Genomic DNA, 57671 nt, shown 5'->3' with positions numbered 1-57671 from the left:
ATGAAGGCGAGGAGGTAGATCTTGCCAAAAAATCGAGGGACTTTCTGTTTATCCGCAGTGCGACGCCGGATCAGATCATTGCGGCCATTACTTCACTTGTCATAGATAAGCTCCCTAAATATCTTAATGTGAACCCGCTGGATATCCAGGTCATGACCCCGCAGCGTAAAGGCGCTCTGGGTGTGGAGCGTTTGAATGCTTTTTTGCAGGAGAAGCTCAATCCGAAGTCCAAGACGAAACCGGAGAAGGAGCTCAATGGAACGCTTTTCCGGCTCGGTGATAAGGTGATGCAGGTCCGGAATGACTATAATCTGATCTGGGAAATCCGCGGCAGGTACGGGATCCCGACAGAAAAGGGCGAGGGGGTTTTTAACGGAGATATCGGACTTATCCGGGAAATTAATACCTTTACACAGACGCTCACAGTGCAGTTTGAGGACCGATATGTAGAGTATGCGTTTAAGGACTGCGACCATCTGGAGCTTGCCTATGCGATTACGATCCATAAGTCCCAGGGCTCCGAGTATCCGGCGGTGATCATACCGATGTATATGGGACCGCAGATGCTGATGAATCGTAATCTCCTGTATACGGCGGTCACCAGAGCCAAGCGATGCGTCTGCCTGGTGGGAAATCCGCAGGTTTTTGAAACCATGCTTCATAATGAGAGTGAGGCAAAACGGTATTCCTCTCTGGCAGATCGGATGCGGGAGATTGCCAATGGGGTGTCCGGCATAAGTATGCCTGAGGATTTTGCTGCGAATGCTGACGACGCAGAGTTTTCGCTGCCTCCGGAATGGGAGGATACAGAATAACGTAGAAGAGAGCTATAGAACAGGAAAGAGGATTGAAGGAGCATACAGATAACGTAAGGAAAATAAAATACAGGGTGGCTGTCACGTGTGCGGCAGAGAAAGCACAAAGATGGCTGATTGACGCTCTGTTTCCCCGGAGATGCCCGGTTTGTGACCGCATTGTCGAGCCTAAGGGAGAGATGATCTGCAGCACCTGCCGTAAGGAGCTTGTATTTATAGAGGAGCCGGTATGCAAGGTCTGTGGCAGGCAGCTTAGCTCAGAGGAGCAAGAGCGGTGCCATCACTGTGAGAGGCATCATTTCCGCTTTGAGTATGCCATTTCTCTCATGAATTATAATGAAACAGCGGCAAGAAGTCTCGCGGCTGTGAAGTATCGTCATCGGCGGGAGTATCTTGCGTATTACGCTATGGAAACAGCGGAGAGGCTTGGACCGAAATTTCTCAGGATGCGGCTTGATGCTCTGATTCCTGTTCCTGTGCATGAAGAGCGGTTAAGAGAGCGTGGATATAATCAGGCGGAGGTTCTTGCGGAGGAGATTGGCAAAAGACTAGGGATTCCGGTCTATGCGGCGGCACTCGGGCGTCGCAAAAACACCAAGGCGCTGAAGGAGCTAAATGCCGGACAGCGCCTTAAAAATCTGACAGCAGCCTTTTATTCTGGCTATATCCCACCGGACGTACGAAACGTCTGCATTGTAGATGATATTTTTACGACGGGAGCGACAATGGAAGCCTGTACCAGGCTGCTGCTTGAAGCCGGCGTGGAACGGGTATACTGCTTCAGCTTAAGCATTCGCACGGATATCTGAGTCCGGAGCAGGAGCTCAAGAGCTTTTTCTTGTCCAGTAGTCTCTTGCAAGCTCAATGAGATCGCTCATCGGATCCGAAAGGTATTTATCCTTACGATAGACTGCGAATGCATTCATCACGGGATGCGCTTTGAGGCGGACGGCATGGATCCCGTGCATATTGTTGTCCTTCAGATTGTTCTCCCCGAGGATGGCGCAGCATTCCCCGGCAGCGACCATTGCCATTGTATAGTTGATGCCCTCTACATCCATATAAATATCCGGTTCGATACCGGCTTTTTCAAAGGCACGCTCGGAAACTAAACGCTCCGTCGAGTCCTTCGGCCCAAGGACAAAGGGGACGTTTTTAAATTTCTTAAGGTCTACGATCTCATTGCCTTCGCGGTCCTGCTCGATTAGGTCTGCATAAGGAGAGGTTTCCGACATGACAAGCACCATTTCGACATGTGCGAGAAACTCATACTCAAGGTGGTAGTTCTGCTTATCGCCCATAAGTATGATGCCCAGATCTATGGTGCCGTTTTTTACCAGCTCCTGGGTCTTTAAGCCCTTCATGATGTTGAGCTGAAGCTTTACGTTAGGATATTTACTGTGAAACTTCTTATATAAAGCGGTCATCATGATATCGCCCTGGATTCCGGCGGCGCCAACAGCGATTTCCTCATTATGAAGCTTGGCGACATCGGAAATTCTGGAGTAACAGTCCTTTTTTAAAGCGACCATCTTTCTTGCGGTATCCACATAGATCCTGCCTGCCTCGGAGATTGACCATTCATTGCCTCTCCGATAAAAGAGCTTGGTGCCTAATTCCTTTTCCAGGTTAAGAAGCTGCAGATTAAGCGCAGGCTGTGAGAGATACAGTTTGTCTGCGGCCCTGGTGATGTTTTTTTCTTCTGCGATACGGATAATATTTTCAATACGTTTTAAATCCATACGACACCTTCTTGATAAGGTTTATAGTCTATTAGAAATAAGTATAAACAGATTAATTCATTATTACAATAGAGTACGGCTCTGGCTCTTTGAAATTTTAATAATTTCCAGCTTGACGGTGCTATACGGACATGATATAGTGAGCGAGTAAACAAGGGCCTGGCCCTATTTTTTATGCACTAATTTCGTAGCCATGCGAAGTTAAGAATCATTGGAGGTGTATAGCCGTGCGCACAAAGATTATATTAGCATGCACAGAATGTAAGCAGAGAAACTACTTCACGATGAAGGATAAGAAAACTCATCCGGAGCGTATGGAGATCAAGAAGTACTGCAGATTCTGCAAGAAGCACACGCTTCATAAGGAGACAAAGTAATGAGCAACAAGACATCCGGCATTAAGAACTTCTTTCAGGGTCTTAGAACAGAATATAATAAAATTGTATTCCCGACTCAGCAGGATGTTGTTAAGGAGACAGCTGCTACAATTATTGTCAGCTTTCTGATCGGTGTACTTATTGCAGTTCTTGATCTGATTATGAAGACAGGACTTGGATTTATTCTTAAGTAAAGGTGGAGATCAATGTCAGATACTAATTCTGAAGCACGCTGGTATGTAGCACATACATATTCAGGCTATGAGAACAAGGTTAAGATGGATCTCGAGAAAACGATTGAAAATCGTGGTCTTCAGAATCTGATTCTTGAAGTCAGTGTTCCGATGCAGCCCGTCATAGAAGTAAAAAACGGCGTGGAAAAAAAGACTGACAAGAAGATGTTCCCGGGGTATGTGCTGGTCAACATGGTCATGAATGATGAAACCTGGTATGTTGTGAGAAATACTCGCGGTGTAACGGGCTTTGTTGGTCCAGGATCCAAACCGGTTCCTCTTTCTGAGGAAGAGATTCAGGCACTCGGATACAGAGAGTCCGAGGTTCTGGTCGATTTTGCTGTTGGTGATACAGTTACGGTTACTTCCGGCGCATGGAAGGATACTGTCGGTGTGATCAGCGACATTAATGATCAGAAAAAGACCGTTACAATCTCTGTAGAGATGTTCGGTCGTGAAACTCCGGTAGAGTTATCCTACGGAGAAGTTCAGAAATTAAGATAACAAAGTTTGGGAGGGTTAATTCCCGTAATTACCACAAGGAGGTGCCTTACAATGGCAAAGAAAGTTGAAGGTTATATCAAGTTACAGATTCCTGCAGGAAAAGCAACTCCGGCTCCACCAGTTGGACCGGCTCTTGGCCAGCACGGTGTAAATATTGTTGCATTTACCAAGGAATTTAACGCCAGAACCGCTAATGAGGGAGACGTTATTATCCCTGTAGTTATCACAGTTTATGCAGATAGAAGCTTTAGCTTCATTACTAAGACTCCACCAGCTGCTGTACTGATCAAAAAGGCATGCAACCTTAAGTCAGCATCCGGTGAACCTAATAAGACAAAGGTTGCAACTATCAGCAAGGCTGATCTTCAGAAGATTGCAGAGACAAAGATGAAGGATCTGAACGCTGCATCACTTGAAGCTGCTATGTCAATGATCGCTGGAACATGCAGATCAATGGGCGTTGAAGTTGAGAAGTAATTGAAGAGGAGGCAAAACTGACATGAAAACTGGAAAGAGATATGCTGAGGCCGTAAAGACCGTCGACAGAAGTGTAAAGTACTCTGAGGCAGAGGCTATTCAGCTTGTAAAGAAAAATGCAACAGCAAAATTCGACGAGACCATCGAGCTTCATCTGAGAACCGGCTGCGACAGCCGTCATGCAGATCAGCAGGTTCGTGGTTCCGTTGTACTTCCTGCCGGAACCGGCAAGAAGGTTAGAATCCTCGTATTTGCAAAGGGCGCCAAGGCTGATGAAGCTCAGGCAGCTGGTGCAGATTTCGTAGGAGCAGAGGAACTTATCCCGAGAATCCAGGGTGGTTGGTTTGACTACGATGTAGTTATTGCAACTCCGGATATGATGGGTGTTGTTGGACGTCTCGGACGTCTGCTTGGACCGAAGGGTCTTATGCCTAACCCAAAGACCGGTACGGTTACTATGGATGTTACCAAGGCTGTTAATGATACGAAAGCCGGTAAGGTTGAGTACAGACTTGACAAGGCTAACATCATCCACGTTGCAGTCGGCAAGGCTTCTTTTACAGAGGATCAGCTGAAGGAAAACGTAGATACGCTGATGGGCGCTATCATCAAGGCAAGACCTGCAACACTCAAGGGCGCTTACATTAAGTCCGCAACCCTTACATCTACCATGGGTCCTGGTGTTAAGCTCGATACAGTACAGTTTGGAGCTTAATCCATTACTTCAAAAAAGTTGTTGACATCGGGTGCTCCTGATGCTAACATACACAAGGTATTAACCCGAAGACAGCAGGTGCCGTTAGGCATAAGGTTAAAACGCCTGCCGAGGAAACGATACAGACAGTCTTTTTGATATGTTTGTTTGATCACCCCTGAGTCTTTGGACCCGGGGGTTTTCCTTTTGTTAAGGTGATACTGAAATCTTATAAGGAGGAAAACGTATAATGGCAAAGGTTGAGTTAAAGCAGCCGATCGTTGACGAAATCAAGGCTCTTCTTGATGGCGCTGTTGCCGTTACAGCTGTTGACTATCTTGGTCTTACTGTTGAGCAGGATACAAATCTTCGTAAGCAGTTAAGAGAAGCTGGAGTTCAGTACAAGGTATTCAAAAACACTCTCATTAAGAGAGCAGCTGAGGGTACAGATTTTGCACAGCTGGATGATTGTCTTGAGGGACCGACCGCTATTGCAGTATCCAAGGATGATCCTGCAGCAGCAGCAAGAATCATTGCCAAGTTTGCTAAGGATGCTCCTAAGCTTGAGCTTAAGGCAGCTGTAGCAGAGGGCAAGTTCTATGACAAGGACGGAGTAAAAGTACTTTCCGAAATCCCAACCAGAGAGGAGCTTCTTGGAAGACTTTGCGGTTCTCTGCAGAGCCCGATCACAAACTTCGCTCGTGTTCTCAAGCAGGTTGCAGACAAGGACGCAGAGCCGGCTGCTTGATTTTGAGCAGATGGCTGCCTGATGCAGCATAGGCTGCCAGGGCGTGGGAATTAAAATTCGGTATTTGATCTGTGCGTAATGGCACAACAGAAAATTTCTAGTGGAGGAAATTAAAATGGCTAAGTTAACTACAGAAGAGTTTATCGCAGCTATCAAGGAGCTTTCCGTTGTTGAGCTTAATGACCTTGTAAAGGCTGTTGAGGAAGAGTTTGGTGTATCTGCTGCTGCAGGTGTTGTTGTAGCTGGTGCTGCAGCTGGTGCTGCTCCTGCTGAGGAGAAGACAGAGTTCGATGTTGAGCTTACTGACATCGGTCCTAACAAGATCAAGGTTATCAAGGTTGTTCGTGAGGCTACTGGTCTTGGACTTAAGGAAGCTAAGGAAGCTGTTGAGGCTGCTCCAAAGGTTCTTAAGGAGGCTGCTCCTAAGGCTGAGGCTGATGATCTCAAGGCTAAGCTTGAGGAAGTTGGCGCTAAGGTTACTCTTAAGTAATAAAAAACCAATGATTCATATCCCTGGTGTATGCGCTTTGGGGCGCACATCAGGGATTTTTTAGTTTATTTTTTTAAAAAGACTGCTAAAAATAAGGATTTTACTATTCTGCTATCATAGATAATCGATTATAATATATATGTCAGATTATGCCATTTGGGCTAAATAGTAGTACTTGAAAGCAGAGCAGGATAAATATGATCTGTAAATTTTGTGGAAAATCGATTCCGGATGATGCAGTTTATTGCCCTGAATGTGGACTGATTATCCGCAGCAGGTATGAAGTGCTGTCAGAACGTTTTACACCCAGGGATTCTCTGCCGCATTATTCAGAGGAAAACTTAAAGAGGATGTTTGAACGGGATGAAGTGGAGAGGCAGGCTCGAGAGCATGCTTCTGCTTCGCATGTGTCTGCTGAACCGGAGGATGATGAAGCCCGCCTTGACCGCATGTATGAACAGGCGAGATTTTTGGAACGCTTCGGGGCAGAGCAGGAGGAAGCAGAGCAAAAAGCGCTTGCAGAAAAGGCAGCCCGCCTCGCAGCGGAAACGGATGCCACTGAGATGGATAAGATCGGAGTTGGCAACGCGCAAGCTGATGTAGAGGTGCAAAATGACACAAGCGCAGCTCGTGTACCGGATACACTGATCGATTCTGAAGCTGAAACTCAAGGTGATCCAGGAGAGACAGCAGCTTCTGATGCGGTAAGCCCGGATCGTGAGGATGAGACAGATATAGAAATTTCTTCATCTGAAGCCGATTCTAAAGAGCCGGATTCTCTGGAAAGTAATGAGGAGAAAACTAAGGAAACCGCAGAAACGGATATAGAAGAAGCTGAAGCCGGAATACATGCTGAAACAGCTGCGGAATCAGATATCATAGAAGATGTAGAAGTCAGTGCAGATGCAAATGCGGAGGCTTCGACACAGTCTGCTAACGATGCAGCTGCAGTGCCTGAAGAAGATACCGATACAGAAAAAATCACAGTTCAAGCGGATACCTCAGTGAATGAAGATCATTCTGCGGTAAGCACAGTCGAAGCAGCAACAGAGAAATTGACCGATTCAGAAACTGTAGCAGCAGTAGTCCCGGAGAATGTAGATGATACGGCAGCGCCCGCAGAAGCGTTGTCAGATTTGGAAAATGACAATGCGGAGACAGATGAGACTGTGCGAGACGCAGAAGCGGTAGAAGCGGAAAAGAAAACAGAAAAACAAGCTGAAGCGGAATCAGAAGCAAAAACCTCGGTTGACACGGCATTAGAACAAAAAGCAGGCAGCTCGGAAGCTGGTCCGGAAACGTCTGAAGCAGAAATAAATGAAATGGAAACAGATTCTGCGCAAGATGTTGATGAATCTGCTGATACATCGGATGAGCAGCAAGACATGCAGGTCGATGATGAAGCGGAAGTGGATGCAGAAGCCGGGACAGAGCCAGATGCGCAGGTGAATGCTGAAAAGCAAACCACGAAGGAAAATCTGGATGCAGCAGCAAAGACAGATGCTCCTGAGGAAGAAGCGGAAATAGAAGAGGTTTCTGTGATTTCTATAGAGGAGAAGCGTGCCGAGCGGAGAAATAGCGAGGACGAAAATGCTCCGGAGGAGGATCTGTCCAGAGAAGAAATGGATTCCGATGAGGGAGATGCAGCTCTGGTTGAGAGCGAGGATGAGGACGAGGTTGAGACTGAGACTGCGGATACAGACACAGATACCAATGCAGCTACGGATTCGGATGAAGCTGTATCAGAGGAGGAGCAATCCGACGAGGCATCCGAGCCACAGCTTTTAGGGAAATCAAAATATACCAGGATAATTGCAGCTGTGCTTGTCCTTGTGGCAGTTTGCGCTGTGGCGCTGATCAATTTACCGGCGATCCGGCTAAGGATGGCGAGAAGTGCGGCTTCCAAGGCTATGGAGCAGTCTAATTATGCGGGTGCCATTACAGCATATAAAAAGCTGTTGTCCCTGGATCCGACGGATGAGGCGGCATATCTTTCACTTACAGACGCTTATCTTAATACAGATCATCACGGAGATGCCATCACGCTGTTACGTAAGGGAATGGAAGTGCTTCCTAACAGTACCGCACTGAAAGAGGAGATGGATGCCATCAATCCATCGGTGGAGTTTTCTACTCCAGGAGGCAGCTTCTCCGATCCGGTCACCGTGACACTTGTGACAGCTTCGGACAGTAACATTCGCTATAGTCTGAGCAGCGATGAGCATCAAGGAACGGAGAAGGATTATACAAGTCCGGTGGAAATGAACTACAGTGGTACCTATACGCTGAAAGCCCATGCGGTTACATCGGATGGATTTGCCTGTGTTGAAAACAGTGAAACCTATGTGATTTCACTGGACCCGACGAAATATCATCTGAATGACTGGCATGAGACGTCCGAGGGATGGCAGTATCTGGATGGCTCCGGTAAGACGACATCTGGATGGCTTGAGCTTGACAGCAAGTATTATTATCTGAATGAGGACGGCTACCGTGTTACGGGTATGCAGACCATCGATGGAGATACATATTTCTTTAATAGAGATGGTGTGATGCAGACAGGCTGGCAGGAGAGCGATGGCAAGCGGTATTTCTTTGACGAAACCGGCAAGATGCTGCGGGATGTCTGGATCGAGGATAATTACTATGTCGGTGATGATGGTGCGATGATCACCAACGGTACGACGCCGGATGGAACCTATGTGGATGGTAATGGAGCAAAGAGTTTTAATTTTGCGGCGGAGTATGCAAAGCATCCGAATACTATGGTGCTGATTTACACCAAGGACCGGAAGGACATGGGTGAGTATTCCGATTTCCCGGCGCGCGTTTACCATAATCATAAGGGAGATACACCGACAGGCGATTATTTTGAAACCACAGTGCACATCAGTGATCGTGCGTTCCTGCATTATATCGATAAGAAGCTGCCTGATGCACTTGTGACGGATGCGTATCGTTTCCTGCCTCAGATCGGGATCCTTAATGCTAAGCAGGATAAAAATGGCATTGTAACAGAATTTGATTTTATCCTGGGAAGTCAGGCGTAAACGAGTCAGGATGCGGAGAAAGTATTTGATGACAGAGATCGTACTTTAAAGAAATCATGCATTTATAGATCGGAGGATATTATATGAATACAGACAGTCCGGAAAAAATCAAGGTCAGTGCCGTAACTATCACTACAGCACTGTTTTTAAGCCTCAATGAACAGTATCGTAAGATGTTTGCCAACATTCACGCGATCAAGAAGTTCTCGGAGGTAGCGGAACGAGAGGGAAAAATCCGAAATTCGCGGTACAGCTATTATCTGACCTTTGATGATATCCGCGCCATGATGGACAGCAATAAGGAAACATTTCATTACATTCCGGATACAGAGCTGATTCAGCTGAACCATAACATCAAGGCAGATCAACTGGCAGAGCGCTATTTTAATCACCAGTCCAGAGAAGTGCAGGAGCTTCTGCATGCGACTGCGGATAAATTTATCCGTCAGGTCAGTGCGGTGGAGGATGTCAATCCGGAAATTGAACTGGGCAGATAATGTTGGACCTGAAATGTTGTGTACGTGCTGCGACAGTATGTGCCTGCTTGCTTTATTGCCGCCTCCATAACACTTTATAAAAATATTTCCAGATTTTCAGCTTCGTTTCAGTTTTGACTGATACAGTGGTTGCGTTGGCAGGAAAACGGAAACGAGATTTTTAGCGCCAATGTGCCTGACAGCTGGAGCGATTATGAAGCCGCAAAACCGTCAGCGCGTAGTTAATATTGCAGAACAGGTTTAATTGACCCTTACTACTCTATAGCAGAAGACCCGGTGGAAATCCATCGGGTCTTCTGCTATAATCATAAGTACTGAACACATGTTTTGAATCATAAAATAATTGCGGCAGATGGAGGAGCGGACATGGGAGAATTTGCCTTTAATCACTTTAATTTTAATGTACTGGATCTGGAGCGGAGTCTTGCGTGGTATAAAGAGGCGCTGGATCTCGAGCCGATTGCATGGAACCGGCAGAAGGATTTTACCATTGTGTATCTTGGAGACCGGCAGACCGGATTTAAACTGGAGCTCACCTGGATGAAGGACCGGAAGGAGCCGTATGACCTCGGGGAACAGGAGTATCATCTTGCAATGATGACGAGAGACATGGAAAAGGCGCATGAACGGCATGAAAAGATGGGAGCCATCTGTTTTGAAAATCCGACCATGGGGATCTATTTCCTCGAGGATCCGGATGGATACTGGATTGAAATCATTCCCTGGAAAGAGGATGCGCTGACCATTGCTGGAAGTAAACCGGAATCAACCACAGACTGATCGTATTTTCAGACGGTAATGCATCCGTTGCTGTGATAAATTGTGAAACGATGGAGGATTGGATGGACCTTTTTGAGTATATGTCGGAAAAGACACAACGGTCGGAAGCACCGCTTGCTTCCCGGATGCGGCCGGAAACGCTGGATGAGGTTGTGGGGCAGGAGCATATTATCGGTAAGGACAGGCTTCTGTACCGTGCCATTAAGGCGGATAAGCTAGGGTCGATTATTTTTTACGGACCTCCCGGTACCGGTAAGACCACCCTTGCCAAGGTTATCGCGCATACGACCAAGGCGGATTTTGAGCAGATCAATGCCACCGTTGCCGGCAAAAAGGATATGGAGGAGGTTATTACCCGCGCTAAGGCAAATCTGGGCGGATATGGCAGAAAGACGATCCTTTTTGTGGATGAGATTCATAGATTCAACAAGGCACAGCAGGATTATCTTCTGCCATATGTGGAGGACGGGACAGTGATTCTGATCGGAGCGACGACAGAAAACCCGTATTTTGAGGTAAATTCCGCATTGATTTCCCGCTCCCGGATCTTTGAGCTGCATCCGCTTACATCGGAAGATATCCGAACTTTGATACAAAGAGCACTGTCCGATCCTGTAAAGGGCGTCGGATCATTTCATGCCGTGATTGATGCGGATGCGGAGGAATTTCTTTCGGATGCAGCCAATGGAGATGCAAGGGCCGCGCTTAATGCGGTCGAGCTTGCTGTACTGACCACGGACCGCGCGGAGGACGGAAGGATTCATATTACTCTGGCAGTTGCGCAGGAGTGCATCCAGAAGCGTGCTGTGAAATATGACAAGGACGGAGATAATCATTATGATACAATCTCCGCGTTTATCAAGTCGATGCGCGGATCAGACCCGGACGCTGCGGTGTATTATCTGGCGCGTATGCTGTATGCCGGAGAGGACATTAAGTTTATTGCCCGCAGGATTGTCATCTGTGCGTCTGAGGATGTTGGGAATGCGGACCCCATGGCGGCGGTCGTGGCAACCAATGCGTTTCTTGCGATAGAAAGAGTCGGCATGCCGGAGGCAAAGCTGATTTTATCTCAGGCAGCAATTTATGTGGCGTGCGCGCCGAAGTCCAATGCCTGCTATCGTGCCATTACGGAAGCCACGGAAGCAGTAGAGAAGTATGGCAATGCACCGATCCCTCCATATCTTCAGGATGCTCATTACATGGGATCTACGCAGCTTGGGCGCGGAATGGGCTATAAATATCCACATGATTATCCGGGACACTGGGTAGAGCAGCAGTACCTGCCGGAAGTGCTGAAGAATCAGAAATTTTACCATTATCCGGATGAAAATGATATTTCTGGAGCAGAGGACAAGCTTAAAGGAATTTAAGAAACTGTTCATAAATTCTGCAAGAACTTTTGATCTAAGAGTGCTATTGTAATACCCTGTCACATGCATGAGACAATCGGAGGGCATGAGAAATCCATGCGCATGTGATAAAGAAGGCAATCTTATTTCATCAGGAGGATTTATTATATGAAAAAATTTGCGGCTTACACAGCACTTGGACTTATGATGCTTACGATGGCAGCATGCGGAAAAAAGGCATCTACCGCTGAAACGACGACGGCTGCGGTGGCTGAGTCCAGCGTCCCTGAGTCTGAGGCTCTGGATACCAATTCACTGGACTGCTTTGTGGAAAAGCTTGAGGGAAATAAGCTTACAGTAAAAGTAGACGATGGTACATCCATGACATTTGATATTTCCAATGCAAAGATCAATCCTGCCTGGAATCTTATGGAGGGAGATGAAGTGGAGGTTGTGTATCAAGGTTCTGATCCGACGGATGGCATGGCGGTGGATGCGGTTGAGATGTCTGTACCGTTTGAGTTCACCTCTGAGGACTATAATGCGGACCCGTCGATTTATGGTGTAATTAAGTCCATTGATGCCAATACCATCCAGTTTACGGAAGTTATGGACGGTCGTCAGGAGGCAGTATCGGAAGCTGCAAGTGACGATAAAAATCAGGAGGACGCACAGGAGGAGTTCGGAAAGACCTATACCTTTCATCGTGCAGCCTACGAGACAGATGTTGCTTCTGGAGATATCAAGGCAGGAGATTATGCATTGATCAACTATCTTGGTGATTTGGATAAGGATCCTGTCTGCTATCGGATTTGCACAGAGGATATGATGGAGGACGAGAAGTCAGACATTTATGGTATCACTGGAACCATAGACAGGATTGAGGACGGTATTATCTATCTTAAGGCATCCGATGGCACAGAATTTAAATTTGATCCATCTGGAAATGATGATCTGCTGAAGCAGGCGGAGGCAGATGCCGGTAAAAAGGTGGAGATTACCTATTCGGATTCTATCCGTCAGAGAGTTATGACAGCAGATTCTATTATTGAACTTCAGTAAGCTTTTTGATATAATAAGCCTGAAGAAGTTCCAGCGGGTAACCGCCGGACATAATTTCTTCCTATCACTATATTATTGTTCTGTGTGCTGACTGTATGGCTTCCATCCGTCCGGTCAGTGTCTGCGGACAGTACAAAAATGAGACGTGTGCAAAGCGAGAAATCAATTTACGCATGTCTCTTTTTGTTTGCCTGAAATTCGCAGCTTATATAGCAATTTGCATCATTTGCTGCATCACCGGACTGTTTTTATCCGGTGAGCAGCAGAAGATGTTGTATCCCCATTTTATTTTCTTGGCGTATTTAATTCATCGGAGTCATACATAATGGTAAAAGGTCCGTCATTTAGCAGACGTACCTTCATGTCGGCGCCAAACTCCCCGTGCGCTACTACATTGATCCATTCACGACACCGCGCCATAAAGTACTCGTAAAGCGCATTGGCTTTGTCGGGCGCACCGGCGCGGGTAAAGCTTGGACGGTTCCCTTTTCTACAATCGGCGTAGAGAGTGAACTGGCTGACGACCAGTACCTCCCCATTTACATCCGCAAGGGACAGGTTGGTTTTACCGTTCTGGTCCTCAAATATCCGGGCAGAAAGGACTTTCTGAACCATCTTATCAGCGACAGCCTCAGTATCCGAGTCCTCAATGCCAAGGAGGATCAGAAGACCCTTGCCGATCTGTCCAATGACTTTATTATCCACAGTGACACTTGCTTCACTTACTCTCTGTACAAGACAACGCATATAGTAACCTCTTTCTGCGGCGTTTCAGTATCATTTCCCCAAACGCTGTATTGTAATATTGAAATGCAAACGAATGAGCAGCTGCAAATACATTCAGCGCCCATTACGTTTTAACGTGATCAGCGGAATTGTCTCAGGTTCTCATCATAATGGTAGTCAATTGCCGCGAGAACTTTGGTGAGAGCGTTAAGATCAATTTCCTCCTGATCTGCAAATTCAGACAGAGACGCATATTCATCTCTCAGCTTGGTATTTACATAGCTTAACAGCATATAGGGATCCTTAGGCAGGGACATTGAAATACTCCTTTTTTGATCTTCTTTTTGATTGCTTCTTTGTGATCTTTTGACGTTTTTATAGCCTGTATTGCCTGATTTCCCGGAGGCGGGTATAATAATTAGAAGTTATACGGCTTTTAAAAACAAGCACACATTCCGAAGGGAGATTATAACATATGCAGGATGATAATTGTATTTTTTGTAAGATAGCCAATGGAGAAATCCCGTCAGTAACTTTATATGAGGATGCGGATTTCCGCGTGATTTTTGATTTGAATCCGGCAACAAGAGGGCATGCACTGATTCTGCCTAAGGAGCACTATGAGGATCTTACGGTACTGCCGGAGGAACTTCAGAGCAAGGTGCTGCCGCTTGCAGCCCGGATCGGGAAAGCGATGAAGGAGGGCCTCGGAGCCAAGGGCTTTAATGTGGTGCAGAACAACGGAGAAGCGGCAGGACAGACGGTACACCATTTCCATCTGCATATTATCCCGCGCTACGGTAATCCGGATGAGATGGTGCTCTGGAAGCCGGGCACATCGACTCCGGAGGAACTCAACAAGGTTTGTGCAGAGATTGGAGCAAGGCTTAAATGAGTACTGGTAAAATTGTGCTGACCGGCGGCGGAACTGCAGGTCATGTGACCTCCAATATTGCGCTGCTTCCTGGACTTCGCCGGGATGGCTATGAGGTATATTATATCGGTTCCTATAATGGCATCGAGAAAAACATGATAGAAAAGGAAGGAGTCCCGTACCAGGGGATCTCTACCGGTAAATTCCGCCGGTATTTCTCTCTTAAAAACTTTACGGATCCAGTGAGGGTGATTCATGGCTATTTTGAAGCAAAACGGTACTTCCGTAAGATCCAGCCGGATATTCTTTTTTCCAAGGGAGGCTTTGTAGCGGTTCCTGTGGTCTGGGCGGCACATAGTCTTAAGATTCCGGTAGTTACGCATGAGTCGGATATGACACCGGGATTGGCCAACAGACTTACACTCCGTGCGGCAGCAAAGATCTGCTGCAATTTCCCGGAAACTCTTGAGAAGCTGCCTAAGGGCAAGGCAGTGCTGACGGGTGCACCCATCCGTGAGAAGCTTCTGCAGGGAACCCGCGAGGAGGGACTTAAAATGACCGGATTTTCCGGTGAGAAGCCGATCCTCATGGTAATCGGTGGTTCGCTTGGATCGGTTGCGATCAATAATGCCATCCGTGCGATCCTGCCCCGGCTTCTGGAAGGCTTTGATGTGATCCATGTGGCAGGCAAGGGAAATCTCGATCCGAAGCTCACGGATACCCAGGGCTACCGGCAATATGAATTTATTTCCGATGGACTTCGTAATCTTTATGCTGCGGCGGATATCGTGGTGTCACGGGCAGGTGCCAATGTCATCTGTGAGCTTCTGCAGCTCTGCAAGCCTAATATTCTGATTCCGCTGCCGCTGGATGCCTCCCGTGGAGATCAGATCTTAAATGCCCGCTCCTTTGAGAAACAGGGATTTTCCTATGTGTTGGATCAGCATGAGATGGAAAAAGACAATGCGCTTCTGTATCATGCGATCAAGGAGGTACATGACAAGGCATCCGAGTATATCCGCGCAATGCAGCATTCGCAGCAGAGCAATGGCGTGGACGCGGTCCTTGCGGTGCTGAGAGAGGTTGTTCAAAACAATAAAGATAGATCTAAGAAAGGCTGAACAAATGATAGGAATAATAGGAGCCATGGATGAAGAGGTCGAGAAGCTGAGAGAGGACCTCACAGACGCGGTAACAGAGGTGCATGGTAATCTGGAGTTCTGTGCCGGAAAGCTTGCGGATAAGGATGTGGTTGTAGTGCGCTCCGGGATCGGTAAGGTGAATGCCGGTGCTTGCACGCAGGTGCTGATTGACCGGTATCATGTCGATTATGTGATTAATACCGGCATTGCAGGATCTCTGGATGCGGTCATAGATATTGGAGATATTGTGCTGTCGGAGGATGCGGTACAGTACGATATGGATGCGACGAACTTCGGATATCAGCTGGGTGAGATCCCGAGAATCGGTACGATGGCATTTAAAGCGGATGATCAGCTGATTGCCATTGCGGAGGAAGAAAACCGACGGGTAAATCCGGAAATAAAAACCTTTATCGGGAGAGTCTGCAGCGGGGATCGTTTTGTTTCTGATCCGGAGACCAAGGACTGGATTATCCGTCATTTTCAGGGACGGTGCTGTGAGATGGAGGGCGCCGCGATTGCCCAGATCGCCTATCTTAACCATGTCCCGTTTCTGATTATCCGGGCGATTTCCGATAAGGCGGATCATACCGCTACGGTAGATTATCCGATGTTTGAACAGCAGGCAATTACGCATTGCGTGAGACTGACAGAGGCACTGGTGAGCAGGCTGTGAATGCTATCGACCTGTGGGCAAATCGCAACGTGCGTGAGATATGGGACTGCTTCAGGGAGAAATCATTCCTCAATTACTTCAATTTTAAGGTAATCAAAGGGAATTTCTTCCATAAAGCAGTCCTTATCAAATTGTGTGCGGGATTTCCGCTGAAATTCCCGGATATTAGGGTCCAGCCAGATCGGGACAGCCAGGTCAAGATATTCACAAATCTCATTTAATGCAGTCAGCACATGTCCGGTACGTGAAACTGCAGGATCTTCCTGTCGGGAAACACAGTCCCGAAGCAGCCGTCCATCCTTATAAATTGCCCCACTCATGCGAAACATGTAAAAACCTCCTTTTTGACACAGATCTATAGGTTATTCATAATTTGTTAAAAAATAATGATTATAATAACTAAATTATAGAAACCATCTGATCTAAGAGTGATTTCTCTAACCTTACATGAAAGACGGTAAAAAGTAAAGACACGGTGGAGGATACAGATATGGGACTTGAAACAGAAAATCCGGTGGAATTTCTAACGCGGGCGCGGACCGCCGTAATTTCATATAATGAAACACAAAAAAGTCTCACGAAGCAGAGAGAAGTAGAGAAGCAGGCTTCACGGGCATTGGATCAGGCGAAGCGGGATATGCATGATAAGACGGAAAAAACGCTCAAGGCCCGGGAGGCGGAAATCTCTGCAAGCTATGACCAGCAGATTAAAGAGGTAGAGGCAAGGCTTAAAAAGGCGACTGCACTCCGGGAAAAAGCAAAGAATGAGGGAATAAAAGGCAGGATTCAGGCGGAAACGGAACCACTTCTTACAGAAAACAAGGAACTGAAGCGGCAGGCAGGGACAGTTTTAAGCCAGGACCACGCACCGATCTTCACCCATACAGGTTTATTTTACTGGCTTTTTAAACCGAGCGGATTTAAGGAAATTCTGATTTTTATACTAACCTTTTTACTTGCCTTTGCGGTGATTCCAATCGGGATATATTATATGATTCCATCACGGCAGAGCCTGTATCTTGTCCCGATTTATCTTGTAGATATTATCCTGCTTGGAGGGCTGTATCTTTTTATCAATGGACAGACCAATGGGAGGCACCGTGAAGCCATAAGCATGGCGAGAGGATTACGGAACCAGATCAAGGCCAACCGGCGAAAGATTCGCGCCATAGCGCATGCGGTTCATACAGATGCTAACGAGGAGGGCTATCATCTCCAGGAGTATGATGATGATATTGCCAAGGCACAGCAGGACCGGACGGACATTATCACACAGAAGCAGAGCGCGGAAAACACCTTTGCGACGGTTACCAGAAACATCATCACAGATGAAATCGAGAGCGCGGCAAGATCGGACATTGAGAGACTGGCGGCAGAGTTTTCCTCTGCAACCAAAGCCCGGAGCGCGCTGGAAACAGGGGAAAAGGAGCAGGCACTCCGCCTGTCCGGCGAGTTTGAGCAGTTCCTCGGTAAGAAACATATGAATGTGAAGGATATCGATACAATCCGTCATATGCTGGACAAACAGGAAGCCATATCGATAGTAGATGCGGTGAGCAAGCTGGATCATCCGGCAAAATAAAAACGCAGGATCCAGGGATAAGGAAATACAGAGACAAAGAGATATAGAGACAAGAAAAAAGAGAGACAAGAAAAAAGACTGTCACACCAGAATCTAAAGGTGTGACAGTCTTTTTATTACAGCCGGATCAGATGAAACGCGGTATGATCCTCCTCCAGAATCCGTGCTTCGCGGGTGTGGCAGGTAAAGAGCAGAATCTGTCCCGGATACTCCTGCATGACAAAGTGAATGGCGGTCCGCAGACGATCCTCGTCATACATGGCAAAGCTGTCATCAAAAATGAGAGGAAGCTTCTCGGAGGAACCAGTCTGTAAAAGCTGTGAAGCTGCAAGCCGCAGAGCAAGATAGATCTGGTCCATAGTGCCGCTGGAAACATGCTCAATCGGTACCAGCTTATCCGGCGTATTAAGATAAACCCGGAGACTGTTATCAATCCACATGGAGTCATAGGCACCGCCGGTAATCCCGGAAATCAGGCTGCCGGCTTCTTTATTTAGATAATGCCCAAAGGAAGAGTGTATGCTTTTGGACAGGTCGGACATGGTTTCCATGGCCAGGCTGATAGCATCAAGCTCCCCTGTGATATGGTCATTTTCTGATAGTGTCCTTTGCAGCTGCTCGGCACGGTTCTTGATGTTGGCAAGATGCTCAAGTTTTCCCTCGAGCTCGGTCTGCATCTCATGCTGGTGCTGCAGCTTGCTGTCATATGCCCGTTCATCTTCCGTAAGCTTGCCAAGCTCCTCATCCAGCGCAGCCAATTCTGTCCGATTGTCAATGAGCTGGTGGTAGACGTTCTTAAGCTCCTCCATGTGACTATGCAGCGCATGCATGGCATCCTCCGAAAGATCCGAGCATCCAATCTGCCGCGCAAGGATTTCCTTTGCCTGGGCGCTGGTTTCCTCTACTCTTTTACGGATCATATGATTCTGCCGGAGGGTCGTGATCCCTGCAGCCAGAAACAGGATGCATAAAAGAAGCGAAACAGCAAGTACCACGGGTAGACGCATGTGACTGAGCGTGGCGGAAACTCCGGGGAGGAGTGTCTGCCATCCGGACATACCGGAGCTGCCGGTAAGCAGGACGGCAGCTGCACCAAACATCAGTGAGAGAGCACTCAGTCCAAGAAGCATAACCGGCAGAATGATTCGTACAGCCTTTTTGGACTCCTTGACAGACTCCTCAAAGCTTTTATACAGCGCCCCTGTCTTTTCCTGGGCGGCTGAAATTTCCGCTTCATTTTTATAACCGGATTGCTGCAGTACCTGCTCGGACTGCGCAATCTTCTGCAGCAGCTCCTCCTTCCGTGCCTGACGGCTGGTGCGCTCGGTCCGGGCAGAATTCCGGAGCTCGTTATATTTATTGAGCTGGTTTGCATAGGATGGCTGTGAAATATCCCGTTCAATATTGCGGATCTCACCGATTAACGCTGTATAGGTGCGTGCCGCATCCGGTACAAGCCGCTGCTCCATGGTATTTTTCTGATTCCGGAGATACGAAATGGCGCGTTCCGCATTGAGGTTGGCGTCTCCGGTCGTATGGATGCTTTGAATGTAGCTTTTCAGCTCCCGCGCCATTTCCCGTCCGGTCTGGCATTTCAGCTGTCCGATGGAGACGGTGTTGTTGTACGCGGTTTCCGTGACGCCGTCCAATGCATCTGTCAGCAGGGCTTCCGGTTCCCGCAGCTCCGTCTGATCCGTTTCATTGATAATACGGAGACTTTCATGGTCCTTTCGGAAATCCCGCATCACCCGGTAGGTTTTACTCTGCCAGGAAAAGCGCAGTTCTCCGCCAAAAACATCAGCATTGTCCCAGGGTTTATACTTCTCATAAAGCTCGCTTTTTTTTGTAAGTCCCGGCTTTTTTTCCATACCGTAGAGCATAGCGCGTAGAAAAGAGTGAAGCGTGGATTTGCCTGCTTCATTGTGCCCGTAGATAATATTAAGACCATCGGTAAAGCTTAATTTCCTATCATGAAATTTACCAAAGCCATGGATGGTAAGATCAAGGATTTTCATGCTTCCTCGCCTCCCTTCTGCGTTTTCAGGAGGGCGTTGATGCCATAATAGAGGGCCTGCCGCTCCGCATGGCTCAGCTCCTGTCCGTCCTCACGGGTAAATTTACGGATGTAAAAGCCGATCATATCGGTAGGATGCTCCCGATAGAGCGCATTGAAATCATATTCCGGCTCGGATTCATCGGCAATTTCTACAATACGGAATTGCTGAGACAGGCGGCTTAAATCAAAGCAGGTGTCCGGATCATGCTTCCCTGTAATTCGGATCCGGTAAATATTACGGCTTCCCCGCTTCAGGATTTCCTCGGTAAGGAGCTTTAGAAGCTCTTCATTTCCTGTCTGCTTTGTGACATTAACCTGCAATGGGATGTAGGAAATTTCAGAGATCGGCTCAAATTCCAGCTTCTGCACCCGATGCGTAATCGGATTGATGTCACCGGTATAGATTCCGTGCGCACCGGTTTCCGTAAGATCCAGAGGCTCCGGAGATCCGGGATAAACTGCCTTACGCTCTACGACCTCCTCCGGCTTATGGATATGCCCGAGAGCAATGTAGTCAAAAGGCAGGCGGGAGAGCAGCTCTGCATCAAAGGGACAGTGCTCTGCATCGCCGCCATGTGCCATCAGGATACGGATATGTGAGCTTACCTCCGGCTGTATCTCATCAATGATGGTGTCCCTGATTTCCTTACTGTGGTAGGAGAAGCCGAAAATCTCGGTATTGATGTCGTCAAAATAGACGGAGGTCGGCTGATCCTCCAGGAAATAGGTTACATTTTTACACCATTCAAAGCTGTAGAGCGCGGAATTCTGCTCGATATGATCCCGGTTACCTGCAATGATAACCACATGGGTGGACGGAATCGTGCTGAAAAGGTAATTCAGGTCCTTCAGATCCCGGGTCAGCGGCTGCCGGTGAAACAGATCACCGGATATAAACAGGCAGTCCGCGCTCAGCTCTCTTGCGCGGTCGATAATTTTAGTAAAGGATGTCTTGATATCATTGGCACGATCCTTGCCCCAGGGCATATCCGAGTCCGGCGTCATGCCCCAGCTGACATCCGCAGTATGTACAAATCGCATAGGTTTTCCTTTTGATATCGGTTCTTTAGCCGCCCCGCTTTATGAGGCGTGCGTCTTCTGTTATGTAAATTTGAAATCAAAACTAGTTTACAATAAAAAGCGTTTCTTTTAAAGTGCAGGCGAATGCTATAAAAAACCAGGACCTACATCCGGTTCTGAGACCATTTCTCTGTAAGTCCTGGTGGTTTTATGCTGAAATTTTATGATTGCGTTCAGCCTTTAAAGTATTATGGATTTGATTTCACTTATCGCATCTAAATATTTATTATATTTATTGATACGAATTTACAGAAATCAGATATCGCAGTTACCGACGGTTCTCGGGAATGGCAGTACATCGCGGATATTCTGCATGCCTGTGATGTACATTACTGCACGCTCAAAGCCGAGACCAAAACCGCCATGGTGTGTTGTGCCGTATTTTCTCAGATCCAGATAGAACTTATACTGGTCGAGATCCATGCCGAGCTCCTTCATACGATTCACCAGCTTGTCGTAATCCTCCTCACGCTGGGAACCGCCCATGATCTCGCCAACACCGGGAACCAGACAATCTACGGCGGCAACCGTCTTGCCATCCGGATTCTGCTTCATATAGAATGCCTTGATATCCTTAGGATAGTCGGTCACAAACAGCGGGCGCTTATAAATCTTTTCTGTAAGGTATCTCTCATGCTCTGTCTGGAGATCAATACCCCACGCAACCTTATAGTCAAACTCATCATTGTGCTGCTTCAGGATGTCCACAGCCTCGGTATAGGTGACACGTCCGAACTCGGAGTTCAGTACATGATGCAGTCTGTCCAGGAGTCCCTTGTCTACAAACTGGTTAAAAAATGCCATTTCCTCCGGAGCGTTGTCCAGTACATACTGAATGATGAACTTCAGCATATCCTCCTCCAGCTGAATGACATCATCAAGATCCGCATAGGCAATTTCCGGTTCGATCATCCAGAACTCTGCGGCATGACGCTGTGTGTTGGAGTTCTCCGCGCGGAAGGTCGGACCAAAGGTATAGATGTTACGGAAGGCCTGCGCAAACGTTTCACCGTTGAGCTGTCCGGATACGGTAAGAGAGGTCTTTTTATTAAAGAAGTCCTGCGTATAGTCCACCTTGCCGTCGGTCATCGGAACCTGATCCAGTGGCAGCGTGGTGACCTGGAACATCTCGCCGGCACCCTCGGCATCGGATGCCGTGATCAGTGGAGTGTGCACATATACAAAGCCTCTCTCCTGGAAAAATACATGGATGGCATAGGCGATGAGGGAGCGCACACGGAATACCGCCTGGAAGGTATTGGTTCTCGGGCGGAGATGCGCCATGGTACGGAGATATTCAAGTGTGTGCCGCTTTTTCTGGAGCGGATAATCCGGAGTGGTTGCACCCTCGAGCGTTACCTCGGATGCCTGTACCTCAAACGGCTGCTTTGCGTCCGGCGTGGCAATCAGCTTGCCCTTTACGATGACTGCAGCGCCAACGCCAAGCTTGGCAGTCTCGGCGAAATTCTGCATATCATCATGATAGACCACCTGCAGCGGTGTAAAAAAGGTACCATCGGAAATGACCAGGAAGCCAAAGGACTTGGAGTCACGGTTAGAACGAACCCAGCCGCCAACGGTCACCTCTTTATCATAATACTGCTCTTTCTTTTTAAATATTTCCCTCAAGGTTAAGATGTCCATAATGCACCCCTCAATTCATAAGATAAACGTAAATATTATACTTGATATTCCCTGCCATTTCAACGCTTCACGGCAGAATCTTGCCTCTGTGAATATCTGTGCATTTTTGAAATGACTTTAAGATATAATGCTTAAATGCAGCATGTCAATATTTACGTAAATCATAAAAATGCCTAAAAGAGTCCTGGAATTTTTAATATCTTAGGTAAATATTGCTGTTTATTATGTTCACATAAAATTCATTCGGTGCTATAATATTAAAAGCTAGAAGTTCTTGCAATACATACTAGAGAGGTGAAGACGTGATTAAAAAAGAAATGATCGCCATGCTGTTGGCTGGCGGCCAGGGTTCCCGCCTTGGTGTACTCACAAAAAATGTTGCAAAACCGGCAGTATCCTTTGGCGGAAAATATTCTATTATTGATTTTCCTCTATCCAATTGTATCAACTCAGGAGTCGATACGGTTGGCGTACTTACGCAGTATCAGCCGTTACGTCTTAACGCCCATATCGGAATCGGTATTCCATGGGATCTTGACCGTAACAGAGGCGGTGTGACTGTTCTGCAGCCATATGAATCCCAGAGTGGCTCCAACTGGTTTTCCGGTACAGCCAATGCCATTTATCAGAACATCCGCTACATCGATCAGTATGATCCGGATTATGTTTTGATTCTTTCCGGCGATCATATTTATAAGATGGACTATGAAGTGATGCTGGAGTACCACAAGGCGATGAAGGCAGATCTGACCATTGCGTCCATGCCGGTTCCGATGGAGGAGGCAAGCCGCTTTGGTATCACTGTCACCGATGAAAACAACCGGATCATTGATTTCCAGGAGAAACCTAAGGAGCCGAAGAGCAATCTGGCATCCATGGGTATCTATATCTTTACCTGGAAGGTGCTGAGAGATGCGCTGATTAAAAATAAGGATGTGCCGGAGTGTGATTTTGGCAAGCACATTATTCCTTATCTTTTTGAAAATCAAAATCTGATCTATGCCTATGAGTTTAACGGCTACTGGAAGGACGTAGGGACACTGCAGTCCTACTGGCAGGCAAATATGGAGCTGGTTGCGATCATTCCGGAGTTTAATCTCTATGAGGAGTATTGGAAGATTTACACACAGACGGATACCGCGGCACCGCAGTATATTTCGGAGGATGCCAGGGTAGAGAGATCCATTGTATCCGAGGGCTGTGAGATTTTTGGCGAGGTTCATAATTCCGTCATCAGTGCAGGTGTAACGATTGAGGCCGGCGCTTTTGTACAGGACTGCATCATCATGGCCAATACCGTGGTTAAGGCGGGAGCAAGACTGGATAAGGCAATCGTCGCGGAAAATGTCGTCATCGGTGAGAACTGCGAAATCGGTGTCGGAGAGTTTGCTCCTTCCGTATATGATCAGAGGGTATATAATGCGGATCTTGTTACGATCGGTGAAAATTCAGTTATTCCCGATCATGTAAAGGTCGGCAGAAATACTGCAATTTATGGCGTAACGACAGCTGAGGATTATCCTGAAGGATTACTTCCAAGCGGTGGAGCGATCATTAAGGAGGACGAGAGATTATGAGAGCAATTGGTATTATTTTAGCAGGCGGCAACAACAAGCGAATGAGAGAGCTGTCCAACAAGAGAGCCATCGCGGCGATGCCGGTGGCAGGCAGCTTCCGTGCCATTGACTTTGCACTTTCCAATATGTCCAACTCTCATGTTCAGAAGGTTGCAGTCCTCACCCAGTATAACTCGGGATCATTGAACCAGCATCTGTCCTCCTCCAAATGGTGGGATTTCGGACGGAAGCAGGGCGGACTCTATGTCTATACACCGACCATTACGGCACAGCGCAGCGACTGGTTCCGCGGTACAGCAGACGCCTTGTATCAGAACCTGACATTTTTAAAGCAGTCTCATGAGCCGTATGTCATCATTGCGTCCGGCGATGGTATTTATAAGCTCGACTATGGCAAGGTACTCGAGTACCATATTGAAAAGAAGGCGGACATTACCGTTGTCTGCAAGCAGATGGATCCTGACGAGGATGTTTCCCGCTTTGGATGCATTAAGGTAAATGACGATGGCCGTATCGTTGAGTTTGAGGAGAAACCGGTTGCTACCGACGCCAATATCATTTCCTGCGGTATCTATGTTATCCGCAGACGTCAGCTGATCGAGCTTCTGGAAAAGGCAAACGATGAGGACAGATATGATTTTGTAAAGGACATCCTGGTACGGTACAAGAACATCAAGAGGATCTATGCCTACAAGATGGACAGCTACTGGAGCAATATCGCATCCGTAGAGTCATATTACAAGACCAATATGGACTTCCTTAACAGGGATCTCCGTAACTATTTCTTTAAACAGCAGCCGGGCATTTACACAAAGCTGGCAGACAATCCTCCTGCAAAGTACAATCCGGACAGCAGCGTCAAAAATTCGATTCTTGCGAGCGGATGTATTATCAATGGTTCAGTAGAGAATTCTGTGCTGTTCCGTAAGGTATATGTAGGCAACAATTGCGTGATTAAAAATTCCATCATTCTCAATGATGTATATATCGGGGACAATACCGTCATTGAAAACTGTATTGTTGAGAGCAGAGACACAATCCGTGCCAACACAACGTACATTGGTACTCCGGATGACGTAAAGATCGTAATAGAGAAGAACGAGAGATATACCATGTAAGGAGCAGCAGGCAGCAGGAGGTGTCAATATGCAGGTTACAGATGTACGGATCCGCAAGGTTGATAAGGAAGGCAAGATGAAGGCCATTGTATCCATTACCTTTGACAATGAGTTTGTAATCCATGATATCAAGGTCATTGAAGGAGAGAAGGGTCTCTTTATCGCAATGCCATCCCGTAAAACCGCAGACGGTGAATACCGAGACATCGCGCACCCGATTAAATCTTCTACAAGAGAGGAAATCCAGAGGCTGATTCTGGATAAGTATCAGGCGGATCTGATTGAGGAAACCGAGGGCTATGCCAACGGCTAAGTAATTAAAGAGCACTATATCATGCTTCTGATAATATAATAAATAAATCATGATACAGAACGATGATAAAGTGAGCTTACAAAAGCATAGCAGATAGATTCCTGAATCTATTTTAAGAGGGGCCCGCAAGGGTGAGTAATGATATACTGGCTGCCGCAGATCTGCGGCAGCCAGTTTTACTGTCGACCAATTTGTATCCCCGTCCTTGACTAAAATTTTCATCCGTTCATTTAGATCTTGACTTTTAAACAAAATTCCGTTTAACTCAATAAAAAAGTACACGTTTCAGATCCCGGATACCCCCTTGGGGAGGTATGCGGGACTTATGTCGTGTATAAAAGTAGATAAAAGGAGAAATCATGTATCTGATTGCAGGTCTGGGAAATCCAGAAAAAAAATATACCGGAACTCGCCATAATACGGGCTTTGCAGCGGTGGATGCGCTGCTTCAAAAGCTGGGAGACTTAAAATTAAATGATACGAAATTTAACGGCGTTTTTACTAAAACACGGATTGGGATGGAACCGGTTATTATCGTAAAACCGCTTACGTATATGAATCTTTCCGGCAACTGCATTGCGCCGCTCGCAAACTTTTTTAAAATACCCGCGGAGCATGTAATAGTGCTCTGTGATGATATCAATCTGGATGTAGGACGGATGCGGATCCGGCCAAGCGGCTCGGCTGGTGGTCATAACGGGCTTAAGTCGATTATCGCATCCCTTGGCTCTGAGCAGTTTGTACGGGTCAGGATCGGTGTCGGCATGAAGCCGGAAAAGATGGATCTTGCAGATCATGTACTGTCCGGGTTTTCTGCAGAGGATGAAACGACAATGCAAGAGATGTATCAGAAGGGCGCAGAGGCATGCATTGACATTATTGAAAAAGGCGTGGAAAAATCTATGAGCCTGTACAATACAAAGAAGGTATAAATGCTTAATCCAATCGAAAAAACAGATACGGTCCGGTATATAGAGCAGGCGGTAAAAAGCGCACAGGGACCGGTTTCTGTGATCGGACCTGTAGATTCGGTCAAGGCGCTGCTGGTTTCCGCTCTGTATGAGGCTCGCTGGCGTCTTGTGATTACTGCCGATGAACCACGCGCCAAAATGCTGGAAAAAGACATTCGCTCCATCACAGGAAATACCTGGTACTATCCGGCTAAGGACTTCTTGTTTTATCAGGCGGATACCCAGGGAACGCTGATCACGCGGCAGCGAGTGGAGGTGATCAAGCATTATATTGAGGATGAACGCGGCACCATCGTTACGACCATCGATGCTCTGATGGATAAGATTCCGAAACGGGAAGAATTCAGCGAGTCAGTGCTTACGCTTGAGCCCGGGGCTGTTATGGAGCTCAATGCACTTGCAACGAAGCTTACTAAGCTTGGATATACGCGGCTTCCTGAAGTGGAGGCAATGGGAGAGTTTGCCATCCGCGGCGGAATTGTGGACATATATCCATTCACATCGGAGCATCCGATCCGGGTGGAATTCTGGGATACGGAGATTGACAACATGCGGGAGTTTGATGTCGAGTCCCAGCGTTCGATGGAGAATGTGCTGGACCGCGTGGAAATTTACCCGGCAACGGATAAGGCAGAGCATCGGGGGAGAAACCGCGAGGTCAGTCTCCTGGATTACTTTGGAGAGGATGCTGTCATTATACTGGATGAGCCGGATCGGCTGAAGGCCCGCGGTCAGGCGGTAGAGGAAGAGTTTAATGAGAGCTTTGAAGCCCGGGTGGATGCTGTTCACAAGCATGGAAAGCTTAAGGATGCGCTGGCGCTCGAGTCGCTTGGCATGGATGCGGAGGGCGGTAAGGAGGATCCGGCAGAGCTGATCTATGGCATTGACAGCATCATGGATCGCCTGTATGGTCCGCGTACCGTTGCGCTATCGATGCTCGGAAATACGGTATCGGAATTTCCTGCAAGACAGAGCATCCGACTGGAGACTGCGGATGTCAGTGCCTATAAGTCAAGCTTCGACCTGCTCCGGCAGGATCTTATGCACTGGCAGCAGGAGCAGTATGAGGTGATTCTCCTCGCGGCATCCCGCACTCGCGCATCCAGACTTGCACAGCAGCTTCGGGATTATGACCTCCGTGCCTACTGTCCGGATGAAAATGAAAAGGAGCAGGAGGAAAACCGCGGAGCGATCAAGGTACTGGCGGGATATCTCCATACGGGATTCCGGTACAACGAAGGGAAGCTGGTGCTGCTGACCGAGTCCGACATGTTTGGCAATACCGCGGAAGCCCGGAAAAAGCAGAAACAGAAATCCCGTGAAAAATATCAGGTTGCCAAGCTGTCCGAGCTTGTACCGGGAGACTATGTGGTTCATGAGAGCCATGGAATCGGTATCTACCGGGGCATAGAAAGGATCACAAGCGAGGGCATTACCAAGGATTACATTAAAGTAGAGTATGGTGATGGCGGCAATCTGTATCTGCCGGCAACCCGACTTGAGGGTATCCAGAAATATTCCAGTGCCGAGGGCAAACGCCCGAAGCTTAATAAGCTTAACAGCACTGAGTGGCAGAAAACCAGGACCAGGGTACGGCATGCAGTGCAGGAGATCGCGCAGGATCTTGTAAAGCTTTATGCGGCGCGGCAAAATGCCAAGGGCTTTTGTTTTGGCCCGGATACGGTCTGGCAGAAGGAATTTGAGGAAATGTTTCCTTATGAAGAGACGGCGGATCAGCTGCTTGCAATTGATGCTACCAAGCAGGATATGATGAGCAGCAGGATCATGGACCGTCTGATCTGTGGGGATGTTGGCTACGGCAAGACAGAGGTCGCACTCCGGGCGGCCTTTAAAGCAGTTCAGGATAGTAAGCAGGTCGCCTATCTTGTACCGACCACGATCCTCGCGCAGCAGATCTATAATACCTTTGTGGAGCGCATGAAGGGATTTCCTGTGAATGTTGCCCTGCTCTGCCGTTTCCGTACGCCGCAGCAGATCAAGCAGTCGCTGAAGGAGCTGAAGGCAGGCAAGGTGGATGTCGTGATCGGTACCCACCGGCTCTTATCAAAGGATGTGGAGTTTAAGGATCTTGGACTTCTGATCATTGATGAGGAGCAGCGTTTCGGCGTGACGCACAAGGAAAAAATCAAGAGACTCAAGGAAAATGTCGATGTGCTTACGCTGACAGCGACCCCAATTCCACGGACACTGCATATGTCTCTTGTCGGGATCCGGGATATGTCAGTGCTGGAGGAGCCTCCGATTGACCGTCTGCCGATTCAGACCTATGTTATGGAGTATAATGATGAACTTGTGCGGGAGGCAATCCGCAGGGAAACTGCGCGGGGCGGGCAGGTATACTATGTTCATAACCGTGTCAACAACATTGCGGACATCGCGGCGCATGTGCAGCAGCTGGTCCCGGATGCCCATGTAGAGTATGCGCACGGACAGATGTCGGAAACCCAGCTGGAAAATATTATGCTGGATTTCATTAACGGAGAGATTGACGTCCTGGTATCCACAACGATTATTGAGACTGGACTGGATATCCCCAATGCCAATACGCTGATTATTGATGATGCGGATCGGATGGGGCTAAGCCAGCTGTATCAGCTCCGGGGCAGAGTCGGACGTTCCTCGAGAACCTCGTATGCGTTTCTCATGTACCGGAGAGGCAAACTCCTGACGGAGGAATCCGAGAAACGTCTTAAAGCGATCAAGGAGTTTACCCAGCTTGGCTCCGGTATCCGGATTGCAATGCGTGATCTGGAAATCCGGGGAGCGGGCAATGTGCTCGGTGCGGAGCAGCACGGTCATATGCAGGCAGTGGGATATGACCTTTACTGCAAGCTCCTTAATCAGGCGGTGCTGGAAGCCAAGGGCCAGCCGGTACAGGCAGCAGAATTTGAGACACAGGTGGAATGCAACATCGATGCGTATATCCCCAACAGCTATATTACGGATGAAGCGCAGAAGCTGGATGTCTATAAACGGATCTCCGCCATCGAGTCGGAGGAGGACTATATGGATATGCAGGACGAGCTCATCGATCGTTTTGGCAATCTCCCAGTGCAGGTGGAAAATCTGTTAAAGATCGCCCGTCTCAAGGCGGATGCGCATCGCTGCTTTGTGACAGAAGTGAATGTCGGCAGGGGAAGCTATGTGCTTCGGATGAATCCGCAGGCGGAAATCAATGTCGCAGCAGTCCCGAAGGCAGTGGAGCTCTGTCATGGGCAGCTGACATTCGCAGGCGGTTCCGCGCCGATGTTCCGCTTCCAGGCGAGGAATACTGCGGAACCTAAATGGAGCTATGACAAGACGATAGAGCATATAGAGCTTTTGCTTCATATGATTGAGCTTAAGAAGGATGGTGAGGATAAGAAGCTTACAAATCCTTAAGAAAAGCGGTCTTATGGGCGTGGCTCTGCGGTATAGATTGACACGCTCATATTTCAAAGATATAATTCTAGCGTATTAAACGCAAGATAAATACGCTCCTGGTGATTTCTGACAGATACAGATAAAATAAACATCAGGTGCAGATACGGAGGACAATACCATGAATAGAATGGAATTAGTTGCAGAGGTTGCAAAGAATGCAGACCTTTCCAAGAAGGACGCTGAGGCAGCGGTTAAGGCTGTTTTTGATGCAATTTCAGATGCACTTGCTAATGGCGATAAGGTTCAGCTGATCGGCTTTGGTACATTTGATGTGTCCGAGAGATCCGCTCGTGAGGGTAGAAACCCGAGAACCGGTGAGACCATGAGCATTGCTGCTTCCAAGGCTCCGAGATTTAAGGCTGGTAAGGCTCTTAAGGACCGGGTTAACTGATCTCATGAGGCTTGACAAATATCTCAAGGTATCGAGACTGATTAAAAGGCGTACCGTAGCCAATGAGGCTTGTGATGCCGGCAGAGTCAGCGTTAATGGCAGAGTGCAGCGGGCATCCTATGATGTTAAGGTGGGAGATATCCTTGAGATTCGCTTTGGTGAGAAGGCTGTAAAGGCGGAGGTGATCTCCGTAGCAGAAAGCATTCGCAAAAATGATGCCGGAGAATTGTTTAAATATATATGAGTGAGCGTAAGAAACAAAGGAGAGGACGCCTGGACAACCGGGCTGCGATGCTTGGCATAATTGTCGTCGTTCTGTTTCTTGCAATTGCCGTTTTTTTCCGTGGTTCGACACTGCGGCAGCAGGACCGTGAGTATCAGCGGCAGGAGGAAAGCCTGGATGCGGCGATTGCCGACGAGCAGGAGCATTCCCGTGAGCTGGAAGAAAAAAAGGTCTATGTCAAGACCAAGGAATATGTTATGGAAAAGGCCCGGGAAATTTTTGGACTGAAGATGCCGGATGAAATCATAGTACGGCCGGAAAACTAATCAGAAAACAGAAAAGAAGAGGTTGGAAATTATTTTCCTCCCTCTTTTTTTGTGATAGAATCTTTTTGTGATAAAATCAGCGAATGTTTCATGGATAGTATACGTAAGAGGGTAAAGACATTTATAATAAGAAACAGGATGCTGGATCCCGGGGATCTGGTGCTTGTGGGCTTAAGCGGTGGTCCGGACTCCGTTTTTCTCCTCTATATCCTTAAGGAGCTGAGCGCGGAGCTTGGGATATCGGTCAGTGCTGTACATGTGCATCATGGAATCCGCGGGGCAGAAGCAGACCGGGATCTTGCGTTTGCGAGAGAGCTTGCGCAGCGGATGGAGATTCCGTTCCGGGAGTACCGGGTGGATGCGCCCTCCTGGAGTGCAGCTTCCGGACAGAGCCTTGAGGAGGCGGCGCGGGAGCTAAGATATCGTGCGCTTCGTGAGGCAAAGCTTCGGCAGCAGGAGCTAAGCGGAAGACGTGTCAGGATTGCCGTTGCTCATCATATGGATGATCAGGCGGAAACGGTGCTGCATAATCTTGTGCGGGGCTCTGGACTCCGCGGACTTGCGGGGATGGGCGCCGTGCATGAGGATGTGATCCGACCGTTATTATGCTTAACCCGAGCGGAGATCCTGGAAGCGCTTACAGCCGCGGGACTTACCTATGTTACCGATTCTACAAATCAGGATCTTGCATACACACGGAACCGGATCCGGGCAGCAGTGCTGCCGGAGCTTGAGGCAATCAACGCACAGGCTGTGCAGCATATTGCACGTACTGCGGAGCTTCTCCGGGAGTCGGATGCGTATTTCCTGCAGATCGCCCGGGGCTATGTAGATCATAAAAGCAGTATCGGTGTCCCGGAAGACGGAACCTTACGGGAAATTTCTGTTTCGCTGGAGAGTCTCCGGGAGCAGGCACCGATCGTTAGAAAATATATATTGGCAGAACTTGTGCATAGACTTAAAACGCCTCTTAAGGACTGGGGATCTGTGCATTTTGAAGATATGGATGCGCTTCTTTTTAGGCAGGGAGGGGCGCACCTGGATCTCCCGTACCATATGAGTGCCGACATACGTAAGAAGCGGCTGATCCTTAGAGTAAACCGTGAGATTATTAGCATGAAAAGGAGAAAGAAATCATGAGTGAGCATGTCAGAATATTGATTCCAGAGGAGCAGATTGAAGCGAGGATTACGGAAATCGCGGATCAGATCAGCGAGGAGTATCGTGGCAGATCGCTCCATCTGATCTGTATCCTTAAGGGCGGAGCTATGTTTATGTGTGAGCTTGCCAAGAGAATCCATGATACCGATGTCACTATGGATTTTATGTCGGTATCCAGCTATGGCTCCGGTACGACCTCCAGCGGTATTGTTAAGATTGTAAAGGACCTGGATGAGCCGCTGGAAGGGAAAAATGTCATGATTGTCGAGGACATCATTGATACGGGTCATACGCTGAATCATCTTTCCCGCATTTTACGGGAGCGGAAGCCGAATTCCATTGAGATCTGCACGCTGCTCAATAAGCCATCCCGTCGGGAGAAGGAGGTGCCGGTCCGGTACTCCTGCTTTGAAATCCCGGACGAATTTGTTGTCGGATACGGACTTGACTATGATCAGCATTACCGCAATCTGCCATACATTGGTGTGGTGGAATTTGATGATCCGCAGGAGAAACAGTAAATTCAGGATAGGGTTGTTTTTAACAGATGGAAATGAGTAGTATAAACTGGGACGGTCTCTATACCTCTGGCAGTGATGAATACCGGAGTCCGCAGGAGCCTGATCCAGGTGACAACATAAGAATCCGCTTCCGAACACTGAAAGGAGATGTGGACTCGGTCTATATTCACTTTCACGAATGCAATGAAACGCATACCATGACTCTGGCGTTCTCAGATACGTACTTTGATTATTACGAATATCAGCTGAGAATCGGCAGGGATACGGTAAGCTATACGTTTTATATCCAGAAGCATGAGGAAAGGATCCACTATAACCGCCTCGGCGTAAACAGCAATATGGACAAGGAGTATGCCTTTCAGCTGATTCCGGGATTTCATGTACCGGGGTGGCTTAAGGGCGCGGTGATGTATCAGATTATGATCGACCGCTTTAACAACGGAGATCCGGACAACAACGTGTTAGACCGCGAATACATCTACCTCGGGAAACCCGTGGTAAATGTTCATGACTGGGATGCTCCGATAGAGGCCTTTGATGTACACCGTTTTTACGGAGGTGATATCCAGGGTGTCTGGGACAAGCTGGATTATCTGTCACAGCTTGGCGTTAAGGTCATATACTTTAATCCTTTATTTGTGTCACCTTCAAATCATAAATACGATACGCAGGACTATGACCATATAGATCCGCATATCGGTAAAATTGTATATGATGGAGGAGAAGTTCTGGGAGAACAAGATTTTGACAACCGGCATGCATCCAAATACCGGATTCGGACGACAAATCAAGAGAATCTCCGTGCCTCCGATGAGCTGTTTATACATTTTGTAGAGGCGTGCCATAAACGGGGCATGCGGGTGATTATTGACGGTGTCTTTAATCACTGCGGTTCCTTTAACAAGTGGATGAACAAAAGCGGATTCTATGATCATACGGATATGTCCAATGAATATGAACCGGGCGCATATGAGTCTCGTGAGAGTCCCTACCACCCCTATTTTTTATTTTCCAGGGATGATCCTGCGGCGTGGCCTAACAATGACAGCTATGAGAAGTGGTGGGGGAATGATACTCTGCCAAAGCTTAACTACGAGGGATCGAGCAAGCTGGAGGAGGAGATTCTCAGGATAGCGCGTAAATGGGTTTCCAAGCCCTACTGCTGTGACGGATGGAGACTGGATGTCGCGGCGGATCTTGGACACAGCGCAGATTATAACCATTGCTTCTGGAAAAAATTCCGAAAGGCGGTGCGTATGGCAAATCCGGAGGCATGCATCATTGCCGAGCATTACGGAGATCCTTATCCGTGGCTCCGGGGGGATGAATGGGATACGGTCATGAATTATGATGCGTTTATGGAGCCGGTTACATGGTTCCTGACCGGGATGGAGAAGCACAGTGACAGCCGCAATGACCTGCTGCGTGGAGACGGCGGGAGATTTTTCAGCTCCATGCTGTATAATATGGCGAGGATGCCGGAGATCAGCATTATGTCGTCCATGAATCAGCTTTCCAACCATGATCATTCCCGTTTCATGACGCGTACCAATATGACTGTGGGCAGAGTGGCACAGATGGGTCCGGAAGCTGCGGGAGAAAATATCAATGTGCCGCTGTATCGTCTGGGCGCGATGATCCAGATGACCTGGCCTGGCGCACCAACGCTGTACTATGGAGATGAAGTTGGTATGGTGGGATGGACAGAGCCTGACTCCCGGCGGACATTTCCGTGGAAGCATGAGGACTTTGAGCTTCTGGAGTATCATAAATATCTGGCAAACACGCATAACGGATATCCGGAGCTTAAGTACGGATCTCTGATGCCGCTGATGTCAGGCACCAATTTTATTGTCTATGCCCGGATCTATGGCAGCCGTGTGGCGGTGATTGCGATCAACAGCTGTGCGGAGGAGTATCCATTGACCATACCGGTCTGGCGTACGGGTATCCTGGATACCACGGAAATTACGCGGGTGCTGAATACTACCTCTGCTGGATATAACGCTGGAGCAACGCACCGCAAGGCGGAGGGCGGCATGCTGCGGAGCTATATGAAGCCCTACAGTGGTAAGATTTATGTTGCCAACTGTCATCCCAAAAAGGAAAAGCGGGATGAGAATTAACGGTCAGAAACTGGTCGGAGATATTGACTGGAAACTTTTTAAAAAACTTTTGAAATGCTGTTGACAAAAATCAGAAGTTCATATATTATATCATTCGTGTCACCGAGAGGGACACGGAAGACGCGGGTGTAGTTCAACGGTAGAATGTCAGCCTTCCAAGCTGAATACGTGGGTTCGATTCCCATCACCCGCTCTGGATGCCCAGATAGCTCAGTCGGTAGAGCAGAGGACTGAAAATCCTCGTGTCACTGGTTCGATTCCGGTTCTGGGCACTCAAGATAAATCTGCTGAGTGCTGATATAGATTATGATTTCATGATAGATAAAAATCATTCGGCAATATGGTTTGTCTTTTGTATAATGTCGTTCTTCACAGAAATGAAAGCTGAACGGACATTAATAATGCGCGAGTAGTAGAGTGGTACTACGTCTCCTTGCCAAGGAGAAGGTCGCGGGTCCGATTCCCGTCTCGCGCTTGTAATGAAGCATCAGAAAGTATTCTGATGCTTTTTTTGTTGCTCAAATTTGTTCTCAAATATGCTATAATTAATAAAATCGTGTCAGGAGGTTTTGTGAATTATGAGCAGGTTGAGTATTGTGACGAAAGACCGTGCGGAAAAGACTGTCGAGGCACTTTATAAAGATCTGGAGCGTCGGATACAGGCATCACAGCCGGGATTATGCCCGGTAGACCTGGCGGCATCCTTTCTGCATATGTGCCACTCCCAGTCCTGCGGCAAATGTGTGCCCTGCCGGATCGGACTTGGACAGCTGGAGGCGCTGATCCAGAACGTGCTTAACGGAACAGCGGATCTTGGTACGCTGGATCTGATTGAGACAACAGCAGAGAGCATTTACTACTCGGCGGATTGTGTGATCGGTTCGGAAGCGGCCAGGATGGTCCTGGAGGGACTGCGCGGATTCCGCGATGATTATGAGGAGCATATTGTGCATGGGCGCTGCAAGGGCATGCAGAATCAGCCGGTACCATGTGTATGGCAGTGTCCGGCGCATGTGGATATCCCGGGATATATTTCTCTGATCCATGATAAGCGCTATGGGGACGCCGTACAGCTGATCCGTAAGGATAATCCCTTGCCCGCTACGTGCGGTATGATCTGCGAGCATCCCTGTGAGGTCAGATGCCGCAGAACCATGGTAGATGATCCGATCAATATCCGCGGGCTTAAGAGATTTGCCTGCGAGCATGAGGGAGAGATCCCAAGACCTAAGAGGATGGCACCGACCGGTAAAAAGGTCGCTGTTGTAGGAGGAGGACCCGGTGGACTCTCGTGTGCATATTATCTTAGCATTATGGGACATGATGTGACGGTCTATGAGCAGAGGAGACGCCTGGGAGGTATGCTGCGCTATGGCATCCCGGCATATCGTCTCCCGAGAGAGGTACTGGATCATGAGATTGATGGGCTTAAATTGAGCGGCTTTAAGACCGTGACAGATGTTTCCATTGGTAAGGACCTCTCCATCGCAGATCTCCGTGCGCAGTGCGATGCCATGTTTGTATCGATCGGTGCCCACAGTGACCGAAAGATCGGTATTGAAGGAGAGGATGCCAAGGGTGTGGTTTCCGCGGTGGAGATGCTCAGAGCCATCGGTGATGATGAGTACCCGGATTATACCGGTCTCAATATTGTGGTTGTCGGCGGAGGAAACGTTGCGATGGATGTGGCGCGTTCTGCGATCCGCTGCGGCGCAAAATCTGTAAAAATCGCCTATCGTCGCCGTAAGGTGGATATGACAGCGCTTCCGGAGGAGGTGGAGGGCGCCATTGCCGATGGATGTGAGGTACTGGAGCTGAATGCCCCGGTGCGGATTGAAAAGGACGCGGACAATCATTGTACTGCCTTGATTGTACAGCCGCAGATTCCGGGAGCGATCAAGGGCGGACGCCCGTCTCCGATGCAGAGTGATAAGCCGGAGGTAAGACTCCCGGCAGACCGTGTGCTGGTTGCCATCGGACAGGGTATAGATTCCCGGAAATTCGGTGAATTTGGACTTCCGGTGGAGCGTGGTATGATCTCTGCCTTTGATACCTCGGATATTGCCGGTGCGGACGGAATTTTTGCCGGAGGTGACTGCGTGACCGGTCCTGCAACGGTGATCCGCGCCATTGCGGCAGGTAAGGTGGCAGCTGCCAATATTGATGAGTATCTCGGCTTCCATCATGAGATCACCTCGGATGTGGTCATCCCGCCGATCCGCTTTGACGATCATAAACCGATCGGCAGAGTTAATATGACGGAGCGCCCGGCGGAGGAGAGAAAACATGATTTCAAGCTGATGGAGTGCCCGATGTCAGAACAGGAGGCTCTGCAGGAGTCCTCACGCTGTCTGCACTGTGATCACTTTGGATATGGAATTTTCAAGGGAGGCAGAGAAGCAAAATGGTAAAGTGTACAATTGACGGTAAGGTAATCGAGGTGCCGGAGAGAACCACCATCTTGAATGCGGCTGCCGCTGCCGGCATTCACATTCCGACACTCTGCTTTCTTAAGGAAATTAATGAAATTGCGGCGTGCCGGGTCTGCGTTGTGGAGGTCGAGGGATATGATCGTCTGATGACCGCCTGCAACAACACCGTGAGCGAAGGTATGGTGATCCGGACCAATTCGCGTAAGGCAAGGGAAGGCAGAAGGACCAATGTGGAGCTGATCCTGTCGCAGCATAACACCAATTGTGCGATTTGCGTACGCTCCGGCAACTGCACACTGCAGAAGGTTGCCAATGATCTTAATATTACGGAGGTGCCCTTTGCAAAGCAGCTTCCGGTGAATAAAGGCTCTAAAACATTCCCATTGATCCGGGATTATGACAAGTGCATCAAGTGTATGCGCTGTATCCAGGTCTGCGACAAGATCCAGGACAGCCATATCTGGGATGTGGTGAATACCGGTGCACAGACTACGGTGGATGTGCGGGATGTATATCGGCTGGAGGACTCCAAGTGTGCGCTTTGCGGTCAGTGTATCACCCACTGTCCGGTGGGAGCGCTGCGTGAGCGGGATGATACGGATAAGGTTTTGGATGCACTGGAGGATCCGGAGAAGATTGTGGTAGCGCAGATTGCGCCATCCATCCGGACCGCATGGGGTGAGCCGTTTGGTTTAAATCCTGCCAAGGCAAGTATCAAGAGGCTTGCGACGCTTTTAAAGCTGATGGGTTTTGACTATGTTTTTGATACCGACTGGTCTGCGGACCTTACGATTATGGAGGAGGCAAGCGAATTTCTTGAGAGAGTGAAGCATCGGGATACGGAAGCATTCCCGATGTTTACAAGCTGCTGCCCTGGATGGGTAAGATACTGCAAGGCACATTTCCCGGACTTTGTTGATCAGCTTTCCACATCCAAATCGCCGCAGCAGATGTTCGGCGCGATCATCAAGAGCTATTTTGCAGAAAAGATCGGCGTGGATCCGTCCAGGATCTTTTCCGTATCCATCATGCCGTGTCTTGCCAAAAAGGCAGAGTGCGCTTTGGATACGATGAAGGACGATCAGGGCGATCCGGATGTGGATGTGGTGCTTACCACAAGAGAGTTAAACCGTCTGATCCGTTCGGAGCATTTCCATCCGGAGGAGCTGGAAGAATCGGAGCTGGATAATCCGTTTGAAATGGGATCCGGCGCCGGCAACATCTTTGGTTCTACCGGAGGTGTTATGGAAGCCGCACTTCGGACGGCATATCATTTTGCCACCGGGGAAAATCCGGATCCGGATGCATTCCACGCAGTCCGCGGCATGCATGGCTGGAAGGAAGCAGAGTTTGATCTTGCAGGCTCCAGGCTGAGAGTTGCGGTTGTCAATGGACTTGGCAATACGTCAAAGCTGCTTACGGCACTACGCAAGGGACAGGTGCAGTATGACTTTGTGGAGGTGATGGCATGTCCGGGTGGCTGCGTCGGCGGCGGTGGACAGCCGATTCACGATGGCATGGAGATGGCTGCGCTTCGGGCTCCGGTACTGTACCGGCAGGACGCAGACAGCAGCGTGCGCTTCTCACATGAGACGCCGGCGATCAAGACTGCATATGAGGAGTATCTGGGAGCACCGCTCTCCGAGAGAGCAGAGCAGCTCCTGCATACAGACCAGCATGGATGGAAGATGCCGGGCGAGAAATAATTTTATACATCAGGCTATATCGGCTGTATCAGATGCCGCGGAGATATGAGGGAAACTTCATTTTCCGTGGCATTTTTTTAACATAATCCCGGCAAAGCATAGTATAATAATAGCTATTCATGTGCCGGGGAGTGCGCGGTACGTCTTAATGATGCGGAAGAAGGACATAAGATGAACAGAATCAATGACAAGCGCAACATATCCATGATGATGGATCTCTATGAACTGACCATGGCCAATGGCTATTTCCTTGAAGAAAATACCGATGCCAAGGTGGCCTTTGATGTTTTTTACCGTAAAAACCCGGATGAGGGAGGCTTCTCTATCTTTGCCGGATTGGAGCAGGTACTGGAATACCTCGAGGATATGCATTTTTCCGAGGAGGACATCGCGTACCTCAGGAGTTTGAAACTGTTTGATGAGAGATTCCTTATCTGGCTCTCTGCCTTTCATTTCCATGGGGATGCATACGCCTTTCCGGAAGGCAGCGTCATGTATCCGGGAGAGCCGATCCTGACGGTAGTTGCCAATCTCGTGGAGGCGCAGCTTGTGGAGACGGAAATTCTTGCGCAGGTGAACCATCAGAGCCTCATCGCAACCAAAGCAAGCCGTATTGTCCGTGCCGCAGGAGGAAGAGCGGTATCGGATTTCGGTGCCCGCCGTGCTCACAACAATGATGCGGCAATCTATGGCGCAAGAGCAGCAGTGATCGGGGGTGTCGGCAGTACAGCTACGGTTTCCGCCGGTCAGTACTTTGATATCCCGGTCGGCGGTACTATGGCGCATAGCTGGGTTATGTACTATAATGACGAGCTTACAGCATTTCGGAAATTTGCAAAAATCTATCCGGATAACTGTATCCTGCTGATTGATACCTATGATGTACTGGATTCCGGGCTTCCAAATGCAATTCAGGTCTTTAAAGAGATGCGGGATGCAGGGATTCACTCTAAAAGCTTTGGCATCCGGATTGACTCCGGTGACCTTGCATATCTTACCAAGGAAACGCGGAAGCGGCTGGATGAAGCAGGCTTCCCGGAGGCTAAAATTGTCATCTCCAACAGTCTGGATGAGGCTACCATTACTTCGATCCTTGCCCAGGGTGGTCAGGTGAATGCTTTTGGCGTAGGTGAACGCCTGATCACATCCAAGTCCGAGCCGGTTTTTGGAGCGGTTTACAAGCTCTGTGCCGTAGAGGAGGATGGAGAGATGATTCCCCGCATTAAGGTATCCGAGAGTGTGGAAAAAATTACAAATCCTGGGATCAAGGAGGTGTACCGGATTTACAATGAGGAGGGCAGAGCGATTGCGGATCTCATCGCGGAAAAGGGCGAGGAGATCGATCTCTCCAAGCCATATCGCTTTGTGGATCCGGAGAAGCCGTGGAAGGTGCGGAGCTTTGAGCACTGCACTGCAAGGAAGCTGCAGCAGCTTGTGATGAAGGATGGCCAGCGCACAGGAGCGGAGGTACCGGTGAAGCAGATCGCAGCGTATGTCAAGGATCAGCTGCAGCATGAGATCTGGGATGAGGAGCAGCGCTTTGAGAATCCGCACCGCCATTATGTCGATATGACGCCGGACTATTATGAAATGAAGATGGATATGCTGGCGCATGGAGGCAAGTACCGGAAGCGGAAATGATCATTGGCAATGCGGAGCCGATGTCCCGTCTGGAAATGATCAAGGATAATCAGACGGACTTTTAAATTGCAGCTTGACAATCTATTGACCCTTAGGTATAATCCCTTTTGTTCGCATGAATCACCGAACAAAAGAGTGCGCGAGTAGTAGAGTGGTACTACGTCTCCTTGCCAAGGAGAAGGTCGCGGGTCCGATTCCCGTCTCGCGCTTCAGTGTAAAGCATCGGAAGTTACATTCCGGTGCTTTTTTTCTATCCCGGAACCAAGCATCCGGGTATCCGGATCATCGCTATCTTCCAGCCATATTCCACAGGAATTCCATGTTAAATCTCTTTAAATTATGGTATGATAAAGCCGTTTTTTGATAATCAGATTTAAGGAAATTTACGAATCCATAGATCGGGAGGATTTATGCATTATTTATATATTGATCCGGGTACCGGCAGTATGCTGTTTACCATCCTTATCGGTGTGGCTGGCGCCGGTTTCTATGCTGTCCGAAACCTTGTGATGAAGCTTAGGTTCCGTCTGAGCGGCGGTAAGCAGGAGAAGGTCAGCAAAAACAAAATCCCCATCGTTATATTTACGGACAGTAAACGCTACTGGAATCTTTTTGAGCCGATATGTGATGAATTTGAGAAGCGGAAGACGAAACTTGTTTATATGACAGCTTCGGAGGATGATCCTGCATTTAAAAAGCAGTATCAATATATCGAGTGCCAGTACACAGGTGCCGGTAACCGTACCTTTGCAAAGCTGAACCTTTTGAATGCCGGCATCGTGCTTTCCTCGACACCGGGGCTGGATGTGTACCAGTGGAAACGCTCCAAGGATGTGGACTGGTACGTGCATATCCCGCATGCAGCATCGGATATCACTATGTACCGGATGTTTGGCATTGATTACTATGATGCGATCCTCACGACGGGACAGTATCAGATTGATCAGGTCCGTGCGCTGGAGGCGGTTCGGAAGCTGCCGGCGAAGGAGACCTGTGTGGTCGGACTTCCGTATATGGATACCATGGCAAAGCGTCTCGAGGCGGCACCACCGCTTCCACCACATGAGAGGACGGTGCTGCTGGCTCCGTCCTGGGGAAAGAGTGCTATCTTCAGCCGTTACGGCGGCAGAATCATCGATGCCCTGCATAAGACAGGCTATCACATCATTGTCCGCCCGCATCCCCAGTCCTTTATATCAGAGAAGGAGCAGATGGAGAAGCTCATGCAGCAGTATCCTGAGAGCAGCTGGCTTGAATGGAACCGGGACAATGATAATTTTGAGGTTCTCCGGCGGGCGGATCTCCTGATCTCGGATTTTTCCGGCGTCATATTTGATTTTACATTGGTATATGACAAGCCGGTAATCTATACCGAGACGGCATATGACAAGGCACCCTATGACTGCTGCTGGCTTAAGGACGAGACCTGGACATTCACCGTACTTCCCAAAATCGGTATGCCGCTCCGGGAGGAGGACCTTAACGATATGAAATCGCGCATTGACCAGTGCCTCGAGGACCAGCATTTTGCGGAAGCCCGGAGACAGGCGAGAGACGAGGCATGGCAGTGCCGGGGGCATGGCGCCGAAAATGTGGCGGAGTATCTTATAAAAAAGCAGCAGCAGCTCTATAGCTAGTATTTACAAACAGGACAAGAGGATCGTTTTAATGTCTTTTTTAACCTTACTTCATAATTTGCTGATTGGACCGCTGGAATTATTTTTTGAGGTGGTTTACAGCTGGGCGAATGATCTTATACAGAATCCGGGACTTTCTATCATCGTGCTGAGTCTGATCATGAACTTCCTGGTTCTGCCTCTGTATCGGAGAGCGGATGCCATGCAGGAGGCGGAGAGAGCGCAGGAAGCAAGGATGCGCCCGTGGGTCGAGCACATTCGCAAAACCTTCCGTGGGGATGAACGCTTTATGATGCTTCAGACCTATTACCGGCAGAATGACTATAAGCCAACGGATGCGCTCAAGGGCTCGGTTTCTCTGCTTTTGGAGGTGCCGTTTTTTATCGCGGCATATCAGTTTCTGTCCGGACTGAGTCTCCTTAAGGGCTTTGCTTTTGGACCGATCCCAGATCTGGGCGCACCCGACGGACTGATCCATATCGCGGGGATGTCGGTAAATCTTCTGCCGATCTTGATGACAGTGATCAATTTTATATCCGGTGCCATTTATACCAAAGGCTTCCCATGGAAAAGCAAGGTGCAGCTCTATGCCATGGCATTGATCTTCCTGGTATTTCTGTACCAGTCGCCATCGGGACTTGTTTTTTACTGGACGCTCAACAATGTCTTTTCCCTGCTTAAAAATATTTTTTATAAGCTGAAGCATCCGAGACTTGTGCTATGTATCCTGTCGGCACTGACGGGACTTGGAATTTTACTGCGTATTGTACGGGTACCGATGCCATCCAAGGAGCAGGAGCTTGCGGCAGCGGTTATCGGTGTCGCACTGCTGCTGCCGGTTTTTATTTTTATCCTCCGGAAGAAGATTGGGGCTGCGGGAAAGCTCCGGAGCTTTGTGCCGAACCGTAAAATTTATATTGCCGGGGCATTGTTTATCACGGTGCTCATTGGACTTGCTATTCCTTCCGCGACCATCGGCTCTTCGCCGGACGAGTTTTACAACATCTATGCCTTTCATAATCCGATCTGGTTTATCATCAATGCATTTGTAATCTCCGCAGGATTTTTCCTTGTCTGGTGCAGCGTGTTTTACGCCCTTGCCAACGATACCGGTAAAAAATACATGGAGATTCTGGCTTTTGTGCTGTCCGGCATCATGGTGCTAGACTATATGCTCTTTGGTACGGATCTTGGCAATATGTCCGCATTTCTCAAGTACGACAATGGCGTGAGCTATGCAGTTTCCATGCAGCTCATAAATCTTGGAGGCATTTTGCTCTTGGCGATTGTGCTGCTCTTTATCTATAAAAGATTGCGAATGCTGGTGATCCCGGTGCTTTGCGCGGGCTGCGCGGCGCTGACGGTTATGTCGGTTGGAAATATTTTGGGGATCCGGAAATCCATCCGCAGTGTGATGCCGCAGATCGAGCAGGCAAAGCACGAGGAGGTTGAGCTTCCATTCAGCAGGACCGGTAAAAACGTGGTGGTCTTTATGCTGGACCGGGCACTGAGCGTAGATTTCCCCTATGTGCTGAAAGAGGAGCCGCAGCTTCGCGAGATATTCAGCGGCTTTACCTATTATGCCAATACCATCTCCTATGGCGGCTTTACCAATGTAGGTACGCCGGCACTGTTTGGAGGCTATGACTACACACCGGACAAAATCAATGCGCGTGCCGATGAGTCGCTTGAAAAAAAGCAGAATGAGGCATTGAAGGTCATGCCGCGGCTGTTCAGCGAGCATGGCTATGATGTGACCGTTTGTGACCCGCCCTATGCCGGCTATAAATGGATTCCGGATCTCTCAATCTATGATGATCTTGACAATGTGCATGCCTATATTACAAAGGGCAGATATAATGCGGAGAGCTTCCGGAAGCAGATCACACGCGCCGATACCCGGAATCTTTTCTGTTACAGCGTAATGAAAGTGGCGCCGGTATCCCTGCAGGGACTTTTGTATAATGACGGTAATTATAACGAGGCGGGACTCAGTAGTGAGGATGCTGCCAACACGGCGCGGGAAACCATCTACAATGCGCATAAGTCCAGAGGCTTTTACAGTCTGTTTATGGATAGCTATACGGTGCTTCAGAATCTTGCAAATATGACCAAGGTGAAGGAATCGGATGACAGCAATCATCTGATACTGTTTGCCAATGAGACAACACATGAGCCGATGGTTTTAAAGGAGCCGGAGTATGAGCCTGCGCTGGAGATCGACAATACCGCGTATGACGCAGCACACCGGGACCGTTTTACCGTGAATGGCAGAAAGATCCACTGTGACAATGTGCAGCAGATGATTCATTATGAGGCGAATGTTGCCGCGTTTCTCAAGATGGCGGACTGGATCGAGTATTTAAAAGAAACCGGAGTCTATGACAATACAAGGATTATCATCGTGTCGGATCACGGAAGAATCCTGAATCCGTTTGACGATCTGATCCTCCCGGATGGGCAGGACTCGACACTTTTTCATGCGATGCTGATGGTCAAGGATTTCGGTCAGTCTGGAGCGCTGAAGGAGGACTGGCAGACCTTTATGACGCTTGGCGATATTGCAAATCTTGCAACGAAGGATGTGATTTCCAATCCGGTGAATCCTTATACCGGCACGGATCTCTCGGACGCAAGCGCTAAGGAGGGCAAGCAGCATATTCTGTATACGGAGAACCTGATCCAGAACAGTCATGGCAACACATTCCCGGATGGTACCTGGTATTCGGTGCATGATGATATCTATGATCCCGATAACTGGGAGGTTGAAGGCTCCAGCTGGAAATAGGGATGTGAGAGACTAACGGAAATTTGATATGCTTTGATGTATTGACGTGTTGATGGAATGCAACAAAATTACATCAGAGCTATGTTCATAAATTTTGCGATAAATATAGAATATGAACGCGTGCTGCGCTATAATGGAGTTCGTTTACGGGCTCCATTTTTTTCGATCACAATATCAACGAAACAGGAAGAAACGCTATGGCAATTTCGGAATCACAGTTTAAGCTTTTATATCAGCTTATGGACAGTCAGCCGCATACGCAGCGGGAGCTAAGTGACCGGACCCAAATGGCACTTGGCAAGGTGAACCGGCTGGTGCAGGAGATGAAGGAGCAGGGACTTTTGGATGATACAAACCGGGTGACACCGCGGGGAATCGATACCATGCAGCCGTATAAGGTGCATAATGCGATCATTATGGCAGCCGGTATGAGCACGCGATTTGCACCGCTCTCCTATGAGAAGCCCAAGGCGCTCCTTGAGGTAAAGGGGGAAATCCTCATCGAGCGGGAAATCCGGCAGCTCCAGGCGGCGGGTATCACGGACATTACCGTCGTTGTGGGTTACATGAAGGAAAAGATGTATTATCTTGCGGACAAGCTTCATGTGCAGATCGTGGTGAATGAGGACTATTACCGCTATAACAATACGTCCACGCTGATGCAGGTGCTGGATCGGCTGGACAATACCTACATCTGCTCCTCGGACAATTATTTTACGGAGAATGTTTTTGAGCCGTATGTTTACCGCCCCTATTACTCGGCGGTATATTCCGTGGGACCGACGGATGAGTACTGCCTAAGCATTCGCCAGGATGGCAGAATCCGCAGCGTAAGTGAAGGAGGAACGGATGCCTGGTATATGCTCGGGCATGTGTACTGGGATCGTGACTTCAGCGCAAAATTCCGAAAGATTCTGATGGAATCGTATGACGACCCGGTTACCCGTGCGCAGCTTTGGGAAAATCTCTATATGAGACATATCAAGGAACTGGATCTTTACATACGGAAATATCCGGATACGGTAATCAAGGAGTTTGATTCCCTGGATGAGCTCCGGACCTTTGATGCGCATTATGTTGTAAACACCGACTCTCAGATTTTCCGTAATATCGATTCTGTGCTGCACTGCGAGGACAAAGACATAAGCAATATTGTGCCGATCAAGACAGGACTTACCAATGTTTCCTTCCGTTTCCGAGTGGGAGAAGAGATCTTTGTCTACCGTCATCCGGGACCCGGTACAGAAAAATACATCAACCGCCGGAGCGAGGCGGCTTCGATGGAAATCGCAAGAAAGCTCGGGCTGGATGATACTTTTATTTATATCGATCCGGAGAAGGGGTGGAAAATTTCCCATTTTGTCGAGCATGCGAGATTACTTAACTATAACAATAAAGCAGAGGTACTTCAGGCACTTAAGATGGTCCGGAAGCTCCACACCCTGGGAGGCGGCACGGAGTACCGATTTGATCTTTGGAAGCAGATTGACGGCTTTTACGAGTCGCTTGCAAGAAGCGGACGGCAGAATTTTGAGGGAGCCGACCAGATCCGGGAGGACCTCACGAGGATCCGTGCGCTTGCGGACAGCGATCAGGTCCCGGCATGCCTCTGTCATGGCGACTGCTATAACCCTAATTTCCTCCTGGATGATGACAATAAGATGTATCTTATCGACTGGGAATACTCCGGGATGGCGGATCCGGCAGGTGATCTTGGAACCTTTATCGCCTGCTCTCCATATGATATGAAGCAGGCGGATGAGGTGATTACTGCATATCTCGGCTATCGTCCGGAGCTTCCGGAGTTCCGGCACTATGTCGCGTATGTTGCGATCCTGTCTTACTACTGGTTTGTCTGGTCCTTGTATCAGGACTCTGTCGGGAAGCCTGTCGGCGAATGGCAATACCTCTGGTATAAATCCGTGAAGGCTTATAGCGCACGTACGCTCAGGCTATATCAGGGCATGGATGACCGGGAAACTGCACCAAGGGATACAGACATACAGGAAACCTGAGCTATGCACCGGGACGTGAATATGGATGAGAATGCTTTATTCTAAGGAGATAAAGGTATGCAGGAAAAATCTATTGAGGAGCTTATAAAAGAGGAGACCGCGAAAAGAATTACGGAGATGGAACGGAAGGACTATCCGTTTCCGGCTCCGATCGGTCAGAAAGATGTCATCATGATGGTCGGACTTCTGATCGTCTGTATTGTGCTGATTGCTTTATGTATGCTGGGGGTAATTGTGTGATGTGGCAGGAAAAGGATTATGTAAAACAGGAAACTATCACCGGAGCGGTACCGATGCTTCGTGGAGAGAGACAATACTCCTTCTGGGATCTCTTTCTTTCTACGAGCGGTTTTGCGATTGCCACGTGGTGTTATACACAGGGAGCGTATGTTGCGCAGTATCTGAGCTTCAGGCAGATGCTGATTAATATTTTCTGCTTTAACATTGTATGGGTGCTGATTGAATGTATCCCGGTGCTTTTTGCTGTGCGCTACGGCATCGACCTCTGGATCTGGCTTCGGTCAGTCCTTGGCATCAAGGGAGTGGCGATCCTTGCTACAGTGATCAGTCTTGCAAATTTTGGCTGGTATGCAGTGGACTCCAATCTTTTTGCATCATCGATGATTAATCTCGTGGCAGGCTTTGGTGTGCAGCTGGATCCCTCGCTCTGGAAACCGCTGCTTGGCGTGCTGTGTGTAATCCTAGGCACTTTGATTGCTTTGGGTGGTCCGGAAGTCATCAAATGGACGAACCGCTTCCTTGTGACCTGCCTCCTTGCGGTCGGTGTAATCGTTGTAATTATCTGCTTTACCGCCGTGCCGCTGCCGGAAATCAATGCCGTACAGCCGGATACCAGTCTTTATGATACGGCACTTGGACGCTTTATGCTGTCTGCGGAGGGCAATGTTGCATTTGCATTTTCCTGGTCCACACAGGCACTGGTTATGCCGAGGCTTGCGCGTACCGAGCGCAGCGGCTACTGGGCGACAACGCTTGCCTATGGTGTAGTGGCACCGTTTTTTGTTGCCGCCGGCGGCATTATGGCGCTTGCCATGTATGCGAAGTTTGGCTATTACGAGAGTGATCCGACAACCATGCTGGCGGCGCTGGCAGGTCCCGGCTTTTCCCTGTTAAGCCTTTTGATGGTAGCATTCGCAAACATCGGTACTCAGGGCACCGGCTCTTATGTGAACTGCATGATTGTAAAAAGCGGGCTTCCGCAGATCCGCTATCGTACGCTCGTAATTATCGCGATGTTTTATGTCAGTGCCTTGACGATCTGGGGCTGGGTTATGGATCATTTCGGATCTTTCATTTCCTGCGCGGCATATATTCAGGGACCGATCATCGGCATGACGGTTGTGGATTACCTGATTGTCAAGAAGCGCCGCCTTTCCTTCCGGAGTGTGTATTATCTGGAAGGACACGACGCGTATCGCTTTACCGGAGGATTTAATCTTGTGGGGCTTGGTTGTCTCCTGATCGCGTTTGCCACGGCTATCGTGTTTGTCTATAATCCGGCGACCGGTACGATTAAAAGCAGCCTTTTTATGCTGACGACCGGCAGCGGCTATACCGCCATAGCAGGTGGACTCCTTTACTGGATTGCCTCATTGACACCGCTCCGGAAGTATATGTTACGAGACCGGGCGGACCTGGATGTACAGTGAGAGATGAAAAGATCCCCCGTGCAAATCAACCTGGCCTGGGCTGGTCTTGATTGGCACGGGGGGGGATAAGAGCGATGGACGAGCATTGTGGACAAGTGCAGTGATTCAGCATTGATCAGAGCTGCAGCCGCAGCAGAACCTGCATCGCATAGGCGGAAAACGCAAGGATTACGGTCAGCACCACATAGCGAAGCCCCACAACGAGCTTGTTACAGCGGATGTGCAGACGCTCCAGATTGGTGTTGACAACGTCCCGGTACAGGTGGATAAGCTCCGGCACAGCGGCTTCCTCGGACATTTCTCCAAGCTTCAGCTGCTCCATTTTTTCCGGATCCATCCGCTTGATGCCCTCCGGCTCCAGCAGCTGCATGAGATAAATTAATATGTAGACATAGGAGATAATGACCGCGATGCACATCAACACATAAAGCATGGTAACTACATTATTAAAACGGCTTCCGGCAAAAGAGATGCTGGTAAAGCTTGATAAAAGACCGGTAATGAAGACAAAAAGGAAACCACAGAAGGTAATGATGATATAAACCTTATTGTCCAGCTTGTTGCTCCGGTCAAACACATTGGAGTACTCGATCCGGAGCGACTCCAGCTCCTGATAGTCACCATTCTCGTGCTTGTTATGCAGAGGCTGATGTTCCTCAAAATAAAGATGTCCCTCTGCGTCAACCCGATGAAATAAAGGATTCTCCGGCGTTTTTTCTTTTTCCATCATTTGATTATTTTGATTATCCATAATTTTACAGTCCGCAATTTTACAATCATATCAGCTACTCGTACATCATATCACGATCCTCAGAAAATTTCACTTTTTTCACTTTTCTGAAAAATAAAACAGTGTGCTTTGGCAATGCAAAAAAGAAAACACCGCTATAAAAATAATCTATTGCATTTTTCTGTAAAAGCTGATTTCTAATTCCCTCTTTTGGTGTATAATAACTGCAATATTGTTACTTATGGACCAGGACATGTATTTTATCATTTTAAGCTGTCCGTTGGGAAATACGTAAAATTGACATTTGAAAGAGAGCCTGATCCATCATTACTTATATAAAATCAGGCATTCAATATAGTACAGAAATCAGAGGTTTATGGGGCATGGCAAGACTGATCATTGAGGGAAATACGGTACGCGCGATTGATTTCGGCGCAGAACAGAAGCAGACGGTGGTCATCCATAAACATGGCAGAGCACAGCGAATTGAGCTCACACGAGATGCACGGAGCGGTCAGATGCGGATGCAGGTCCATGAAGCTCATAAAGAGGCAGCGCCTGTTCTAAAACCGATTTCGAGGAGAGTTTTTGCGTGGTTTTTTAAAACAGCGCTCATTGGAAGTCTTACACTCATCATGGCATCCGGCTACTATTGTGTGCACATGAATACGCAGATCGCATCCCGGGCGGATGCAATTGCATCGAAACAGAAACAGCTGGAGCAGATGAAGCTTGAAAATGATGCACTCGAGCAGTCCATCGATCATACCATTGACCAGAAGGAGCTCTACCGGATTGCAACGCAGGAGCTTGGCATGGTGCCGGCGGATCAGTCACAGGTGATTCAATATCAGAAAAAAGATCCGGGTTATGTAAGACAATACGACGCGATTCCTGAGAAATGATGATGAAATAAAGGCAGCCAAAAGATTCAATAGGAAGCAGTACAGGAAGAAATCTATGAAAACAGCAGTGATAACCGGAGCATCGAGAGGCGTGGGGAGAGCCGCAGCGGAAGCATTGGCACGGGAAGGCTGGCGGCTGATTCTGAACTGCCGCTCGCGCTTTGACGCCCTGGATCAGGTTGCGGCAGCACTAGCGGAGCAGACGGAGGTTACGGCAATTCACGGTCCGATTGACGAGGCTGTGCTAAGCAAACATCTAGGAATCGACCTCAATGCTTTTGCATCGGTATGTGAGGAGGCACTGGATCATATTAAGGAGCATGCGAATGTTTCTGACCCGTTTGACCGCCGCACGCGCATTGCAGAGGACAGCGCCGACCAGCTGCTTCTTATTAATAATGGCGGTATCTCCACCTTTCACCTTGCACAGGAGGTGACAGACGCGGAGCTGGAGGAGATGCTCGATGCCAATTTAAAAACGATGTTCCGCACAACCCGGGCGATGATTCCGTATCTTTTGAAGGTTGGGAAAGGTGCTGTGATCAATATTTCTTCCGTCTGGGGACAGGATGGCGCGTCCATGGAGTCTGTATATTCCATGACCAAGGGCGGAATCAATGCCTTTACCCGGGCACTCGGCAAGGAGCTTGCACCGAATCATATCCCGGTCAATGCACTAGCGCTTGGCTGCGTTGATACCGATATGAATGCCTGGCTCTCCCCGGGGGACCGAGAGGCACTCGAAGCAGAAATTCCCTATGGCAGGATGGCAACGCCGGAGGAAGCAGCAGAGATGATTGTCCTCCTTGCCAAGGCACCTGCCTATCTCACCGGACAAATCATTACCATGGACGGAGGCTGGATCTAGGTAGCCTCTGGTTATTGCTGCCTTTCCACATTGTACTTTGACGTCTTGACTTATTCTGCTATAATAAGACGGTAAAAAAACAGATTTCAGCAAAACGAGGCATCGATATGAAATATAATTTCAAAGAGATTGAACCGAAGTGGCAGGCTGAGTGGGAGAAATCCGGTATCTTTAAGGCTGTGGATTTTGACCCGCGTCCGAAGTGGTATGGACTGGTAGAGTTCCCGTATCCGTCCGGAGTCGGCATGCATGTAGGCCATATCAAGGCATATTCCAGTGTGGAGGTCATCGCCCGTAAGCGGAGAATGCAGGGATACAATGTCCTTTTTCCGATGGGCTTTGATTCCTTCGGTCTGCCTGCGGAGAACTACGCAATCAAGACCAATACTCACCCGCATATCATTACCGAAAAAAATATCGCACATTTCAAGGACCAGATGGAGAAGGTTGGTTTCTCCTTTGACTGGAGCCGTGAGATTGCAACCTCTCATAAGGATTATTACAAGTGGACCCAGTGGATCTTCCTTAAGCTTTTTGAACATGGACTTGTCTTCCGTGCTAAAACCCTGGTAAATTACTGTCCGCATTGTAAAGTCGTGCTCTCTAACGAGGATTCTCAGGGAGGCAAGTGCGATATCTGTCATAGCGATGTCATTCAGCTGCCAAAGGATGTCTGGTATCTCAGAATCACCCAGTATGCCGATAAGCTGCTGGAGGGTCTTGAGCATGTTGACTATCCGGACAGCATCAAGCAGCAGCAGGTGGCATGGATCGGCAAGTCTACCGGCGCCTTTGTTAATTTCCAGCTCGCGGATCAGGATGGTCATGCCGTAGATGACAAGATGGAAATCTACACCACACGCTGTGATACACTGTATGGCGTTACTTTTATGGTTGTGGCTCCGGAGCATCCGGTACTTGATAAGTACAAGGATCAGATTTCCAACTGGGATAAAATTACAGAGTATCGCGCAGAGTGCGCTAAAAAGACCGAGTTTGAGAGAACGCAGCTGGTTAAGGATAAAACTGGTGTTAAGGTTGAGGGTCTTACTGCCATCAATCCGATCACCGGCAAGCAGATTCCAGTCTTTATCGCAGATTATGTCATGATGGGATATGGTACCGGTGCTATTATGGCAGTACCGGCACATGATCAGCGTGACTATGACTTTGCCAAGGCATTTGGCGTAGAGATCGTGCAGGTCATCAAGGGCGGAGACATTTCCAAGGAAGCCTACACAGGCGACGGCGAGATGATTAACTCCGGCTTCCTCAACGGCTTTACCAATAAAAAGGATTCCATTGCGCGCATGCTTGAGTACCTTAAGGAGCAGGGCATTGGTCACAAGGGAGTGCAGTATAAGATGAAGGACTGGGCATTTAATCGTCAGCGTTACTGGGGAGAGCCGATTCCGCTGATTCACTGCCCGAAGTGCGGTACCGTAGGTGTGCCGGAGAGTGAGCTGCCGCTGGAGCTTCCGGATGTTGATAACTTTGAGCCGGGTACCGATGGACAGAGTCCGCTTGCCAAGATCGACTCCTTTGTTAACTGTACATGTCCGAAGTGCGGCGGTCCTGCAAAACGTGAAACGGACACGATGCCGCAGTGGGCTGGTTCCTCGTGGTACTTCCTCCGTTTCTGTGATCCGCACAATGATAAAGCCTTTGCCGATCGCAGGAAGCTGGATTACTGGATGCCGGTAGACCATTACAACGGTGGTATGGAGCATGTTACACGACATCTCCTCTACTCCAGATTCTGGCACAGATTCCTCTATGACATCAACGAGGTCGGCACACCGGAGCCATATGCCAAGCGTACCTATCAGGGACTGATCCTCGGACCGGACGGTGAAAAGATGTCGAAATCCAAAGGGAATGTCATCGACCCGATGGATATCGTGGACCAGTATGGCGCTGACACGCTGAGAGTCTATGTGCTCTTTATGAGTGATTACACGGCAGCAGCACCATGGAGCGATGAGAGTGTCCGTGGCTGTAAGAGATTCCTGGATCGTGTGGCGGGACTGACGGAGATTGCCAACGCAGACAAGGAGGATCCAAAGCTTGAGTCTTCGGTACATAAGACGATTAAAAAGGTAAGCGAAGATATTGAGAAGATGAAATTTAATACGGCGATTGCCGCACTGATGTCTCTGATCAATGAGTTTACCAAGGCGGGCTCTATTACAAGGGAAGATCTTGTAACCTTTATCAAGCTCTTAAGCCCGTTTGCACCGCATCTCACTGAGGAAATCTGGCAGCAGATCGGGGGCGAAGGTTTCCTGACTGTTTCCGCATGGCCGGAATTTGATGAGGAGAAGACCAAGGACGCGGTGCTTAACATCGGTGTACAGGTGAACGGCAAGGTCAGAGGCAATGTGGATCTACCGAGAGACTGCACAAGAGATGAAGCTGTGGAGACAGCAGAGAAGGATGAAGTGATTTCCCGCTTCCTGGAGGGCAAGACCATCGTCAAGGTGATCTATGTTCCGGGTAAGATCCTTAATTTTGTTGTGAAGTAATCCTTGCAAAATCATTGTACTAAAATCATTATGGTAAACTTTCTGGTATGGAAAGTTTACCATGGGGGCAGAGCTATTGCTTCATGGCATGCAAACCGATATCTAAGGACGTCTGGCGGACACAGGTTTCGCCGGGCGTCCTTTTTGTAAATTGCGGTTACGGCACTGCAATAGCTCTATTTTTATTTTCAGAGCTTTCAGACAGTAATATCTGTTCAAGTCCTGCCAGGCAGGTATATAATACAGGACACAAGTCAAAGTCTATAGCCGGTTGATTCAGCGGAAAAAGCAGACGTGACCTCATACATATTGTCTGTGTAGGATTGCAGTTTGGATTTGACTTGCAAAGTTTGGCTTGCTAATGTTTACGAGAATGAGAAGTGGGGGAAAAGTCATGACATTGAGAGACTTGGAGATCGGCGAGTCCTGCCGTATTACAGCTGTGGGCGGCGAGGGTGAGCTCAGGCAGCATTTTCTGGATATGGGTGTGATTCCGGGAGCTGTCGCGACCTTGATTAAATACGCTCCGATGGGAGACCCGATGGAGCTTCGGATCCATGGATATGCATTGACATTAAGGCTTGCGGATGCGCAGCAGATTGAGGTAGTTCAGATCAGTGCGGCGGAAGCAAAGGCGGAGGAGGATGATGCGGCATCCATACAAGAAAAACAGAGCTATGCAAAAAGACAGACGGTCGAGGAGCATCCAGGACTTGGCGAGGGAGGTAGATTTCATGATAAGGCAACCGAGCATGCACTCCCGGAAGGAACAATACTCACATTTGCACTGGCGGGCAATCAGAACAGTGGTAAGACAACACTGTTTAACCAGCTGACCGGTTCCAACCAGCATGTGGGAAATTTCCCAGGAGTAACGGTAGACCGTAAGAGCGGCGCGATCCGCGGATATCCGGGTACAGAGGTGACGGATCTGCCGGGCATTTATTCCATGTCTCCTTATACCAGTGAGGAGCTGGTTTCCAGAGAATACATTCTGCATGAGAAACCCAAGGGCATCATCAATATCGTAGATGCGACCAATATCGAGCGGAATCTCTATCTTACCATGCAGTTGATTGAGCTCAATATCCCTATGGTTGTTGCACTCAACATGATGGATGAGATGCAGGGAAATGGTGGATCTGTGCTGATCAACCGAATGGAGAAGCATCTCGGAGTACCGGTGATCCCGATTTCCGCAGCTAAAAATCAGGGCGTCAGTGAGCTGATAGAGCATGCAATTCATGTCGCAAAATACCAGGAGAGACCGAAACGGCAGGATTTCTGCGATGAACAGGAGCATGGGGGAGCAGTGCATCGCTGCATTCACGCCATCATGCATCTGATTGAAGACCATGCGGCGGCAGCCGAGATCCCGATCCGTTTTGCGGCAACCAAGCTGGTAGAGGGTGATCAGCATATCATGGAGGCGCTCAAGCTTACGCAGAACGAGAAGGAGATGATTGAGCACATCATTGTGCAGATGGAGGAGGAACGAGGCCTCGACCGGAATGCGGCAATTGCTGATATGCGTTTTTCATTTATTGAGAGACTTGTTAAAAAAACCGTGATCAAGCCGACCGAAAGTAAGGAAGCCATCCGAAGCGCAAAGCTGGACCGCCTGCTTACGGGTAAATATACCGCGATTCCTATGTTTATCCTGATTATGGGCATTGTGTTCTGGCTCACCTTCAATGTCATCGGCGCGTTTTTGCAGGATCTGCTGGCACAAGGAGTAGACGCGCTTACAAAGCTTGCCGATCAGGGGCTCACGGCGCTTGGTACCAGTCCGGCACTCCATTCCCTGCTGATCGATGGTATCTTTACAGGTGTTGGTTCCGTACTCAGCTTCCTTCCGATTGTTGTGACATTGTTCTTTTTCCTCTCACTTCTGGAGGATACGGGATACATGGCGAGGATCGCATTTGTCATGGATAAGCTGCTCCGTAAGATCGGACTCTCCGGCCGCAGTATTGTACCGATGCTTGTTGGGTTTGGCTGTTCCGTACCGGCGGTCATGTCCTCCCGGACGCTTCCCTCGGAACGGGACCGGAAGATGACCATTATGCTGATCCCGTTTATGAGCTGCTCTGCCAAGCTTCCGATCTACGGATTTTTTACAGCAGCGTTTTTCCCCGGGAGGGGCGCACTGATTATGGTACTGCTGTATTTCACAGGGATCCTTGTAGGAGTGATTGTTGCCAAGATCAGTCAGTGTACTGTCTTTAAGGGCGAGGCCGTGCCGTTTGTTATGGAGCTTCCGAACTACAGAATGCCGGGATTTAAAAACGTCATGCAGCTTTTATGGGAGAAGGCAAAGGACTTTATCAGCCGTGCCTTTACCATCATCACACTGGCAACGATCGTCGTCTGGTTTTTACAGACCTTTGACTTTGGACTTAACATGGTAACGGATTCCGGACGAAGCATCCTTGCGGTGATTGCCGGCTGGATCTCTCCGATTTTTGCGCCGATGGGATTTTCCAACTGGAAGATTACATCCGCACTCATTACCGGATTTATGGCAAAGGAAAGCGTGGTATCGACACTACAGATTCTGTTTGGCTCTGACGCGGCATTGCATGCAGTACTCACTACTGTGTCTGCTGCCGCACTGCTGGTATTCTGCCTGCTTTATACACCGTGTGTAGCTGCCATTGCGTCCATTCATCGTGAGCTCGGCAGAAAATGGGCGATCGGTGTTGTAGTTTTGCAGTGTGCCATTGCCTGGCTCTGCGGCGTCATCGTTTACCAGGTAGGCATGCTTCTGTTCTGATTGTTTTAGACTCACATAAAGATCTTTTACAAGGCTTTTTGATCAGGCTTTGCTGCCGGACTTTTATAAGTACAGCATCTGATTTTATCTCTTCTTTGAGATAGAATCGGATGCTTTTTTGATCTAAAGTACCCTTCAGACCAAAATATCTACATTACCATAATCTTCTTACGTACCGGAAGTGTCGTTAGAAGTTTATGCCTTCATTTTAGCAGATGATTAGATTTTGCTAAAAAAGGGAAAAGGATCATTTGCAGCTGCCACCGATATTAGACAAGCGGCGCATCGAATCCCCAGGCTTTACTGAGATCCGCCGACGCTTTTCCGGCTTTGATACTTTCCGAATGGTCGGCGGCATAACATATACCTTCTGCACATAGAAAAACCGCCACACAGGTTTCCCCATACGGCGGCTTCACTCTCATATATCGAACAGGTCGCTGTGCGTCCCGGTGCGGACCAGCGTCAGCACCAGCACATCATCCTCAATACGGTAGATGAGCAGCCAGTCCGGCTGAATGTGGCATTCCCGATGCCCCACCCAATCGCTGGTCAGTTCGTGATCGCGATTCTTATTCGGCAGTGGTTCACCCATCGACAGCAGCGCCACAACCTGCTCCAGCAATTCGATTTTCAGGCCTCGCTTGATTGCCCGTTTATAGTCCTTTTTGAAAGCTGTAGTGTACTTGACGGTGTACTTTGTTTTCCTCATTTTTTCAAGTCGGCAAACAACTCGTCAAGGTCATTGTAGCCCTTTACAGACGGGTCTTTCGCAATCCTTTCCGCTTCCAGCATGGCAGCAATCGTTTCCTTGTTGGGCTGTTCAAGCTTCACCTCAAAGGGAATACCGCCCTCACGAAGCGACTGGCGTACGAAAATATTAAACGCTGTAGTCAGGTTCATACCCAGCTCATTGAAAAGAGCGTCGGCCTGCGCTTTCAAATCCGCGTCCATGCGGATACTGATGTTTGTGGTATTTCCAGCCATATCATCAACTCCTTTCTGCTGACGCTTTAAGTGTATGCGATTTGCACGAATAAAGCAATACTTTGCACGAATATTTAACGGTGACTTCTATAACCAGGCAGACGTATCGGTAAATAGCAACCCGAGAGTCCCGTTTGTACTCCAAGAATCCCATTTTGTAAATGAGATTCCTGTTTTGTAAGCGAGATTCCCCTTTTGTAAACGAAAATCCCGTTTTGT

General features: G+C 48.6%; 51 protein-coding genes, 4 tRNA genes and 1 other annotated feature (1 of these 56 running past the window's edge). Of the genes, 45 read left to right on the top strand and 10 right to left on the bottom strand.

Going from position 1 to position 57671, the window contains the following annotated elements; translation table 11 throughout:
• Together recD2 and ACTNEN_RS08425 are read left to right on the top strand one after the other, a co-directional pair.
• Positions 1 to 815, top strand: the final stretch of a protein-coding gene (gene recD2, locus ACTNEN_RS08430) for an SF1B family DNA helicase RecD2 (protein ID WP_441205805.1). The gene continues 1507 nt to the left of window position 1, outside the view; 815 of the gene's 2322 nt are visible here — the last part of the coding sequence; the start codon falls outside the window, past its left edge; the stop codon is at positions 813 to 815.
• 74 nt (positions 816 to 889) lie between these two features.
• The gene (locus tag ACTNEN_RS08425; protein ID WP_441205803.1) at positions 890 to 1624 is read left to right on the top strand and encodes a ComF family protein; all 735 of its coding nucleotides are present in this window, start codon (positions 890 to 892) and stop codon (positions 1622 to 1624) included.
• 15 nt (positions 1625 to 1639) lie between these two features.
• Here the strand turns inward: ACTNEN_RS08425 and ACTNEN_RS08420 are convergent, their stop codons facing one another.
• Positions 1640 to 2557: a LysR substrate-binding domain-containing protein gene (locus ACTNEN_RS08420; RefSeq protein ID WP_441205801.1), complete on the bottom strand. Its 918-nt coding sequence runs from the start codon at positions 2555 to 2557 to the stop codon at positions 1640 to 1642.
• A gap of 227 nt (positions 2558 to 2784) precedes the next feature.
• On the opposite strand from ACTNEN_RS08420, the gene rpmG reads away from it, so the two are divergent.
• The 12 genes from rpmG (at position 2785) to ACTNEN_RS08360 (ending at position 12821) form a co-directional block, all read left to right on the top strand.
• Positions 2785 to 2934 (top strand): 50S ribosomal protein L33, encoded by a 150-nt coding sequence (rpmG, locus tag ACTNEN_RS08415; RefSeq protein WP_441205799.1) that lies wholly within the window; start codon positions 2785 to 2787, stop codon positions 2932 to 2934.
• Complete coding sequence (secE, locus tag ACTNEN_RS08410; protein ID WP_441205797.1) at positions 2934 to 3128, top strand: preprotein translocase subunit SecE; 195 nt, start codon at positions 2934 to 2936, stop codon at positions 3126 to 3128. Before rpmG ends, secE begins: the two co-directional genes overlap by 1 nt.
• A 12-nt stretch (positions 3129 to 3140) precedes the next feature.
• A complete protein-coding gene (nusG, locus tag ACTNEN_RS08405; protein ID WP_441205796.1) occupies positions 3141 to 3671 on the top strand; it encodes a transcription termination/antitermination protein NusG in 531 nt (176 codons plus the stop codon).
• A 51-nt stretch (positions 3672 to 3722) separates the two neighbouring features.
• On the top strand, positions 3723 to 4148 hold the full coding sequence (gene rplK, locus ACTNEN_RS08400; protein WP_441205795.1) for a 50S ribosomal protein L11: 426 nt from the start codon (positions 3723 to 3725) through the stop codon (positions 4146 to 4148).
• A 22-nt stretch (positions 4149 to 4170) separates the two neighbouring features.
• Positions 4171 to 4863 carry a 50S ribosomal protein L1 gene (gene rplA / locus ACTNEN_RS08395; RefSeq protein ID WP_441205794.1) on the top strand — a complete coding sequence of 231 codons (693 nt, stop codon included), beginning with the start codon at positions 4171 to 4173 and terminating at the stop codon, positions 4861 to 4863.
• A gap of 47 nt (positions 4864 to 4910) precedes the next feature.
• Positions 4911 to 5056: a sequence feature (ribosomal protein L10 leader region), on the top strand.
• Between the two features lie 36 nt (positions 5057 to 5092).
• The gene (gene rplJ / locus ACTNEN_RS08390; RefSeq protein WP_441205792.1) at positions 5093 to 5590 is read left to right on the top strand and encodes a 50S ribosomal protein L10; all 498 of its coding nucleotides are present in this window, start codon (positions 5093 to 5095) and stop codon (positions 5588 to 5590) included.
• Between the two features lie 115 nt (positions 5591 to 5705).
• Positions 5706 to 6080, top strand: coding sequence for a 50S ribosomal protein L7/L12 (gene rplL, locus ACTNEN_RS08385; RefSeq protein WP_441205791.1), 375 nt, complete (start codon positions 5706 to 5708; stop codon positions 6078 to 6080).
• Positions 6081 to 6277: 197 nt separating this feature from the next.
• Positions 6278 to 9130: a tetratricopeptide repeat protein gene (locus ACTNEN_RS08380; protein WP_441205789.1), complete on the top strand. Its 2853-nt coding sequence runs from the start codon at positions 6278 to 6280 to the stop codon at positions 9128 to 9130.
• Between the two features lie 83 nt (positions 9131 to 9213).
• Complete coding sequence (locus ACTNEN_RS08375; protein ID WP_441205787.1) at positions 9214 to 9627, top strand: hypothetical protein; 414 nt, start codon at positions 9214 to 9216, stop codon at positions 9625 to 9627.
• 366 nt (positions 9628 to 9993) lie between these two features.
• The gene (locus ACTNEN_RS08370) at positions 9994 to 10407 is read left to right on the top strand and encodes a VOC family protein (protein WP_441205785.1); all 414 of its coding nucleotides are present in this window, start codon (positions 9994 to 9996) and stop codon (positions 10405 to 10407) included.
• Between the two features lie 62 nt (positions 10408 to 10469).
• Positions 10470 to 11780, top strand: a complete 1311-nt coding sequence (locus ACTNEN_RS08365; protein ID WP_441205783.1) for a replication-associated recombination protein A — start codon at positions 10470 to 10472, stop codon at positions 11778 to 11780.
• A 147-nt stretch (positions 11781 to 11927) separates the two neighbouring features.
• Positions 11928 to 12821, top strand: a complete 894-nt coding sequence (locus tag ACTNEN_RS08360) for a hypothetical protein (protein WP_441205782.1) — start codon at positions 11928 to 11930, stop codon at positions 12819 to 12821.
• A 285-nt stretch (positions 12822 to 13106) separates the two neighbouring features.
• Here ACTNEN_RS08360 and dtd read toward each other — a convergent pair whose 3' ends face one another.
• Complete coding sequence (gene dtd / locus ACTNEN_RS08355; protein WP_441205780.1) at positions 13107 to 13568, bottom strand: D-aminoacyl-tRNA deacylase; 462 nt, start codon at positions 13566 to 13568, stop codon at positions 13107 to 13109.
• Positions 13569 to 13687: 119 nt separating this feature from the next.
• Positions 13688 to 13864 (bottom strand): DUF4250 domain-containing protein, encoded by a 177-nt coding sequence (locus ACTNEN_RS08350; RefSeq protein WP_441205778.1) that lies wholly within the window; start codon positions 13862 to 13864, stop codon positions 13688 to 13690.
• 158 nt (positions 13865 to 14022) lie between these two features.
• On the opposite strand from ACTNEN_RS08350, the gene ACTNEN_RS08345 reads away from it, so the two are divergent.
• From ACTNEN_RS08345 to ACTNEN_RS08335, 3 genes are read left to right on the top strand one after another with little or no spacing between them, the layout of a single operon-like run.
• Positions 14023 to 14442 (top strand): HIT family protein, encoded by a 420-nt coding sequence (locus ACTNEN_RS08345; protein WP_441205777.1) that lies wholly within the window; start codon positions 14023 to 14025, stop codon positions 14440 to 14442.
• Positions 14439 to 15542 (top strand): undecaprenyldiphospho-muramoylpentapeptide beta-N-acetylglucosaminyltransferase, encoded by a 1104-nt coding sequence (locus tag ACTNEN_RS08340; RefSeq protein WP_441205776.1) that lies wholly within the window; start codon positions 14439 to 14441, stop codon positions 15540 to 15542. Before ACTNEN_RS08345 ends, ACTNEN_RS08340 begins: the two co-directional genes overlap by 4 nt.
• A 4-nt stretch (positions 15543 to 15546) precedes the next feature.
• Positions 15547 to 16239, top strand: a complete 693-nt coding sequence (locus tag ACTNEN_RS08335; RefSeq protein ID WP_441205775.1) for a 5'-methylthioadenosine/adenosylhomocysteine nucleosidase — start codon at positions 15547 to 15549, stop codon at positions 16237 to 16239.
• 62 nt (positions 16240 to 16301) lie between these two features.
• Here ACTNEN_RS08335 and ACTNEN_RS08330 read toward each other — a convergent pair whose 3' ends face one another.
• The gene (locus tag ACTNEN_RS08330) at positions 16302 to 16568 is read right to left on the bottom strand and encodes a hypothetical protein (RefSeq protein WP_441205774.1); all 267 of its coding nucleotides are present in this window, start codon (positions 16566 to 16568) and stop codon (positions 16302 to 16304) included.
• Positions 16569 to 16729: 161 nt separating this feature from the next.
• Here ACTNEN_RS08330 and ACTNEN_RS08325 point away from each other — a divergent pair, with 161 nt between their 5' ends.
• Positions 16730 to 17821: a hypothetical protein gene (locus tag ACTNEN_RS08325; RefSeq protein WP_441205772.1), complete on the top strand. Its 1092-nt coding sequence runs from the start codon at positions 16730 to 16732 to the stop codon at positions 17819 to 17821.
• Between the two features lie 116 nt (positions 17822 to 17937).
• Here ACTNEN_RS08325 and ACTNEN_RS08320 read toward each other — a convergent pair whose 3' ends face one another.
• The 3 genes from ACTNEN_RS08320 to asnS all read right to left on the bottom strand — a co-directional run bounded on the left by ACTNEN_RS08320 (position 17938) and on the right by asnS (position 22601).
• On the bottom strand, positions 17938 to 19836 hold the full coding sequence (locus ACTNEN_RS08320; RefSeq protein WP_441205771.1) for an ATP-binding protein: 1899 nt from the start codon (positions 19834 to 19836) through the stop codon (positions 17938 to 17940).
• Entirely contained in the window at positions 19833 to 20918 is a 1086-nt protein-coding gene (locus ACTNEN_RS08315) for a metallophosphoesterase family protein (RefSeq protein ID WP_441205770.1), read from the bottom strand. Before ACTNEN_RS08315 ends, ACTNEN_RS08320 begins: the two co-directional genes overlap by 4 nt.
• Positions 20919 to 21212: 294 nt before the next feature.
• Complete coding sequence (gene asnS, locus ACTNEN_RS08310) at positions 21213 to 22601, bottom strand: asparagine--tRNA ligase (RefSeq protein WP_441205769.1); 1389 nt, start codon at positions 22599 to 22601, stop codon at positions 21213 to 21215.
• A 302-nt stretch (positions 22602 to 22903) separates the two neighbouring features.
• On the opposite strand from asnS, the gene ACTNEN_RS08305 reads away from it, so the two are divergent.
• The 23 genes from ACTNEN_RS08305 to ACTNEN_RS08195 all read left to right on the top strand — a co-directional run bounded on the left by ACTNEN_RS08305 (position 22904) and on the right by ACTNEN_RS08195 (position 48661).
• Entirely contained in the window at positions 22904 to 24178 is a 1275-nt protein-coding gene (locus tag ACTNEN_RS08305; protein ID WP_441205768.1) for a glucose-1-phosphate adenylyltransferase, read from the top strand.
• The gene (gene glgD, locus ACTNEN_RS08300) at positions 24175 to 25296 is read left to right on the top strand and encodes a glucose-1-phosphate adenylyltransferase subunit GlgD (protein WP_441205767.1); all 1122 of its coding nucleotides are present in this window, start codon (positions 24175 to 24177) and stop codon (positions 25294 to 25296) included. Before ACTNEN_RS08305 ends, glgD begins: the two co-directional genes overlap by 4 nt.
• 28 nt (positions 25297 to 25324) lie before the next feature.
• Positions 25325 to 25609, top strand: a complete 285-nt coding sequence (spoVG, locus tag ACTNEN_RS08295; protein ID WP_441205765.1) for a septation regulator SpoVG — start codon at positions 25325 to 25327, stop codon at positions 25607 to 25609.
• A 359-nt stretch (positions 25610 to 25968) separates the two neighbouring features.
• A complete protein-coding gene (gene pth, locus ACTNEN_RS08290) occupies positions 25969 to 26541 on the top strand; it encodes an aminoacyl-tRNA hydrolase (RefSeq protein WP_441205764.1) in 573 nt (190 codons plus the stop codon).
• Positions 26542 to 29982 carry a transcription-repair coupling factor gene (mfd, locus tag ACTNEN_RS08285; protein ID WP_441205762.1) on the top strand — a complete coding sequence of 1147 codons (3441 nt, stop codon included), beginning with the start codon at positions 26542 to 26544 and terminating at the stop codon, positions 29980 to 29982. It begins immediately after the preceding gene.
• A gap of 160 nt (positions 29983 to 30142) precedes the next feature.
• Complete coding sequence (locus ACTNEN_RS08280; protein ID WP_441205760.1) at positions 30143 to 30415, top strand: HU family DNA-binding protein; 273 nt, start codon at positions 30143 to 30145, stop codon at positions 30413 to 30415.
• 4 nt (positions 30416 to 30419) lie between these two features.
• A complete protein-coding gene (locus ACTNEN_RS08275; RefSeq protein ID WP_441205758.1) occupies positions 30420 to 30659 on the top strand; it encodes an RNA-binding S4 domain-containing protein in 240 nt (79 codons plus the stop codon).
• A complete protein-coding gene (locus tag ACTNEN_RS08270) occupies positions 30656 to 30964 on the top strand; it encodes an FtsB family cell division protein (protein WP_441205756.1) in 309 nt (102 codons plus the stop codon). The genes ACTNEN_RS08275 and ACTNEN_RS08270 overlap by 4 nt, the downstream gene beginning before the upstream one ends.
• Before the next feature lie 90 nt (positions 30965 to 31054).
• A complete protein-coding gene (gene tilS / locus ACTNEN_RS08265) occupies positions 31055 to 32104 on the top strand; it encodes a tRNA lysidine(34) synthetase TilS (RefSeq protein WP_441205755.1) in 1050 nt (349 codons plus the stop codon).
• Positions 32101 to 32646: a hypoxanthine phosphoribosyltransferase gene (gene hpt / locus ACTNEN_RS08260; protein ID WP_441205753.1), complete on the top strand. Its 546-nt coding sequence runs from the start codon at positions 32101 to 32103 to the stop codon at positions 32644 to 32646. The genes tilS and hpt overlap by 4 nt, the downstream gene beginning before the upstream one ends.
• Positions 32647 to 32678: 32 nt before the next feature.
• Positions 32679 to 34772 carry a glycoside hydrolase family 13 protein gene (locus tag ACTNEN_RS08255; RefSeq protein ID WP_441205751.1) on the top strand — a complete coding sequence of 698 codons (2094 nt, stop codon included), beginning with the start codon at positions 32679 to 32681 and terminating at the stop codon, positions 34770 to 34772.
• Positions 34773 to 34894: 122 nt separating this feature from the next.
• A tRNA-Gly gene (locus ACTNEN_RS08250) sits at positions 34895 to 34965 on the top strand.
• Positions 34966 to 34971: 6 nt separating this feature from the next.
• A tRNA-Phe gene (locus ACTNEN_RS08245) sits at positions 34972 to 35044 on the top strand.
• 131 nt (positions 35045 to 35175) lie between these two features.
• A tRNA-Gly gene (locus ACTNEN_RS08240) sits at positions 35176 to 35247 on the top strand.
• A 103-nt stretch (positions 35248 to 35350) separates the two neighbouring features.
• A complete protein-coding gene (locus ACTNEN_RS08235) occupies positions 35351 to 37183 on the top strand; it encodes an NAD(P)-binding protein (protein WP_441205749.1) in 1833 nt (610 codons plus the stop codon).
• Positions 37177 to 38910: a [FeFe] hydrogenase, group A gene (locus ACTNEN_RS08230; protein ID WP_441205748.1), complete on the top strand. Its 1734-nt coding sequence runs from the start codon at positions 37177 to 37179 to the stop codon at positions 38908 to 38910. The genes ACTNEN_RS08235 and ACTNEN_RS08230 overlap by 7 nt, the downstream gene beginning before the upstream one ends.
• Positions 38911 to 39081: 171 nt before the next feature.
• Positions 39082 to 40551: a nicotinate phosphoribosyltransferase gene (locus ACTNEN_RS08225; protein ID WP_441205746.1), complete on the top strand. Its 1470-nt coding sequence runs from the start codon at positions 39082 to 39084 to the stop codon at positions 40549 to 40551.
• A gap of 137 nt (positions 40552 to 40688) precedes the next feature.
• Positions 40689 to 40760 (top strand) — tRNA-Gly (locus ACTNEN_RS08220).
• Positions 40761 to 40961: 201 nt separating this feature from the next.
• Positions 40962 to 42188, top strand: coding sequence for a CDP-glycerol glycerophosphotransferase family protein (locus ACTNEN_RS08215; RefSeq protein WP_441205745.1), 1227 nt, complete (start codon positions 40962 to 40964; stop codon positions 42186 to 42188).
• Between the two features lie 31 nt (positions 42189 to 42219).
• Positions 42220 to 44976: a YidC/Oxa1 family membrane protein insertase gene (locus tag ACTNEN_RS08210; protein ID WP_441205743.1), complete on the top strand. Its 2757-nt coding sequence runs from the start codon at positions 42220 to 42222 to the stop codon at positions 44974 to 44976.
• A 197-nt stretch (positions 44977 to 45173) separates the two neighbouring features.
• Positions 45174 to 46991, top strand: a complete 1818-nt coding sequence (locus ACTNEN_RS08205) for a phosphotransferase (RefSeq protein ID WP_441205742.1) — start codon at positions 45174 to 45176, stop codon at positions 46989 to 46991.
• Positions 46992 to 47048: 57 nt separating this feature from the next.
• Positions 47049 to 47231 (top strand): hypothetical protein, encoded by a 183-nt coding sequence (locus tag ACTNEN_RS08200; RefSeq protein ID WP_441205741.1) that lies wholly within the window; start codon positions 47049 to 47051, stop codon positions 47229 to 47231.
• Positions 47231 to 48661: a cytosine permease gene (locus ACTNEN_RS08195; RefSeq protein ID WP_441205974.1), complete on the top strand. Its 1431-nt coding sequence runs from the start codon at positions 47231 to 47233 to the stop codon at positions 48659 to 48661. The genes ACTNEN_RS08200 and ACTNEN_RS08195 overlap by 1 nt, the downstream gene beginning before the upstream one ends.
• Positions 48662 to 48776: 115 nt before the next feature.
• Here the strand turns inward: ACTNEN_RS08195 and ACTNEN_RS08190 are convergent, their stop codons facing one another.
• The gene (locus ACTNEN_RS08190) at positions 48777 to 49412 is read right to left on the bottom strand and encodes a hypothetical protein (RefSeq protein WP_441205739.1); all 636 of its coding nucleotides are present in this window, start codon (positions 49410 to 49412) and stop codon (positions 48777 to 48779) included.
• Between the two features lie 362 nt (positions 49413 to 49774).
• On the opposite strand from ACTNEN_RS08190, the gene ACTNEN_RS08185 reads away from it, so the two are divergent.
• From ACTNEN_RS08185 to feoB, 4 genes are all read left to right on the top strand, one after another.
• On the top strand, positions 49775 to 50296 hold the full coding sequence (locus ACTNEN_RS08185; protein ID WP_441205738.1) for a hypothetical protein: 522 nt from the start codon (positions 49775 to 49777) through the stop codon (positions 50294 to 50296).
• A 55-nt stretch (positions 50297 to 50351) separates the two neighbouring features.
• Positions 50352 to 51164: an SDR family NAD(P)-dependent oxidoreductase gene (locus ACTNEN_RS08180; RefSeq protein ID WP_441205736.1), complete on the top strand. Its 813-nt coding sequence runs from the start codon at positions 50352 to 50354 to the stop codon at positions 51162 to 51164.
• Positions 51165 to 51271: 107 nt separating this feature from the next.
• Entirely contained in the window at positions 51272 to 53689 is a 2418-nt protein-coding gene (gene leuS, locus ACTNEN_RS08175; RefSeq protein WP_441205735.1) for a leucine--tRNA ligase, read from the top strand.
• A gap of 394 nt (positions 53690 to 54083) precedes the next feature.
• Positions 54084 to 56465 (top strand): ferrous iron transport protein B, encoded by a 2382-nt coding sequence (gene feoB, locus ACTNEN_RS08170; RefSeq protein WP_441205734.1) that lies wholly within the window; start codon positions 54084 to 54086, stop codon positions 56463 to 56465.
• A 421-nt stretch (positions 56466 to 56886) separates the two neighbouring features.
• On the opposite strand, the gene ACTNEN_RS08165 is transcribed toward feoB, so the two are convergent.
• Both ACTNEN_RS08165 and ACTNEN_RS08160 read right to left on the bottom strand, forming a co-directional pair.
• The gene (locus ACTNEN_RS08165; protein WP_441205732.1) at positions 56887 to 57177 is read right to left on the bottom strand and encodes a type II toxin-antitoxin system YafQ family toxin; all 291 of its coding nucleotides are present in this window, start codon (positions 57175 to 57177) and stop codon (positions 56887 to 56889) included.
• The gene (locus ACTNEN_RS08160; protein WP_407881751.1) at positions 57174 to 57452 is read right to left on the bottom strand and encodes a type II toxin-antitoxin system RelB/DinJ family antitoxin; all 279 of its coding nucleotides are present in this window, start codon (positions 57450 to 57452) and stop codon (positions 57174 to 57176) included. Before ACTNEN_RS08160 ends, ACTNEN_RS08165 begins: the two co-directional genes overlap by 4 nt.
• Positions 57453 to 57671 lie beyond the last annotated feature (219 nt).

The organism is Oribacterium sp. HCP28S3_H8 (assembly GCF_052064775.1).
GTDB lineage: Bacteria > Bacillota > Clostridia > Lachnospirales > Lachnospiraceae > Oribacterium.
Note: the sequence above shows the minus strand (reverse complement) of the source record. Positions and strands in the feature narration are given on the sequence as shown.

Excerpts from the sequence above, each read along its gene's own strand:
- ACTNEN_RS08420 (WP_441205801.1), bottom strand. The coding sequence starts at position 2,557 with ATGGATTTAAAACGTATTGAAAATATTATCCGTATCGCAGAAGAAAAA.
- secE (WP_441205797.1), top strand. The coding sequence starts at position 2,934 with ATGAGCAACAAGACATCCGGCATTAAGAACTTCTTTCAGGGTCTTAGA.
- nusG (WP_441205796.1), top strand. The coding sequence starts at position 3,141 with ATGTCAGATACTAATTCTGAAGCACGCTGGTATGTAGCACATACATAT.
- rplK (WP_441205795.1), top strand. The coding sequence starts at position 3,723 with ATGGCAAAGAAAGTTGAAGGTTATATCAAGTTACAGATTCCTGCAGGA.
- rplA (WP_441205794.1), top strand. The coding sequence starts at position 4,171 with ATGAAAACTGGAAAGAGATATGCTGAGGCCGTAAAGACCGTCGACAGA.
- rplJ (WP_441205792.1), top strand. The coding sequence starts at position 5,093 with ATGGCAAAGGTTGAGTTAAAGCAGCCGATCGTTGACGAAATCAAGGCT.
- rplL (WP_441205791.1), top strand. The coding sequence starts at position 5,706 with ATGGCTAAGTTAACTACAGAAGAGTTTATCGCAGCTATCAAGGAGCTT.
- ACTNEN_RS08380 (WP_441205789.1), top strand. The coding sequence starts at position 6,278 with ATGATCTGTAAATTTTGTGGAAAATCGATTCCGGATGATGCAGTTTAT.
- ACTNEN_RS08375 (WP_441205787.1), top strand. The coding sequence starts at position 9,214 with ATGAATACAGACAGTCCGGAAAAAATCAAGGTCAGTGCCGTAACTATC.
- ACTNEN_RS08370 (WP_441205785.1), top strand. The coding sequence starts at position 9,994 with ATGGGAGAATTTGCCTTTAATCACTTTAATTTTAATGTACTGGATCTG.
- ACTNEN_RS08365 (WP_441205783.1), top strand. The coding sequence starts at position 10,470 with ATGGACCTTTTTGAGTATATGTCGGAAAAGACACAACGGTCGGAAGCA.
- ACTNEN_RS08360 (WP_441205782.1), top strand. The coding sequence starts at position 11,928 with ATGAAAAAATTTGCGGCTTACACAGCACTTGGACTTATGATGCTTACG.
- dtd (WP_441205780.1), bottom strand. The coding sequence starts at position 13,568 with ATGCGTTGTCTTGTACAGAGAGTAAGTGAAGCAAGTGTCACTGTGGAT.
- ACTNEN_RS08350 (WP_441205778.1), bottom strand. The coding sequence starts at position 13,864 with ATGTCCCTGCCTAAGGATCCCTATATGCTGTTAAGCTATGTAAATACC.
- ACTNEN_RS08345 (WP_441205777.1), top strand. The coding sequence starts at position 14,023 with ATGCAGGATGATAATTGTATTTTTTGTAAGATAGCCAATGGAGAAATC.
- ACTNEN_RS08340 (WP_441205776.1), top strand. The coding sequence starts at position 14,439 with ATGAGTACTGGTAAAATTGTGCTGACCGGCGGCGGAACTGCAGGTCAT.
- ACTNEN_RS08335 (WP_441205775.1), top strand. The coding sequence starts at position 15,547 with ATGATAGGAATAATAGGAGCCATGGATGAAGAGGTCGAGAAGCTGAGA.
- ACTNEN_RS08330 (WP_441205774.1), bottom strand. The coding sequence starts at position 16,568 with ATGTTTCGCATGAGTGGGGCAATTTATAAGGATGGACGGCTGCTTCGG.
- ACTNEN_RS08325 (WP_441205772.1), top strand. The coding sequence starts at position 16,730 with ATGGGACTTGAAACAGAAAATCCGGTGGAATTTCTAACGCGGGCGCGG.
- ACTNEN_RS08320 (WP_441205771.1), bottom strand. The coding sequence starts at position 19,836 with ATGAAAATCCTTGATCTTACCATCCATGGCTTTGGTAAATTTCATGAT.
- ACTNEN_RS08315 (WP_441205770.1), bottom strand. The coding sequence starts at position 20,918 with ATGCGATTTGTACATACTGCGGATGTCAGCTGGGGCATGACGCCGGAC.
- asnS (WP_441205769.1), bottom strand. The coding sequence starts at position 22,601 with ATGGACATCTTAACCTTGAGGGAAATATTTAAAAAGAAAGAGCAGTAT.
- glgD (WP_441205767.1), top strand. The coding sequence starts at position 24,175 with ATGAGAGCAATTGGTATTATTTTAGCAGGCGGCAACAACAAGCGAATG.
- spoVG (WP_441205765.1), top strand. The coding sequence starts at position 25,325 with ATGCAGGTTACAGATGTACGGATCCGCAAGGTTGATAAGGAAGGCAAG.
- pth (WP_441205764.1), top strand. The coding sequence starts at position 25,969 with ATGTATCTGATTGCAGGTCTGGGAAATCCAGAAAAAAAATATACCGGA.
- mfd (WP_441205762.1), top strand. The coding sequence starts at position 26,542 with ATGCTTAATCCAATCGAAAAAACAGATACGGTCCGGTATATAGAGCAG.
- ACTNEN_RS08280 (WP_441205760.1), top strand. The coding sequence starts at position 30,143 with ATGAATAGAATGGAATTAGTTGCAGAGGTTGCAAAGAATGCAGACCTT.
- ACTNEN_RS08275 (WP_441205758.1), top strand. The coding sequence starts at position 30,420 with ATGAGGCTTGACAAATATCTCAAGGTATCGAGACTGATTAAAAGGCGT.
- ACTNEN_RS08270 (WP_441205756.1), top strand. The coding sequence starts at position 30,656 with ATGAGTGAGCGTAAGAAACAAAGGAGAGGACGCCTGGACAACCGGGCT.
- tilS (WP_441205755.1), top strand. The coding sequence starts at position 31,055 with ATGGATAGTATACGTAAGAGGGTAAAGACATTTATAATAAGAAACAGG.
- hpt (WP_441205753.1), top strand. The coding sequence starts at position 32,101 with ATGAGTGAGCATGTCAGAATATTGATTCCAGAGGAGCAGATTGAAGCG.
- ACTNEN_RS08255 (WP_441205751.1), top strand. The coding sequence starts at position 32,679 with ATGAGTAGTATAAACTGGGACGGTCTCTATACCTCTGGCAGTGATGAA.
- ACTNEN_RS08235 (WP_441205749.1), top strand. The coding sequence starts at position 35,351 with ATGAGCAGGTTGAGTATTGTGACGAAAGACCGTGCGGAAAAGACTGTC.
- ACTNEN_RS08230 (WP_441205748.1), top strand. The coding sequence starts at position 37,177 with ATGGTAAAGTGTACAATTGACGGTAAGGTAATCGAGGTGCCGGAGAGA.
- ACTNEN_RS08225 (WP_441205746.1), top strand. The coding sequence starts at position 39,082 with ATGAACAGAATCAATGACAAGCGCAACATATCCATGATGATGGATCTC.
- ACTNEN_RS08215 (WP_441205745.1), top strand. The coding sequence starts at position 40,962 with ATGCATTATTTATATATTGATCCGGGTACCGGCAGTATGCTGTTTACC.
- ACTNEN_RS08210 (WP_441205743.1), top strand. The coding sequence starts at position 42,220 with ATGTCTTTTTTAACCTTACTTCATAATTTGCTGATTGGACCGCTGGAA.
- ACTNEN_RS08205 (WP_441205742.1), top strand. The coding sequence starts at position 45,174 with ATGGCAATTTCGGAATCACAGTTTAAGCTTTTATATCAGCTTATGGAC.
- ACTNEN_RS08200 (WP_441205741.1), top strand. The coding sequence starts at position 47,049 with ATGCAGGAAAAATCTATTGAGGAGCTTATAAAAGAGGAGACCGCGAAA.
- ACTNEN_RS08195 (WP_441205974.1), top strand. The coding sequence starts at position 47,231 with ATGTGGCAGGAAAAGGATTATGTAAAACAGGAAACTATCACCGGAGCG.
- ACTNEN_RS08190 (WP_441205739.1), bottom strand. The coding sequence starts at position 49,412 with ATGGATAATCAAAATAATCAAATGATGGAAAAAGAAAAAACGCCGGAG.
- ACTNEN_RS08185 (WP_441205738.1), top strand. The coding sequence starts at position 49,775 with ATGGCAAGACTGATCATTGAGGGAAATACGGTACGCGCGATTGATTTC.
- ACTNEN_RS08180 (WP_441205736.1), top strand. The coding sequence starts at position 50,352 with ATGAAAACAGCAGTGATAACCGGAGCATCGAGAGGCGTGGGGAGAGCC.
- leuS (WP_441205735.1), top strand. The coding sequence starts at position 51,272 with ATGAAATATAATTTCAAAGAGATTGAACCGAAGTGGCAGGCTGAGTGG.
- feoB (WP_441205734.1), top strand. The coding sequence starts at position 54,084 with ATGACATTGAGAGACTTGGAGATCGGCGAGTCCTGCCGTATTACAGCT.
- ACTNEN_RS08165 (WP_441205732.1), bottom strand. The coding sequence starts at position 57,177 with ATGAGGAAAACAAAGTACACCGTCAAGTACACTACAGCTTTCAAAAAG.
- ACTNEN_RS08160 (WP_407881751.1), bottom strand. The coding sequence starts at position 57,452 with ATGGCTGGAAATACCACAAACATCAGTATCCGCATGGACGCGGATTTG.